This window comes from Streptomyces sp. NPDC050164 (assembly GCF_044459945.1).
Classification (GTDB): Bacteria; Actinomycetota; Actinomycetes; order Streptomycetales; family Streptomycetaceae; genus Streptomyces; species Streptomyces coeruleorubidus_A.
The window spans coordinates 1-53,400 of record NZ_JBITJK010000055.1; the positions used below are offsets into that span (position 1 = coordinate 1).

The 53,400-nt window shown below is 70.8% G+C and carries 49 protein-coding genes and 1 tRNA gene; 11 read left to right on the plus strand and 39 right to left on the minus strand.

Translation table 11 applies throughout. The annotated features are described in order from the left end of the window. Positions 1-201: 201 nt before the first annotated feature. Genes nusB through ACIBNA_RS41120 form a run of 3 tightly spaced genes read right to left on the minus strand, consistent with a single transcriptional unit; the run spans position 202 to position 2,370 of the window. The gene (gene nusB, locus ACIBNA_RS41110; RefSeq protein WP_274814998.1) at positions 202-636 is read right to left on the minus strand and encodes a transcription antitermination factor NusB; all 435 of its coding nucleotides are present in this window, start codon (positions 634-636) and stop codon (positions 202-204) included. Positions 637-638: 2 nt separating this feature from the next. Continuing rightward, positions 639-1,205 (minus strand): elongation factor P, encoded by a 567-nt coding sequence (efp, locus tag ACIBNA_RS41115; RefSeq protein ID WP_399170431.1) that lies wholly within the window; start codon positions 1,203-1,205, stop codon positions 639-641. Between the two features lie 49 nt (positions 1,206-1,254). Next, positions 1,255-2,370, minus strand: a complete 1,116-nt coding sequence (locus tag ACIBNA_RS41120) for an aminopeptidase P family protein (RefSeq protein ID WP_399170432.1) — start codon at positions 2,368-2,370, stop codon at positions 1,255-1,257. Here ACIBNA_RS41120 and ACIBNA_RS41125 point away from each other — a divergent pair. Further along, positions 2,369-2,731 carry a hypothetical protein gene (locus tag ACIBNA_RS41125; RefSeq protein WP_399170434.1) on the plus strand — a complete coding sequence of 121 codons (363 nt, stop codon included), beginning with the start codon at positions 2,369-2,371 and terminating at the stop codon, positions 2,729-2,731. The two genes, ACIBNA_RS41120 and ACIBNA_RS41125, sit on opposite strands and share 2 nt — an antisense overlap. A 138-nt stretch (positions 2,732-2,869) precedes the next feature. Here ACIBNA_RS41125 and ACIBNA_RS41130 read toward each other — a convergent pair whose 3' ends face one another. The 13 genes from ACIBNA_RS41130 to ACIBNA_RS41190 form a co-directional block, all read right to left on the minus strand. Then, positions 2,870-3,733, minus strand: coding sequence for a Pro-rich N-terminal domain-containing protein (locus ACIBNA_RS41130; protein ID WP_399170435.1), 864 nt, complete (start codon positions 3,731-3,733; stop codon positions 2,870-2,872). 164 nt (positions 3,734-3,897) lie between these two features. Further along, on the minus strand, positions 3,898-4,989 hold the full coding sequence (aroB, locus tag ACIBNA_RS41135; protein WP_399170436.1) for a 3-dehydroquinate synthase: 1,092 nt from the start codon (positions 4,987-4,989) through the stop codon (positions 3,898-3,900). Next, positions 4,986-5,498 (minus strand): shikimate kinase, encoded by a 513-nt coding sequence (locus tag ACIBNA_RS41140; RefSeq protein ID WP_399170437.1) that lies wholly within the window; start codon positions 5,496-5,498, stop codon positions 4,986-4,988. The genes aroB and ACIBNA_RS41140 overlap by 4 nt, the downstream gene beginning before the upstream one ends. Then, positions 5,495-6,679: a chorismate synthase gene (gene aroC, locus ACIBNA_RS41145; RefSeq protein ID WP_399170438.1), complete on the minus strand. Its 1,185-nt coding sequence runs from the start codon at positions 6,677-6,679 to the stop codon at positions 5,495-5,497. The genes ACIBNA_RS41140 and aroC overlap by 4 nt, the downstream gene beginning before the upstream one ends. A 480-nt stretch (positions 6,680-7,159) precedes the next feature. Beyond that, positions 7,160-7,975 (minus strand): shikimate dehydrogenase, encoded by an 816-nt coding sequence (locus tag ACIBNA_RS41150; RefSeq protein WP_399170440.1) that lies wholly within the window; start codon positions 7,973-7,975, stop codon positions 7,160-7,162. A 9-nt stretch (positions 7,976-7,984) separates the two neighbouring features. Further along, complete coding sequence (mltG, locus tag ACIBNA_RS41155; protein WP_399170441.1) at positions 7,985-9,703, minus strand: endolytic transglycosylase MltG; 1,719 nt, start codon at positions 9,701-9,703, stop codon at positions 7,985-7,987. A gap of 121 nt (positions 9,704-9,824) precedes the next feature. Next, on the minus strand, positions 9,825-10,289 hold the full coding sequence (ruvX, locus tag ACIBNA_RS41160) for a Holliday junction resolvase RuvX (RefSeq protein WP_399170442.1): 465 nt from the start codon (positions 10,287-10,289) through the stop codon (positions 9,825-9,827). A 16-nt stretch (positions 10,290-10,305) separates the two neighbouring features. Further along, a complete protein-coding gene (alaS, locus tag ACIBNA_RS41165) occupies positions 10,306-12,978 on the minus strand; it encodes an alanine--tRNA ligase (RefSeq protein ID WP_399170443.1) in 2,673 nt (890 codons plus the stop codon). Next, the gene (locus ACIBNA_RS41170) at positions 12,978-13,349 is read right to left on the minus strand and encodes a hypothetical protein (RefSeq protein WP_399170444.1); all 372 of its coding nucleotides are present in this window, start codon (positions 13,347-13,349) and stop codon (positions 12,978-12,980) included. Before ACIBNA_RS41170 ends, alaS begins: the two co-directional genes overlap by 1 nt. A gap of 9 nt (positions 13,350-13,358) precedes the next feature. Then, complete coding sequence (locus ACIBNA_RS41175; RefSeq protein WP_274815010.1) at positions 13,359-13,799, minus strand: DUF948 domain-containing protein; 441 nt, start codon at positions 13,797-13,799, stop codon at positions 13,359-13,361. A 178-nt stretch (positions 13,800-13,977) separates the two neighbouring features. Next, positions 13,978-14,592 carry a 30S ribosomal protein S4 gene (gene rpsD / locus ACIBNA_RS41180; RefSeq protein ID WP_010046470.1) on the minus strand — a complete coding sequence of 205 codons (615 nt, stop codon included), beginning with the start codon at positions 14,590-14,592 and terminating at the stop codon, positions 13,978-13,980. A gap of 297 nt (positions 14,593-14,889) precedes the next feature. Next, entirely contained in the window at positions 14,890-16,242 is a 1,353-nt protein-coding gene (locus ACIBNA_RS41185; RefSeq protein ID WP_399170447.1) for a replication-associated recombination protein A, read from the minus strand. A gap of 56 nt (positions 16,243-16,298) precedes the next feature. Beyond that, positions 16,299-16,955, minus strand: a complete 657-nt coding sequence (locus ACIBNA_RS41190; protein ID WP_399170448.1) for a vitamin K epoxide reductase family protein — start codon at positions 16,953-16,955, stop codon at positions 16,299-16,301. 142 nt (positions 16,956-17,097) lie between these two features. On the opposite strand from ACIBNA_RS41190, the gene ACIBNA_RS41195 reads away from it, so the two are divergent. Genes ACIBNA_RS41195 through ACIBNA_RS41210 form a run of 4 tightly spaced genes read left to right on the plus strand, consistent with a single transcriptional unit; the run spans position 17,098 to position 20,628 of the window. Further along, positions 17,098-17,970, plus strand: a complete 873-nt coding sequence (locus tag ACIBNA_RS41195; protein ID WP_399170449.1) for an ABC transporter ATP-binding protein — start codon at positions 17,098-17,100, stop codon at positions 17,968-17,970. Further along, on the plus strand, positions 17,967-18,812 hold the full coding sequence (locus ACIBNA_RS41200; RefSeq protein WP_399170450.1) for an ABC transporter permease: 846 nt from the start codon (positions 17,967-17,969) through the stop codon (positions 18,810-18,812). The genes ACIBNA_RS41195 and ACIBNA_RS41200 overlap by 4 nt, the downstream gene beginning before the upstream one ends. After that, a complete protein-coding gene (locus ACIBNA_RS41205) occupies positions 18,809-20,005 on the plus strand; it encodes a sensor histidine kinase (RefSeq protein ID WP_399170451.1) in 1,197 nt (398 codons plus the stop codon). Before ACIBNA_RS41200 ends, ACIBNA_RS41205 begins: the two co-directional genes overlap by 4 nt. Then, complete coding sequence (locus ACIBNA_RS41210) at positions 20,002-20,628, plus strand: response regulator (RefSeq protein WP_399170452.1); 627 nt, start codon at positions 20,002-20,004, stop codon at positions 20,626-20,628. Before ACIBNA_RS41205 ends, ACIBNA_RS41210 begins: the two co-directional genes overlap by 4 nt. A 54-nt stretch (positions 20,629-20,682) precedes the next feature. Here ACIBNA_RS41210 and hisS read toward each other — a convergent pair whose 3' ends face one another. Both hisS and ACIBNA_RS41220 read right to left on the minus strand, forming a co-directional pair. Continuing rightward, positions 20,683-21,945 (minus strand): histidine--tRNA ligase, encoded by a 1,263-nt coding sequence (hisS, locus tag ACIBNA_RS41215; RefSeq protein ID WP_399170453.1) that lies wholly within the window; start codon positions 21,943-21,945, stop codon positions 20,683-20,685. An 11-nt stretch (positions 21,946-21,956) separates the two neighbouring features. After that, the gene (locus ACIBNA_RS41220; RefSeq protein WP_399170454.1) at positions 21,957-22,664 is read right to left on the minus strand and encodes an MBL fold metallo-hydrolase; all 708 of its coding nucleotides are present in this window, start codon (positions 22,662-22,664) and stop codon (positions 21,957-21,959) included. Between the two features lie 167 nt (positions 22,665-22,831). On the opposite strand from ACIBNA_RS41220, the gene ACIBNA_RS41225 reads away from it, so the two are divergent. Together ACIBNA_RS41225 and ACIBNA_RS41230 are read left to right on the plus strand one after the other, a co-directional pair. Further along, positions 22,832-23,677: a peptidylprolyl isomerase gene (locus ACIBNA_RS41225; protein WP_399170455.1), complete on the plus strand. Its 846-nt coding sequence runs from the start codon at positions 22,832-22,834 to the stop codon at positions 23,675-23,677. 136 nt (positions 23,678-23,813) lie between these two features. Next, entirely contained in the window at positions 23,814-25,043 is a 1,230-nt protein-coding gene (locus tag ACIBNA_RS41230; RefSeq protein ID WP_399170456.1) for a DUF349 domain-containing protein, read from the plus strand. Positions 25,044-25,115: 72 nt separating this feature from the next. Here ACIBNA_RS41230 and relA read toward each other — a convergent pair whose 3' ends face one another. The 15 genes from relA to pgsA all read right to left on the minus strand — a co-directional run bounded on the left by relA (position 25,116) and on the right by pgsA (position 40,345). Next, a complete protein-coding gene (relA, locus tag ACIBNA_RS41235; protein WP_399170457.1) occupies positions 25,116-27,629 on the minus strand; it encodes a GTP pyrophosphokinase in 2,514 nt (837 codons plus the stop codon). Positions 27,630-27,834: 205 nt separating this feature from the next. Next, the gene (locus ACIBNA_RS41240) at positions 27,835-28,374 is read right to left on the minus strand and encodes an adenine phosphoribosyltransferase (protein ID WP_399170458.1); all 540 of its coding nucleotides are present in this window, start codon (positions 28,372-28,374) and stop codon (positions 27,835-27,837) included. Further along, positions 28,371-29,486 (minus strand): protein translocase subunit SecF, encoded by a 1,116-nt coding sequence (gene secF, locus ACIBNA_RS41245; RefSeq protein WP_399170460.1) that lies wholly within the window; start codon positions 29,484-29,486, stop codon positions 28,371-28,373. The genes ACIBNA_RS41240 and secF overlap by 4 nt, the downstream gene beginning before the upstream one ends. Before the next feature lies 1 nt (position 29,487). Beyond that, a complete protein-coding gene (secD, locus tag ACIBNA_RS41250; protein WP_399170461.1) occupies positions 29,488-31,248 on the minus strand; it encodes a protein translocase subunit SecD in 1,761 nt (586 codons plus the stop codon). 135 nt (positions 31,249-31,383) lie between these two features. After that, complete coding sequence (gene yajC, locus ACIBNA_RS41255; protein ID WP_399170462.1) at positions 31,384-31,881, minus strand: preprotein translocase subunit YajC; 498 nt, start codon at positions 31,879-31,881, stop codon at positions 31,384-31,386. Between the two features lie 185 nt (positions 31,882-32,066). Next, a complete protein-coding gene (gene ruvB / locus ACIBNA_RS41260) occupies positions 32,067-33,137 on the minus strand; it encodes a Holliday junction branch migration DNA helicase RuvB (RefSeq protein WP_399170463.1) in 1,071 nt (356 codons plus the stop codon). Between the two features lie 25 nt (positions 33,138-33,162). Further along, positions 33,163-33,768, minus strand: a complete 606-nt coding sequence (gene ruvA / locus ACIBNA_RS41265; protein WP_399170465.1) for a Holliday junction branch migration protein RuvA — start codon at positions 33,766-33,768, stop codon at positions 33,163-33,165. Continuing rightward, the gene (gene ruvC, locus ACIBNA_RS41270) at positions 33,765-34,295 is read right to left on the minus strand and encodes a crossover junction endodeoxyribonuclease RuvC (RefSeq protein ID WP_399170466.1); all 531 of its coding nucleotides are present in this window, start codon (positions 34,293-34,295) and stop codon (positions 33,765-33,767) included. Before ruvC ends, ruvA begins: the two co-directional genes overlap by 4 nt. 115 nt (positions 34,296-34,410) lie before the next feature. Continuing rightward, positions 34,411-35,163 carry a YebC/PmpR family DNA-binding transcriptional regulator gene (locus tag ACIBNA_RS41275; RefSeq protein ID WP_399170467.1) on the minus strand — a complete coding sequence of 251 codons (753 nt, stop codon included), beginning with the start codon at positions 35,161-35,163 and terminating at the stop codon, positions 34,411-34,413. Between the two features lie 48 nt (positions 35,164-35,211). Next, entirely contained in the window at positions 35,212-35,820 is a 609-nt protein-coding gene (gene pdxT, locus ACIBNA_RS41280) for a pyridoxal 5'-phosphate synthase glutaminase subunit PdxT (RefSeq protein ID WP_399170468.1), read from the minus strand. 5 nt (positions 35,821-35,825) lie between these two features. Further along, a complete protein-coding gene (gene pdxS / locus ACIBNA_RS41285) occupies positions 35,826-36,737 on the minus strand; it encodes a pyridoxal 5'-phosphate synthase lyase subunit PdxS (RefSeq protein ID WP_020270015.1) in 912 nt (303 codons plus the stop codon). A 133-nt stretch (positions 36,738-36,870) separates the two neighbouring features. Then, a complete protein-coding gene (locus ACIBNA_RS41290) occupies positions 36,871-37,413 on the minus strand; it encodes a hypothetical protein (RefSeq protein WP_399170469.1) in 543 nt (180 codons plus the stop codon). Between the two features lie 108 nt (positions 37,414-37,521). Further along, positions 37,522-38,685: a glycosyltransferase family 4 protein gene (locus ACIBNA_RS41295; RefSeq protein ID WP_399170470.1), complete on the minus strand. Its 1,164-nt coding sequence runs from the start codon at positions 38,683-38,685 to the stop codon at positions 37,522-37,524. Next, positions 38,682-39,590 carry a phosphatidylinositol mannoside acyltransferase gene (locus ACIBNA_RS41300; protein ID WP_399170472.1) on the minus strand — a complete coding sequence of 303 codons (909 nt, stop codon included), beginning with the start codon at positions 39,588-39,590 and terminating at the stop codon, positions 38,682-38,684. The genes ACIBNA_RS41295 and ACIBNA_RS41300 overlap by 4 nt, the downstream gene beginning before the upstream one ends. Further along, entirely contained in the window at positions 39,587-40,345 is a 759-nt protein-coding gene (gene pgsA / locus ACIBNA_RS41305; protein WP_399170481.1) for a phosphatidylinositol phosphate synthase, read from the minus strand. Before pgsA ends, ACIBNA_RS41300 begins: the two co-directional genes overlap by 4 nt. Before the next feature lie 216 nt (positions 40,346-40,561). Here pgsA and ACIBNA_RS41310 point away from each other — a divergent pair, with 216 nt between their 5' ends. Next, on the plus strand, positions 40,562-42,760 hold the full coding sequence (locus ACIBNA_RS41310; RefSeq protein WP_399170473.1) for an elongation factor G-like protein EF-G2: 2,199 nt from the start codon (positions 40,562-40,564) through the stop codon (positions 42,758-42,760). Positions 42,761-42,944: 184 nt separating this feature from the next. Beyond that, entirely contained in the window at positions 42,945-44,600 is a 1,656-nt protein-coding gene (locus ACIBNA_RS41315; RefSeq protein ID WP_399170474.1) for a hypothetical protein, read from the plus strand. 136 nt (positions 44,601-44,736) lie between these two features. Here ACIBNA_RS41315 and ACIBNA_RS41320 read toward each other — a convergent pair whose 3' ends face one another. The 4 genes from ACIBNA_RS41320 to ACIBNA_RS41335 form a co-directional block, all read right to left on the minus strand. Beyond that, complete coding sequence (locus tag ACIBNA_RS41320) at positions 44,737-45,297, minus strand: HIT family protein (RefSeq protein WP_399170475.1); 561 nt, start codon at positions 45,295-45,297, stop codon at positions 44,737-44,739. A gap of 89 nt (positions 45,298-45,386) precedes the next feature. Continuing rightward, a complete protein-coding gene (gene thrS, locus ACIBNA_RS41325; protein ID WP_399170476.1) occupies positions 45,387-47,363 on the minus strand; it encodes a threonine--tRNA ligase in 1,977 nt (658 codons plus the stop codon). 93 nt (positions 47,364-47,456) lie between these two features. Next, positions 47,457-48,695, minus strand: coding sequence for a hypothetical protein (locus ACIBNA_RS41330; RefSeq protein WP_399170477.1), 1,239 nt, complete (start codon positions 48,693-48,695; stop codon positions 47,457-47,459). Further along, entirely contained in the window at positions 48,692-49,258 is a 567-nt protein-coding gene (locus ACIBNA_RS41335; RefSeq protein WP_399170478.1) for a DUF4365 domain-containing protein, read from the minus strand. Before ACIBNA_RS41335 ends, ACIBNA_RS41330 begins: the two co-directional genes overlap by 4 nt. A gap of 169 nt (positions 49,259-49,427) precedes the next feature. On the opposite strand from ACIBNA_RS41335, the gene ACIBNA_RS41340 reads away from it, so the two are divergent. Further along, the gene (locus ACIBNA_RS41340; RefSeq protein ID WP_399170482.1) at positions 49,428-50,156 is read left to right on the plus strand and encodes a 3'-5' exonuclease; all 729 of its coding nucleotides are present in this window, start codon (positions 49,428-49,430) and stop codon (positions 50,154-50,156) included. A gap of 58 nt (positions 50,157-50,214) precedes the next feature. Here the strand turns inward: ACIBNA_RS41340 and ACIBNA_RS41345 are convergent. Further along, a tRNA-Val gene (locus ACIBNA_RS41345) sits at positions 50,215-50,286 on the minus strand. A gap of 39 nt (positions 50,287-50,325) precedes the next feature. Beyond that, positions 50,326-50,772 (minus strand): SRPBCC family protein, encoded by a 447-nt coding sequence (locus ACIBNA_RS41350; protein ID WP_399170479.1) that lies wholly within the window; start codon positions 50,770-50,772, stop codon positions 50,326-50,328. A gap of 96 nt (positions 50,773-50,868) precedes the next feature. On the opposite strand from ACIBNA_RS41350, the gene ACIBNA_RS41355 reads away from it, so the two are divergent. Then, on the plus strand, positions 50,869-53,310 hold the full coding sequence (locus tag ACIBNA_RS41355; protein WP_399170480.1) for an SCO7613 C-terminal domain-containing membrane protein: 2,442 nt from the start codon (positions 50,869-50,871) through the stop codon (positions 53,308-53,310). Positions 53,311-53,400: the final 90 nt, after the last annotated feature.

Below are 53,400 nucleotides of genomic sequence, written 5' to 3' on the forward strand. Positions count from 1 at the left end.
GGCGGGGGGGGGGCGGCGCCCCCCGGGGCGGGGGGGGGGCGGGGGGGGGGGCCCCCCCCCCCCCCGGGGGGGGGGCCCCCCCCCCCCCGGGCCCCCCCCCCCCCCCGGCGGCGTTCTGAGGGCCTGGCAGCCCTCGAACGCACGGGAATGCCGGAGGGCCCGCAGCGTCCAGGCTGCGGGCCCTCCGGCGTTCCGTCTCTCTCAGACCTCGTCGCGGCGGAGCGAGGGCTTGAGCTCCTTCAGCCGTCCGAGCAGGCCGTTCACGAACGAGGGCGACTCGTCCGTGGAGAACTCCTTCGCCAGCTGCACCATCTCGTCGAGGACGACGGCGTCCGGGGTCTCGTCGACCCAGATCAGCTCATAGGCGCCGAGCCGCAGGATGTTGCGGTCGACGACCGGCATCCTGTCGAGCGTCCAGCCGACCGAGTACTGGGCGATCAGCTCGTCGATGCGCTTCGCGTGCTGCGCGTAGCCCTCGACCAGCTCCATCGTGTACTCGCTCACCGGCGGCTGCCGGGTGTCGGCCCGGGAGAGCCGGACCCAGTCGGCGAGGACGGTCAGGACCTCGGCGCCGCGCTGGTCGCCCTCGAAGAGGATCTGGAAGGCGCGCTTGCGGGCCGTGTTGCGGGCAGCCACGGTTAGCTGTTCACCCGGCCGAGGTAGTCGCTGGTGCGGGTGTCGACCTTGATCTTCTCACCGGAGGTGATGAAGAGCGGGACCTGGATCTGGTGGCCGGTCTCCAGCGTGGCGGGCTTGGTGCCGCCGGTGGAGCGGTCGCCCTGGACGCCCGGCTCGGTCTCCTGGACGCTCAGCTCGACGGCGGCCGGCAGCTCGACGAAGAGCACCTCGCCCTCGTGCTGGGCGACCGTGGCCGTGAAGCCCTCGACGAGGAAGTTGGCGGCGTCGCCGACGGCCTTGCGGTCGACCATGAGCTGGTCGTAGGTCTCCATGTCCATGAAGACGAAGTAGTCGCCGTCCATGTAGGAGAACTGCATGTCGCGCTTGTCGACGGTGGCCGTTTCGACCTTGACACCGGCGTTGAAGGTCTTGTCGACGACCTTGCCGGAGAGCACGTTCTTGAGCTTGGTGCGCACGAAGGCCGGGCCCTTGCCGGGCTTGACGTGCTGGAACTCGACGACGGACCAGAGCTGGCCGCCTTCGAGCTTGAGCACCATGCCGTTCTTGAGGTCGTTCGTGGAAGCCACGGTTGCGGAATCTCCTGGACTGACGTACGACCCCGGGGCACGCACCTGCCTACAGGGCGAGCAGCTCCTTGGTCGTGATGGTGAGTAGCTCGGGTCCGCCGTCCGCCTCGGGGCGGACGACGAGCGTGTCATCGATCCGGACGCCGCCCCGTCCCGGGAGGTGGACCCCAGGTTCGACGGTGACCGGCACGCAAGCGTCCAGTTTACCCATGGCCGCGGGACTCAATTGAGGGTCCTCGTCGATTTCGAGCCCCACACCGTGTCCGGTCAGGGCCGTGAGGCCCTCCGTGTACCCCGCGGAGTCCAGGACCTGGCGGGCGGCGCGGTCGACGTCCCGGCAGGCGGCGCCGGGTACCAGGCTCTCACGTCCGGCGCGCTGCGCCGCGAAGACCAGGTCGTACAGCTCGATCTGCCAGTCCGCGGGAGCGGTGCCGATGACGAACGTCCGGCCGATCTCGCAGCGGTAGCCGCGGTATGTCGCGCCGAGGCAGACGGAGAGGAGGTCGCCCTCCTCGACGCGGCGGTCGGTGGGCCGGTGCCCGGGGCGCCCGGCGTTCGGCCCTGTGGCGACGGAGGTGGGGAAGGCCGGGCCGTCGGCCCCGTGATCCACGAGGCGTCTTTCGAGCTCGAGGGCGAGGTGGCGCTCGGTCCGCCCGACGAGGATGGACTCCAGCAGTTCGCCGAGGGCCTGGTCGGTGATCTCGGCGCCGATGCGGAGGCAGGAGATCTCCTCCTCGTCCTTGACGACCCTGAGCTGCTCCACCGCGCCGCCGAGGTTGGCCAGGCGCAGCCGGGGGGCGACCGAGCCGAGGGCGCGGTGCCGGGCCACGGTGAGGTGGTGCTCCTCCACGGCGAGGGAGTCGGCGCCCTGGCCCGCGGCGAGGCCTGCGGCCGCGACGGCCGGGTCGCCGCCGCCGACACCGGGCAGGGTCTGTACGCGCAGGGCCTCGTCGGGGCGCTCCTGCGTGGGGCGGTCGGCTGTCGGGCCGGCACACACCAGGAGGTCCTGGTCCTCGGTCTTGCCCAGCAGCAGAACGGCGCCGTGCGGGGCGGCGCCCGCGAGATAGAGCACATTGGCGGGGCGGGAGACCAGCGCCGCCGCGCTGCCGCCCGCGTTGCAGTATTCCCTCAGACGCGTCCGGCGGGCCGCGTACACCTCTGACATGACCCGAGCCTACGAGCGGCGGGGCGATGTCGCCGGTCGGGAGGGCCGAGTGGGGGTCGTCTGCGACGGCTGGGGGTACGTCTGCGCGGGGGTGGTCGGCTGGGCGGTGCGCCTGCGCGCTGGTGCGGTGGGCGGGGCGGTGCACCTGCGCGGGTTGCGGTGGGGCTGGGCGGTACGCCTGCGCGCGGGAGCGGTGGGGGTGCGCGCCTTCGCCTACGCGGCGGTGGTGGGTCGGGGCCGCGCCGGGGGGTGTCCGTCCTCGGAACGGCGCGATCGACTTGCGAACCAACTAACTGTCCGTCGACGCGCCAACCGCTGCGGGCCGCCGGTCCGGCCTAACTACGGGCAGTCGTGCCACTAAGGGCGATGGGGGTCCCCCTCTGCTCGAGCGAAGCCGAGAGCTTGGGGGGAGGCACTCCGCTCCGCCGGGCTGCGGACCCACCCGGCCCGAGCGCAAACGCCGAGCACCCTCAGCACCGGGCAACCGACTCCCCGCCGCCTACCACTGCGGCGGACTCGCGATAGACCTGGCCAGCACATCGTCCAGCAACCGCGCCGTCTCCGGGACATCCAGCTGCGAGTTGTCGATGATCGGCAGACCGGACCCGTACCACCCGGCCATCCGCCCATGGATACGGGCGACCTCCTCGTCCGTCAGCCGCCGATTGCCCGTGCGCTGCGCGTTGCGTTCCAGGACGATGTCCAGCCCGGGAAGGAGAACGACCGGCAGCAGGCCTGGCCCGACGTGCCGCTTCCAGCCGCCGAGGCCGACGACGGGACGGTCGGGAAAGACCGCGTCGTCGAGGATGCAGGAGATGCCGTTGGCCAGGAAGTTCCGCGCGGCGAAGCCGCAGGTGCGACGGGCGAGGCGGTACTGCGCCTCGGAGTTGTCGTTCCACCCGGACTGGGGGTCGGCGAAGCCCGAGCGGACCCACTCGCGTACGTCGTCGAGGCTGATGTGCGCCGTGGGGACCCGGCGATGGTCCGCCCAGTACTTGGCGACGCTGGTCTTCCCGGCACCCGCGGGCCCGATCAGCAGCACGGCGAGCGTCGTACCGGCCGGGTCGGGGACCGCCGTCGCGGGCGGCGCGCTGGGCATGGCCACGGGACCGCCGGGCGGCAGCGGCACATGACCGGTGGTGTCCGGCACCGGAGGGACGGAGGCCTGTGGCGGGGGCGAGGCCGGCCCGGGCGGGGGCGCGGGATAACCGGGCGCCGGGGGCGGCGGGGGCACGGGCGCGGAGCCCTGGTGCGCACCCGGGTGGTGCGGACCCGGGTGGTGTGCGGCCGGCGACCAGCCGACGGCCGGTCCGTGCCCCGGCTGGTGGGGCGGCGGCAGCGGAGAACCCACTGCGTGCTGCATCCGGTGCCACTCCGTCTCGTACAGGCGATGGGCGCTGACAGCGGGGGCGGAACCCGCTGCTACCGAACGGTACCGCCCCCGGCCAGTGTTGTGTGAACGGCCGGGGGCGGTCCGAAGTGCCCTGCCCCATAAGGCGATTCCGGGCGGAAGGCGCGCCTGGGGACTTACTGTCCGACTTCGCCGTACGCGGCGAGCAGCACGGCCGGGTCGGGTCCCTCCAGAACCGTCGGCTTGGCCAGACCGTCGAGGACGATGAAGCGCAGCAGGTCACCGCGGGACTTCTTGTCGACCTTCATGGTCTCCAGCAGCTTGGGCCACTGGTCGTGGCGGTAATGCAGGGGCAGCCCGACCGATTCGAGGATGGTCCGGTGGCGGTCGGCCGTCGCGTCGTCCAACCGGCCTGCCAGGCGGCCGAGTTCGGCGGCGAAGTGCATGCCCACCGAGACGGCCGCGCCGTGCCGCCACTTGTAGCGCTCGTTCTTCTCGATGGCGTGGCCGAGCGTGTGGCCGTAGTTGAGGATCTCGCGCAGGCCCGACTCCTTCAGGTCGGACGACACCACGTCGGCCTTGACCCGGATGGAGCGCTCGATGAGCTCGGCGGTGTGCGGGCCGGCCGGGGTGCGGGCGCCCTCGGGGTCGGACTCGATGAGGTCCAGGATCATCGGGTCGGCGATGAAGCCGGCCTTGATGACCTCCGCGAGTCCGGAGACGTAGTCGTTGACCGGGAGGGAGTCCAGGGCGGCGAGGTCACAGAGGACACCGGCGGGCGGGTGGAAGGCACCGACCAGGTTCTTGCCCTCGGCGGTGTTGATGCCGGTCTTGCCGCCGACGGCCGCGTCGACCATGGCGAGCACGGTGGTCGGGATCGCGATCCAGCGCACCCCGCGCAGCCATGTGGCGGCCACGAACCCGGCCAGGTCGGTGGTCGCGCCGCCGCCGACACCGACGATGACGTCCGTGCGCGTGAATCCGGACTGGCCCAGCGCCTTCCAGCAGTAGGCGGCGACCTCGGCGGTCTTGGCCTCCTCGGCGTTGGGCACCTGGATGGCGACCGCCTCGTAACCCTGCCCGGCCAGGTCGGCGCGCAGGGCCTCACCCGTCTCGGCCAGTGCCTCGGGGTGAACGATCGCGACCCGCTTGGCCTTGTCTCCGATCAATCCGGGGAGCTCGCCGAGGAGTTGCCGGCCCACGAGGACCTCGTAGGGCTCGGTTCCCGCCGTGCCGCCGACCTGGATCCGGGTCACTGCCTCACTCATGCTTCCTTCAACTCCAGTGCGTCCAGGGCGGCTCGGGTGACCTCTTCGGGGGTGCGGCCGTCGGTGGCGACCACGGCTGTGGCGACCTCCTCGTAGAGGTGCCGGCGGGCCTCCATCAGCTCGCGCCACTGCTTGCGCGGGTTGACGGCGAGCAGCGGCCGGGCCGCGTTGAGGCCGGTGCGCTTGACCGCCTCCTCGACGTCCATCGACAGGTAGACCACGCGCTGCCCGGCGAGCAGCGCGCGCGTGTCCGGGTCGAGGACGGCGCCGCCGCCCAGGGCCAGCACACCGTCGTGCCCGGTCAGTGCCTCGTGCACGGCCTGCTTCTCGATCGCGCGGAAGGCGGACTCGCCCTCCTCGACGAAGATCTCGGCGATCGTCCGGCCCTGCACGGCGACGATGTCGTCGTCGGTGTCCCGGTAGCCGGTCCCCAGCCGCTCGGCCAGCAGCTGCCCGACGGTGGACTTGCCCACGCCCATCGGGCCGACCAGCACGATCAGCGGGCTCATCGGATGGCCAGGTTGTCGAGGTAGGACCGGACGTTGCGGCGGGTCTCGGCCACGTTGTCGCCGCCGAACTTCTCCGCGACCGCGTCCGCGAGGACGAGGGCGACCATCGCCTCGGCGACGATGCCGGCGGCCGGCACCGCGCACACGTCGGAACGCTGGTGGTGGGCGGCAGTGGCCTCGCCGGTGACGACGTCCACCGTCTTCAGCGCCCGCGGCACGGTCGCGATCGGCTTCATCGCCGCCCGCACGCGCAGCAGCTCACCCGTGGACAGCCCGCCCTCGGTGCCGCCCGAGCGGCCGGACGTCCGCTTGATGCCCTCGGCGGTCGCGACGATCTCGTCGTGCGCCTTGGAGCCGGGGACGCGTGCCAGGCCGAAGCCGTCGCCGACCTCGACTCCCTTGATCGCCTGGATGCCCATCAGGGCGGCGGCCAGGCGGGCGTCCAGGCGGCGGTCCCAGTGCACGTGCGAACCGAGGCCGACCGGCACCTCGTACGCCAGCACCTCGACCACGCCGCCGAGGGTGTCGCCGTCCTTGTGGGCCTGGTCGATCTCGGCGACCATCGCCTTCGACGCGTCGGCGTCCAGGCAGCGCACCGGGTCCGCGTCCAGCTTCTCCACGTCCGCGGGCGTCGGGTACACGCCGTACGGCGCCTTCGCTCCCGCGAGCTCCACCACGTGGGAGACGATCTCGATGCCCGCCGTCTCCTTCAGGTACGACCGCGCCACCGCTCCGAGGGCCACCCGGGCCGCGGTCTCCCGCGCGGAGGCCCGCTCCAGGATCGGACGGGCCTCGTCGAAGCCGTACTTCTGCATACCGGCGAGGTCGGCGTGACCGGGGCGGGGCCGGGTCAGCGGCGCGTTGCGGGCGAGGCCGTCGAGGATCTCCGGGTCGACCGGGTCGGCCGCCATGACCTGTTCCCACTTGGGCCACTCGGTGTTGCCGACCATGATCGCGACCGGGGAGCCGAGACTGAGGCCGTGCCGGACGCCGCCGAGGAAGGTGATCTCGTCCTGCTCGAACTTCATCCGGGCACCGCGCCCATAGCCCAGGCGACGCCTCGCGAGATGGTCCGCCACCATCTCCGTGGTGATCGGCACGCCGGCGGGAAGACCCTCCAGCGTCGCGACGAGTGCGGGACCGTGGGATTCCCCCGCGGTCAGCCAGCGCAACCTGCTCAACGGTGCTCCTCAGTGTTCGCGGCCTGCTTACTGCCCAGCGTACGCACCTCATCGCGTACGGCTACGGCCCGACCGGGTGCGCGGCCCGTCCGGCACCACCGATCCTCCCATGCCACGGGGACGACTCCGATCCGAGTCCGGCTGACGGACGCCGTGAACCGCGGGCTCGGTGGACACCGGCCGCCGCACCGCCGAACACAAGCAGATCGCGCGCCAGAAATCGCCGCCCCTGGGCCGGAAATCAGCTGTCGGAGGACACCGCCGCCTCATACCGGCGCAGACGGCGAACAACCCCGTCAGCGTGGGCATCCGCGCCCAGGGCGGCACCTGGATCAAGGATTCGGCAACTACAACCCGGCCCCGTGCGCGTGAGGGCCGCGGGCAAGTGCGTCCAGCACTCCGGCTCTACCCGCTGCTGGAGCTCCTCGTCGCCGTACCCCGACGAGTACACGAGCCCGCTGGGCTGGTGCGGCTGACACATCAGCCCCGCTGAGCGGCCTCCCGCATCGCGGTGAGCGGCGACCGTGAGTCGCCGGTGAACTGCCGGAACTGGAACACCGCCTGGTGGACCAGCAGGTCGAGGCCGCTCAGCACCTGCCCGCCCCGCACCTGCCACGCCGCGGCGAGGGGCGTGGGCCAGGGCTCGTAGAGCACGTCGAACAGGGTGCCCACGCGCTCGGGCACCTGCTCGGCCAGCGCGTCCGTGCCCCCTGCGGGGGTCGTGGAGATGACCAGGGGCGCCTCGAAGGCGCGGGCGGCGTCGGCCCAGTCGGCGGGCCGGACCCGGACACCGAGCCGCTCGCCCCACTGCCGCATCTGCGCCGCGCGCCGTTCGCTGCGCACATACACGACGACCTCGCCCGTGCAGATCCGGGCCAGCGCCGCGAGAGCCGAGGACGCGGTGGCCCCGGCACCCAGGATCGCCGCGCTCTCCGTCTTCTCCACACCACGTTCGTGCAGCGCAGCCACCAGGCCAGGGATGTCGGTGTTGTCGCCGACCCGGCGTCCGTCCGGCCGGAACACCACGGTGTTGACCGCCTCCACCGAGGCGGCCGTGTCAGTGATCTCGTCGAGCAGCGGGATCACCGCCCGCTTCAGCGGCATGGTCAGCGACAGCCCGGCCCACTCCGGACCGAGCCCCTCGAGGAACCCGGGCAGCGCGTCCTCGTCGATCTCGAACCGGTCGTAGGACCAGTCGGTAAGTCCCAGCGCCCGGTACGCCGCGTTGTGCAGCCGCGGCGACAGGGAGTGAGCGATCGGGGAGCCGAGAACGGCGGCTCGGCGGGGTGCGGCCATCAGGTTTCCTCAGTTGTTCCGCGACGCGTTGAACTTGTCGACCAGCTTCTGGTGCTCTGCGTTGGTCTTCGTGAATTCGCTGGTCTTGCCGTCCAGCGAGATGAAGTAGTACCAGCCGTCCTTGGTCGGGTTGAGGGCGCCCTTGAGCGCCGCCTCGCCCGGGTTGTCGATCGGTCCGGGCGGCAGGCCCTTGTGGAAGTACGTGTTGTACGGGTTGTCGTAGTTCCGCAGCTCGCTCAGACTCAGATCGATCTTGCTCTGGTTCTTGATGTAGTTGTAGGTGGAGTCGAACTCCAGCATGCCGTTGGTCTGCGGGTTCCCCGGCTTCATGCGGTTGTAGACGACCTCGGCCATCTTGCGGAAGTCGTCGTGGCTCGTGCCCTCGGCCTGGGCCAGGCTCGCGACGGTGATCAGCTGCCAGGGGTCTTCGAGTCCGAGGCTCCGGGCCTTCTTCTCCACGCCGAGCTTCTCGTACGTCTGGGTGGCCCGGGTCACCATCTGTTTCAGCACCTCCTCGGGCTTCTCTCCCTTGGCGATGCCGTAGCTGGAGGGGTAGAGGAACCCTTCCAGCGGGTCCTTGACGTTCTCGTGGTTCAGCGCCCAGTCGGGCAGGCCGAGCTTCTTGTAGTCCCTCTTGGCGACCGCGGCGGTGGTGCCGTCCTTGACCTCGAGCCGCTTGTCGATGAGCCGGTAGATGTCGGCGTTGCGCTTGCCCTCGGCGATGATCAGGTTGTCGCGGCTCTTCGGGCTGAGCATCAGTTCGACCGCGCTGTCGGCCGACATTTGCTTTTGCAGCGTGTACACGCCGTCCTGGATGTTCCTGCCGTCGGGGTTGGCGGCCTGCGCCGAGACGAAGGCGTCGACGCTCTTCACGACGCCTACGGACTTCAGCACCCGGCCGATCGTGTAACCGTCCGCGCCCTGCGGGATCTCGACGGACACCTGCTGCCCGTTGCCGTCGCCCGCGTAGTCCGGCGCGTCGCCGAAGCGATCCTGGAAGAACTGGTAGCCGAAGTAGCTGACACCTGCCAGGCCGCCGCCGAGGACCAGGACGATCACCAGGCAGGCCGTTCCGTTGCGGCGCTTCTTGGGCTTGCCGCCGCGTCCCCGCTGGTCGTCGCGTCGGCGGCGGTCCCCCGGCTCGTCGCCGTCGTCATCGTCGTCACCGCCCGCGAAGAAGGCGTGCTCCCCCTGGTCGGGGCCGGGGTCCCAGTCGGTCTCCGGCTCCGGCTCGGCCCGCCGCCGGCCGGGCGGCTCCGGTGGCGGATACCCCTCGGGCGTGCCGTAGTAGTCGGACTGGCCCCCGCCGTAGGCACCGGTTTGCTGACCGTACGGGTCGGCGGGGTCGCCGGGGTACGAGACCTGCTGGTGCGGGCCGGTGGCCCAGCCGCCGTTGTCGTACTGCTGCTGGTGCTGGTGGTACCCCTGGTCCTGCTGGTGCCCCTGGTCGCCCTGCCCCGGGTACTGCTGATGCCCGTGGGCCTGTGCCGCGTACTGCTGCTGGTCGTACTGGTACTGCTGCTGCGCCTGACCGTACCCGGGCTGTTGGCCGGTGCCCCAGTCGCCGTACTGCGGCTGCTGCGGCTGCTCTGGATAGTGCTGCGGCTGGCCGCCGTAGGGGGACTGCTGACCCTGGTGGGCCTGCTCTCCTCCCCATCCGCCGTCCCCGTACAACGGGTCCTCCGGATGCCACGGTTCGGAGCCTTGGCCCCGGCCATACTCAGTCATCGATCCCCTAGAGCCGCGAGGCGGCGGTCACGCGGCTTCCGGCTCGGCTCCCGTCCCGCCTCTTGCTGTGCGGTGGCTGTTCGAATGCCGCCGCATCGCGCGGAACGTTACCGTATCGCGATCAGATGACCACTTCGACGTCTTCGCCGGGTGCTTTACCTGACACCCGTTCGGATTCCAGCGCCTGCTGCAGGATGACCACCGCTGCCGCCTGGTCGATCACGGACCGCCCCTTCTTGGACTTCACGCCCGAAGCGCGCAGTCCCTGACTGGCCGTCACCGTCGTCATGCGTTCGTCCAGAAGTCTCACCGGAACCGGGGCGATCATGCGTGCCAGTTCCTGGGCGAAGCCCCGGACCTTGACCGCGGCGGGGCCCTCGCCGCCCTTGAGGGAGCGCGGGAGACCGACCACGACCTCGATGGGCTCGTACTCCTCGACGAGTTGCTTCAACCGTCGCTGAGCTGCGGGGATGTCACGCCCCGGGACCGTCTCCACCGGGGTGGCGAGGATCCCGTCGGGGTCGCACGAGGCGACCCCGATACGGGCGTCCCCGACGTCGATCGCGAGTCGACGTCCTCTGCGCATCTTCCAGACCCGTTTCTTACTTGGCCGTCTCGGCGACCAGGCGCTCGACGGCGTCCACGGCCTCGCCGATCGCGGCCGGGTTCTGACCGCCGCCCTGGGCGACGTCCGGCTTGCCGCCACCGCCGCCGCCGAGGGTCTTGGCGGCCGTACGGACCAGGTCGCCGGCCTTCAGGCCGCGCTCGCGGGCGGCCTCGTTGGTGGCGATGACCGTCAGCGGCTTGCCGTTCGCCACCGTGAACAGGGCGACCACGGCGGCCCGTCCGCCCTGGATGCGTCCGCGCACGTCGAGCACGAGCTTGCGCAGGTCGTCGGCGGTCGTGCCGTCCGGGACCTGACCCGTCACGACAGCAACGCCGCGGACGTCCTTGGCGGACTCGGCGAGACCGGCGGCGGCCTGGAGGACCTTCTCGGCACGGAACTTCTCGATCTCCTTCTCGGCGTCCTTCAACTTGCCGAGCATGGCGGAGACCTTCTCCGGGAGCTCCTCCGGGCGGCCCTTGATCAGCTCCTGGAGCTGGGCGACGACCGTGTGCTCACGGGCGAGGAAGTTGTAGGCGTCCACGCCGACCAGGGCCTCGATACGGCGGACGCCGGAGCCGATGGACGACTCGCCGAGCAGCTTCACCAGGCCCAGCTGGGCGGTGTTGTGCACGTGCGTGCCGCCGCACAGCTCCTTGGAGAAGTCGCCGATGGTCACGACGCGCACGCGCTCGCCGTACTTCTCGCCGAATTCGGCGATGGCGCCCTGCTTCTTGGCCTCGTCGATGCCCATGACATCGGCGCGGACGTCCAGGTCGCGGGCGAGCACCTCGTTGATCTTCTGCTCGACGTCGGTCATCACGACCGTCGGGACGGCGGACGGGGAGCCGAAGTCGAAGCGGAAGCGGCCGGGCTGGTTCTCGGAACCGGCCTGGGCGGCCGTCGGGCCGAGGGCGTCGCGCAGGGCCTGGTGGGTCAGGTGCGTGGCCGAGTGGGCACGGGCGATGGCCTTGCGGCGGCGGTCGTCGATGGAGGCGTGGGCCTTGGCGCCGACGGTGACCTCGCCGACCTGGACGACGCCCTTGTGGACGTAGACCCCCGGGACCGGCTTCTGACAGTCGCGGATCTCGATGACGGCACCGGTGTCGACCTTGATGCGGCCGGTGTCGCCGATCTGGCCGCCGCCCTCGGCGTAGAAGGGCGTGCGGTCGAGGACGATCTCGACCTCGTCGCCCTCGGTGGCGGCCGGGGAGGAGGCGCCGTCGACCAGGATGCCGACGATCGTGGACTCGCTCTCGGTGTCGGTGTAGCCGATGAAGTCGGTGGCACCGGCCTTGTCGGCGATCTCGCGGTAGGCGCCGGCGCCAGCGTGCCCGGTCTTCTTGGCCTGGGCGTCGGCCTTGGCGCGCTCCCGCTGCTCCTTCATCAGGCGGCGGAAGCCGTCCTCGTCCACGGACAGGCCCTGCTCGGCGGCCATCTCCAGGGTGAGGTCGATCGGGAAGCCCCAGGTGTCGTGGAGCAGGAAGGCCTTGTCGCCGGGCAGCACGGTGGAGCCGACGGCCTTGGTGTCGCTGACGGCGGTGTCGAGGATGTTGGTGCCGGCCTTCAGCGTCTTGAGGAAGGCGTTCTCCTCGGCGAGAGCGACCTTCTCGATCCGCTCGCGGTCGGTGATGAGCTCGGGGTACTGCTGGCCCATCATGCCGATGACGACGTCGATCAGGTCCTTGACGACCGGGCCGGTGGCGCCGAGCAGGCGCATGTTGCGGATGGCGCGGCGCATGATGCGGCGCAGCACGTAACCGCGGCCCTCGTTGCCCGGGGTGACGCCGTCGCCGATGAGCATGGTGGCGGTGCGCATGTGGTCGGTGACCACGCGCAGGGACACGTCCGAGGAGTGGGCGTCGCCGTAGCGGACGCCGGTCAGCTCGGTGGCCTTGTCGATGACGGCCATGGAGGTGTCGATCTCGTACATGTTCTGCACGCCCTGCAGAATCATGGCGAGCCGCTCGAGGCCGAGACCGGTGTCGATGTTCTTGCTGGGCAGGTCGCCGAGGATCTCGAAGTTGTCCTTGCCGGTGCCCTCGCCCCGCTCGTACTGCATGAAGACGAGGTTCCAGATCTCCACGTACCGCTCGTCGTTGACGGCGGGGCCGCCCTCGGCGCCGAACTCGGGGCCGCGGTCGTAGTTGATCTCGGAGCAGGGGCCGCACGGGCCGGGGACGCCCATGGACCAGTAGTTGTCCTTCATGCCGAGGCGCTGGATGCGCTCCTTCGGCACGCCGACGACCTCGTGCCAGATGCGCTCGGCCTCGTCGTCGTCCTTGTAGACGGTGATCCACAGACGCTCGGGGTCGAGGCCGTAACCGCCCTTGTCCTGGGGGCTGGTGAGCAGCTCCCAGGCGAGCTTGATGGCGCCTTCCTTGAAGTAGTCGCCGAAGGAGAAGTTGCCGCACATCTGGAAGAACGTGCCGTGCCGCGTGGTCTTGCCGACCTCTTCGATGTCGGGTGTGCGCACGCACTTCTGCACGCTGGTGGCGCGGCTGAAGGGCGGCTTGACCTCACCCAGGAAGTAGGGCTTGAACGGCACCATGCCGGCCGGGACGAGGAGCAGAGTCGGGTCGTCCGCGATGAGCGACGCCGAAGGGACGACGGTGTGACCGCGCTCCTCGAAGAAGCTCAACCAGCGGCGGCGAATCTCAGCCGACTCCATCAGTGGTCCTCATTCCGGTTGTACGAGTTCTTCTTGTACGTGTACGACGTGTTGTCGATGACGTACGTCTTCGGCTCTGTGCGGTTCTCGATGGCGGCGTGCCGCCTGGGGGCCGGGAGTTCGGGGTCGACGGGGGCGTTGAGCCCGAGCGCGTCGCCCAGTTCGGCCTCCCGCTGGGCCATGTTGTCTCGGACGTCGAGCGCGAAGTCGACCGCGCGGTCCTTGAGCCGGTGGCCGGCCTCGATCGCCTTGTTCCCCGCGGTTCTGGCGAGGCTCTCGGGCGTCAGCTGCTTCAGCTTCCGGTTGACCTTGGTGGTGGCCCACACTCCGGCGGCGACGCCGGTGGTGAACCAGAACGTACGGCGGAACATCGCTGGCTCTCAGTCCCTCTTCCCTCGGGCGCTGCGCCGAGAGACCGTGCGGCCCACGATCACGGTACGCCTCGACGCCTTGCCGGGCACGTCCTCCTTGCGGCCGCCGAGGGCCCGGCGCACGCCGTAGCCGAAGGCGGCGACCTTGACCAGAGGGCCGCCGAAGGTGGAGGCGACGGTGGTCGACAGCGCGGAGGCGTTCGACGTGACCTCCTGGACGTCGGAGGCGATCGAGTCGACCCGGTCGATCTGGGTCTGCGCGGAGCGCACCGCCGCGGAGGCGTCGGCCAGCAGCGGGACGGCCTGATCGGTCACATCCGCCACGAGCTTGGTGGTCGCCTTGAGCGTCTGGGCCAGCCTCGCCAGCGCGACGGCGAGGAAGGAGACCAGGATCGCCCAGAAGACAGCCACCAGGATTCCGGCCACCTCTCCACCGGACACTGTGTGCACCCGCTCCCTGAAAACGTGCCTGAACATCGAAAAAGTCGTGCGACGAGCCTATCGCGCCGGGGATGCGGCTCCGTACCGGATTACCGCCCGGGGACGGCGGATTCGCGAAAGCCCGCCGCCTCGCCCGCCCGGAGGGGCGGGGAGACGACGGGCTGGGGTACCGCGTGCCTGCCGAGGATCAGCGGGCGTAGTACTCGACGACGAGCTGCTCGTCGCAGATCACCGGGATCTCCTTGCGGTTCGGCTCGCGGTCCAGGCGGAACGCCAGGGCCTTGAGGTTCACCTGGAGGTAGCGCGGGGTCTCACCGTCGGGGGCGAAGCCACCTTCACGGGCGATCGTGAAGAGGGTCTTCTCCTTGGAGCGCTCGCGGACCTGCACGACGTCGTCCGGACGGACACGGAAGGAGGGCTTGTCGACCTTCTTGCCGTTGACCGCGATGTGGCCGTGGACGACCATCTGGCGGGCCTGGTAGATCGTGCGGGCGATGCCCGAACGCAGGACCAGGGCGTCGAGACGGCGCTCCAGCTCGATGATCAGGGCCTCACCGGTCTTGCCCTGGACCTTGGAGGCACGCTCGTAGGCGCGGACGAGCTGGCGCTCGGACACGTCGTACTGCGCGCGCAGGCGCTGCTTCTCGAGCAGACGGACCTTGTAGTCCGAGTTCTGCTTGCGGCCGCGGCCGTGCTCACCCGGCGGGTAGGGACGGGCCTCGAAGTACTTGACGGCCTTCGGGGTGAGCGCGATGCCGAGGGCACGCGACTTCTTGACCTTGGGGCGGGACTGGTTCGCCACTGTTTCTCGTTTCCTAGTGTCGGCTTGTCAGGGTTGTGGGAGGTCGCATCCGCAGCCGGGGAAACCCTCCTCGTCCTGACGGACTCGGCGGGCAGCCGCTCCCCTGGTCTGGGCACATACGTGCAGCACGCGAGTGGCCCACCGACCGTCCCGCCGTACGACGGGTGGTGGTGGGCTGCCCGCGACACCGTTCGACGGTGCGCGACGCTCCTGGAGCCGGCCCGGGGGCCGGGCTCCGGCCGACTGTCCCGTTCTGACTGCACGGGACGCGGCACTCCGGCCAAGTTTACAGGGTGCTCAGGACCGCTTTCGACCGAGGTTCTTCCGGGTCCACTCGACCGCGTCCGCGTAGCGGGACTCCGCGCCGTGCCGGGTCGGCTCGTAGTACTCGCGGTCCTTGAGGGCGTCCGGGGCGTACTGCTGGGCGGCGATGCCCTCGGGCAGGTCGTGGGGGTAGACGTAGCCCTGGCCGTGGCCGAGCTTGGTGGCGCCCTTGTAGTGGCTGTCGCGCAGGTGCGCGGGCACGGGCCCGGCCAGTCCCTTGCGTACGTCCTCCAGGGCGGCGCCGATCGCGGTGGTCGCGGCGTTGGACTTGGGGGCCAGGGCCAGGGCGATGGTGGCGTGGCTGAGGGTGAGGGCGGCCTCCGGGAAGCCGATCATGGCGACGGCCTGGGCGGCGGCGACCGCGATCGGCAGCGCGTTCGGGTCGGCGAGGCCGATGTCCTCGCTCGCGGAGATCATCAGGCGGCGGGCGATGAAGCGGGGGTCCTCGCCGGCCTCGATCATCCGGGCCAGGTAGTGCAGGGCGGCGTCGACGTCGGAGCCGCGGATGGACTTGATCAGGGCGCTGGCCACGTCGTAGTGCTGGTCGCCGTCGCGGTCGTACTTCACGGCGGCCCGGTCGACCGTCTCCTCCAGGGTGGTCAGGCCGATCTCGCTATCGCCCTTGTCGAGGGCGGCTCCGGCGGCCGCCTCCAGGGCGGTCAGGGCGCGGCGGGCGTCGCCGCCGGCGATGCGCAGGAGGTGGCTCTCGGTCTCCTCGGGGAGGGTGACGGCGCTCTTGAGGCCGCGCTCGTCGGTCAGGGCTCGCTGGACGAGGCCCTTGATGTCGTCGTCCGTGAGCGGTTCGAGGGTGAGCAACAGGGAGCGGGACAGCAGGGGGGAGATCACCGAGAAGTACGGGTTCTCCGTCGTGGCCGCGATCAGTGTCACCCAGCGGTTCTCGACGGCCGGGAGCAGGGAGTCCTGCTGGGCCTTGCTGAAGCGGTGGATCTCGTCGAGGAAGAGGACGGTCTCCTTGCCGTACCCGCCGGAGGCGCGGCGGGCGCCGTCGATGACCGAGCGGACCTCCTTGACGCCCGCGGTGATCGCCGACAGTTCGACGAAGCGGGCGTTGGTGGCCTTGGAGACGACGTACGCCAGGGTGGTCTTGCCGGTGCCGGGCGGGCCCCAGAGGATGACCGAGGAGGGGCCGGCCGGGCCGGAGGCCTCGCCGACCAGTCTGCGCAGGGGCGAGCCCGGCTTCAGCAGATGCTGCTGGCCCACGACCTCGTCGAGGGTGCGCGGGCGCATCCGCACCGCCAGGGGGCTGCTGGACGGCTCCTTCTCCTGGCGTTCTTCTGCTGCGGCGGTGAACAGGTCGGGCTCCACGTCAGAAACCCTAAATCACGGCACTGACAATCCCTGAGGGCCCTGGTGCTCCCGGCTCAGCTCATCCAGAAGTCCCACCAGCGGGTCAGGATCAGCATGCCGATGATGCCGATGTGCAGCACGGGCATGACCCAGGTGAACTCGTCGAAGAAGCCCTTGAGCCAGCCCGGGGCGGGCAGGAAACCCTTGCGGATGTTGAACGACGTCACGTACCAGAACATCAGGATCGTGGCGACCCAGGCCAGGCAGCACCACAGGCACAGCGCGTTGATCCGGTACAGGGACTGGAACATCAGCCAGGCGCAGAAGCCGACGCCGAACAGGCAGCCGGCGTTGAAGGTGAGCCAGTACCAGCGCGGGAAGCGGGCGCGGGCGAGCAGGCTCATACCGACGCCGATGACGATGCCGTAAGCGACGAGGCCGAGCATCGGGTTCGGGAAACCGAACACGGCGGCCTGCTTGCTCTCCATGACGCTGCCGCAGGAGACGACGGGGTTGAGGCTGCACCCGGGGGTGAACGTCTTGCCCTCGACCTTGGCCTCGAGGATCTTGAACTTGTCGATCGTGATGACCCACGCGGCGAGCAGTCCGGCCGCGCCGGTGATCACCAGCAGCAGGGCGAGGGCCCGGCTGCCGCCCTCGGCGCGGGGCGCGGTCTCGGCGCGCTCCGGCTCCGGCTCCGCGGAGACGTCCTTGACTGTCGTCTTGCTCATCACGCCTATTCCGTCACTTGAGGCCTGACCATCTTCGAGCAGTGCCATTGTGCCGCACGTGGGCGTCCGTCCACCGTTCAGTGGACATAAGCATGTCCGCACGGTCGTCCCTGAGGGTTGCGTTCCGGCCGACGCTCGTCGCATGACAGCACACGGGTACGACCTCGCCGTGGAGGTGCGAGGACTGCGCAAGCGGTACGGGGACGTGGCCGCCGTCGACGGAATCGATCTGGGCGTCCGTCGGGGCGAGGTGTTCGGCCTGCTCGGACCCAATGGCGCGGGCAAGAGCACCACGGTGGAGATCCTCCAGGGGAACCGGACCCGTGACGCGGGCGAGGTGTCGGTGCTCGGGGCGGACCCGGCGAGCGCCACGCGCGCGTGGCGCTCGCGCGTGGGAATCGTCTGGCAGGACGAATCGGCGCCCGCGGAGTTGACGGTCCGGGAGACGGTGCGGCACTTCGCCGGCTACTACCCGCGGCCGCGCAGCCCGGAGGAGGTCATCGGCCTGGTCGGTCTGGATACCAAGGCGGACAGCCGGATCAAGGCGCTGTCGGGTGGCCAGCGCCGGCGTCTGGACGTGGCACTCGGCGTGATCGGCGGTCCGGACCTGCTGCTTCTTGACGAGCCGACGACCGGGTTCGATCCGGCGGCCCGGCGGCAGTTCTGGTCGCTGATCCGGGCTCTGGCCGACGAGGGCACGACCATCCTGCTGACCACGCACTACCTGGAGGAGGCGGAGGCCCTCGCGCACCGGCTGGCCGTCGTCGCGAAGGGCCGGATCGTCGCCGAGGGCGAGCCCGGGGCGTTGCGGGAGCGGTTCGGCACCGAGGCGCTCGTCGAGTGGACGGAGCCGGACGGCACCCCGCGCAGGGAGCGGACGGGGACGCCGACCAGGACGGTCGCCGGGCTCATGCAGCGCTTCGACGGTGAGATCCCGGGGCTGGCGGTGAGCCGGCCCACGCTGGAGGACGTCTACCTCCGGCTGACCGGACAGCGGCAGGAGGACGCGCGATGACCACGACCGCCGTACGGGACCGCGGTGCGGTCGGCGTCGAGGGGCTGCCCGGTGCCTGGGGGCTGGGGCTGCGGCGGGGTGCCCTGGAGATCAGGCAGTTCTTCCGGCAGCGCGACCAGGTGGTGTTCACGTTCGCCTTCCCGGTCGTCTTCCTGTTCCTGTTCGCGTCGATCTTCCGGGACGACGTGGCGGGCGCGGGCATCACCGCCTCGCAGTTGTACGTCCCGGCGATGATGGCCGCCGGCATCATGTCGACGAGTTTCCAGGCGCTCGGCATCTCGATCGCCGTGGAGCGGGAGGAGAAGCTGCTGCGCCGCCTGCGCGGCACGCCGATGCCGCCGACGGCGTACTTCCTCGGCAAGATCTGGCTGGTTCTTTTCACCGGTCTGCTGGAGACGGTGATCCTGCTCCTCGTCGGCACGGCCGTGTACGACGTGGACCTGCCGTCCGACGCGGGCAGCTGGTTCGACCTGGCGTGGATCTTCGTGCTCGGGATCACGGCGTGCGCCCTGCTCGGCATCGCGATCAGCTCGGTGCCGAGGTCCGCGAACAGCGCGAGTTCCGTGGTGGTGCTGCCCTTCCTGGTCCTGCAGTTCATCTCCGGGGTGTACATCGCGATCGGCACCATCCCCGACTGGATGCTGACCATCGGTGCGCTGTTCCCGTTGAAGTGGATGTGCCAGGGGTTGCGCGGGGTGTTCCTGCCGGAGTCGGCTCAGGTGCTGGAGCAGGCGGGGAGCTGGGAACTCGGGCGCGTGGCCCTGGTGCTCGCCGCATGGTGCGTCGGAGGATTGGTGCTGTGCCTGCTGACGTTCCGCTGGAAGGACCGGCGCGAGGGATGAGCGGTGCGGCGGATGCCGGCAGCGCCTACACCTGGGAGCTCTCGTTCCGGCTCTGGGACACGTACTTCGCGCTCATCTGGCTGGCCACCCTGGTGTTCGTGCTCGGCGCGGGACGCCCGGGGTGGCCGGTCCGTGTCGTCGCGGCGGCGCTGCTCGTCCTGCTGATCCCGCTGTTCGTGGGGGTGGGTCGGCCGCTCCTGCGGCAGGACCCGTCCGACGAGCGACGGGCACTCGTCCATCTCACGGCGGCGCTGGCGCTGTTCCTTCCGTCGGCGGTCCTCGTCGGGGAGACGCGGCTGATGACGTTCGCGCTCGTACCGCAGTGCTTCATGACGCTGCGGATGCGGTGGGCGCTGGTGGCGGTGGCCGTCATCAACTTCGCCCCGGTGATCGGCTGGGCGCTGCTGTGGTGGCCGAGCGACCAGGACGTCTTCTTCAACGTGCTGTTCGCCGTGGTCACGTTCGTCTTCTCGGCGGCTGTCGGTGGCTGGGTCATCCGGATCATCGAGCAGAGCCAGGAACGGGCGGCGCTGATCACCGAGCTGGACGCCAGCCGCCACGAGGTCGCGCGGCTGTCGACGGCGCACGGGGCGCTGGCCGAGCGGGAGCGGCTGTCCCGGGAGATCCACGACACGCTCGCGCAGGGGTTCACCAGTCTGGTGATGCTGATCCAGGCGGTCGAGGCGGAGCTGGACCACGACCTGCCCGAGGCGCGGCGTCATCTGCGGCTGATGGACGAGACGGCCCGGCAGAACCTGGCCGAGGCCCGGGCCCTGGTGGCCGGGGGCGCGCCCGCCGACCTGGACGGCGCCTCCCTTCCGGACGCGCTGGGCCGGCTCGCCGCGCGCCATGACGCGACGCTGGAGGTGACCGGCCCGGTCCGTATGCTGCCCGCCGGTTTCGAGGTGGTCGCCCTGCGCGCCTGCCAGGAGGCGCTGTCCAACGCCCGCAAACACGCGGGGAGTTCGGTGGCGGTCGGGGTGTCGCTGACGTATGCCGACGACATGCTGACCGTGTCCGTACGGGACGACGGGCCCGGATTCGACCCGGATGCCGTGCGCGGTGGGTACGGTCTGGCGGGGCTGCGGGCCCGGGCCGTGGAAGTGGGCGGAACCGCCGAGGTGCGCAGTGCCCCGGGCGACGGCACGGTCGTGACCGTCCGGCTGCCGGTCCTGAGGAGGGAGACGCCGTGATCCGGATCGTCCTGGCCGACGACCATCCCGTCGTACGGGAGGGGCTGCGGGCGATGCTCAGTGCGGAGTCCGATCTGGAGGTCGTCGCCGACGCGTCCAGCGGGCCGCAGGCGGAGGCCCTGGCGGCTCAGTTGCGGCCCGACATCGTGCTGATGGATCTGCGGATGCCGGGCGGCGGGGGCGTGGACTCCATCGTGCGGATGACGCGGGCCGGGCTGCCGTGCCGGGTGGTCGTGCTGACGACGTACGACACGGACCGGGACATTCTGCGGGCGGTGGAGGCCGGGGCGGCGGGTTATCTGCTGAAGGATCTGCCGCGCGCGGAACTCGCGGAGGCCGTGCGGGCGGCGGCGCGCGGCGAGACGGTTCTTGCCCCGTCCGTCGCGGCCCGGCTGGTGGACCAGCTGCGGACGAAGCCGGAGCGGCCGCGGCTGTCGGAACGCGAGACGGCGGTGTTGCGGCTGGTCGCGGAGGGCTGCACGAATGCCGAGATCGGGCGCCGGTTGTTCATCGGGGAGTCGACGGTGAAGACGTATCTGCTGCGTGTCTTCGGCAAGTTGGAGGTGGACGACCGGACGGCGGCGGTGACGAGCGCGATGCGGTACGGGCTGCTGGAGCAGTGACGGAGGCGCCGGGCACCTCGGCAGGTGTCCGGCGCCTCCGCTCCTGGTCTGCTGTCAGCCCAGTCGCGCTTCCAGTTCCGCCACGATCTCGTTCACTCCGACGGCCGCCTGCTCGCCCGACTCCATGTCCTTGAGCTGGACGACGCCCTCGGCGAGGTCGCGTTCGCCGGCGACGATCGTGTAGCGGGCGCCGCTGCGGTTGGCGTTCTTCATCGCGCCCTTGAGGCCCTTGCCGCCGTAGGAGAAGTCGGCCGCGATGCCGTTCTTGCGCAGTTCCGTGACCTTGGCGAACAGGACCCGGCGGGCCTCCTCGCCGAGCGGGACGGCGAACACGCTGGTGGTGGCGGGGAGTTCGAGCTCGACGCCCTCGGCCTCCAGCGCGAGGACCGTGCGGTCGACGCCGAGGGCCCAGCCGACGGACGGCAGTGCGGGGCCGCCGATCATCTCGGACAGGCCGTCGTAGCGCCCGCCGCCACCGACGGCGGACTGGGAGCCCAGGCCGTCGTGGACGAACTCGAACGTCGTGCGGGTGTAGTAGTCCAGGCCGCGCACCAGCTTCGGGTCGTCCTCGAAGGCGACGCCGGCCGCCGTGATCAGCTCGCGCACCTCCTCGTGGTACGCCTTGCAGGCGTCGCAGAGGTAGTCGCGCAGCAGCGGGGCGTCCCCCAGCTGCTTCTGGACCGACTCACGCTTGTCGTCCAGGACGCGCAGCGGGTTGATATCCGCCCGGCGCAGGGTGTCCTCGTCCAGGTCCAGGCCGCGCAGGAAGTCCTGGAGCGCCGTCCGGTACACCGGGCGGCACTCCTTGTCGCCCAGGCTGTTGAGCAGGATCCGGAAGTTGCTGAGGCCCAGCGAGCGGTACGCCTGGTCGGCCAGGATGATCAGCTCGGCGTCCAGCGCCGGGTCCTCGGCACCGATCGCCTCGGCGCCGACCTGGGAGAAGTGGCGGTAGCGGCCCTTCTGGGGGCGCTCGTAGCGGTAGTACGAGCCGGAGTACCAGAGCTTGACCGGGAGGTTGCCCGCCTTGTGCAGGTTCGCCTCCAGGGCGGCGCGCAGCACGGAGGCCGTGCCTTCGGGGCGCAGGGCCAGCCTGTCGCCGCCCTTGGTCTCGAAGGCGTACATCTCCTTCGTCACGATGTCGGTGGACTCGCCGACGCCGCGCGCGAAGAGTTCGACGTTCTCGAAGCCCGGTGTCTCGATGTAGCCGTAGCCGGAGTTGCGCAGCGGAGCGGCGATCGCCTCGCGGACCGCGAGGTACTTCGCGGAGTCCGGCGCGATCAGGTCGTACGTGCCCTTGGGGGCCTTGAAGGTGCTCACGGAAGGTCTCGTCACATTCCTCGTCGGGGAGCCTCGGCAGCTCCCTGGCCGGCCGCCACCTGCCGCAGATACGGGTTGGTGGCGCGCTCCTGGCCGATGGTGGTCTGGGGGCCGTGGCCGGACAGCACCACGGTCGAGTCGTCGAGCGGCAGGCACACGCGGGCCAGCGAGTCGAGCATCTCGGCCATGTCACCGCCGGGCAGGTCGGTGCGTCCGATGGAGCCGGCGAACAGCAGGTCGCCCGAGAACAGGATCGGCGGGATGTCCGCCGCCTCGGGCATGCCGAATGTCACCGACCCCTTGGTATGGCCGGGCGCGTGCGCCACGGACAGCTCCAGGCCCGCCAGCTCCAGCGTCGCACCGTCGGCCAGCTCCTTGACGTCGTCGGGCTCCCCCACGGTCAGCTCGCCCAGGAGCGGCATCCCGATGGAACGGCCGATTCCCTTCTCCGGGTCGCTCATCATGTACCGGTCGTCGGGGTGGATCCAGGCCGGCACGTCGTGCGCGCCGCACACCGGGACGACCGAGGCCACGTGGTCGATATGACCGTGCGTGAGGACGACCGCGACGGGCTTGAGGCGATGCTTTCTGATCGTTTCCTCGACACCGTCGGCGGCCTGATGGCCGGGGTCGATGATCACGCACTCCTCACCGGCGGCGGGGGCGACGAGGTAGCAGTTCGTCCCCCAGGCCCCGGCGGGGAACCCGGCAATGAGCACGATCGTCCTTCGTTGTGTCGATACGGGCGGCTGCGGCTGATGTCAGAGCCTACCGGCGCTGCCGATTCCTCAGCGAACCCATATACGGTACGGGGCACACGCAGGCGGTCGGCGCACAGGCCCCACGCGTACCGGTCGACGTTTGAGACGCATGAGGAGAGAACCCGGTGGTCAGCCAGGAACAGCGGCGGCGTCAGCTCGCCCGTGAGAAGTACTTGCGGCAGCAGCAGCGACGCACTGATGCGCGACGCAAGGCCCGTATCCGCAACTCCGTGATCGCCTCGGTCCTCGGCGTGGTCGTGGTGCTCTCCGTGTCGGTCTACCTGACCAAGCCGTTCGAGGACGACGGCAAGACGGAGAAGGCGGGCGCGGAGGTCACCCCGAGCGCCTCGCCCAGCAAGGCCCCGGATCCGTGTGAGAAGCCCGCCGCGGGCAAGGTCAAGTCGGAGACCTGGAAGAAGGAACCGGCGATGACGATCGACGAGTCGGCGAAGTACACGATGAAGCTGGACACGACCTGCGGCGAGATAGACATCGCGCTGAAGGCCTCGGCGGCCCCGCACACCGTCAACTCGTTCAGCTTCCTCGCCGGCAAGGGCTACTTCGACCACAGCAAGTGCCACCGGCTCACCAACCAGCGCATCTACGTCCTCCAGTGCGGCGACCCGCAGGGCACCGGCATGGGCGGCCCCGGCTACACGATCCCGGACGAGAATCTGAAGGACGAGAGCCTCAAGGGCGGGGTGTACCCGGCGGGCACGGTCGCGATGGCGAACCAGTACAACGCCCAGACGAAGCAGGGGCGCAACAGCGGCGGCAGCCAGTTCTTCCTCGTCTACCAGGACAGTCAGCTGCCGCCCGACTACACACCGTTCGGAACGGTGTCCGAGTCGGGCATGAAGGTCCTCAAGAAAATCGCCGACGCCGGAGCCGAGGCCCCGGACCCCCAGACGGGCAACACGGCACCCAACGCGACGGTCGTGATCAACAAGGCCACGATCACCAAATCCTGACCCTCAACTGCGTAATTTCGGTCGCGCGGGATGCGGACAGGCCCCCCGCCGGTCGCCTATGTTGGCCGTGACGAAACTGTGGACGATGCCCGGGGGAGCTTCAGGCCCCTCGCAGGCATCATGTGGAGGAGGCGCTGTGAGCAGCGACCCGTGGGGCCGCGTCGACGAGACGGGGACCGTGTACGTGCGTACGGCCGACGGCGAGCAGGTCGTCGGTTCCTGGCAGGCAGGCTCCCCCGAGGAGGCGCTGGCCTATTTCGAGCGCAAGTACGAGGGCCTGGTTGTCGAGATCGGCCTCCTCGAGAAGCGAGTGAAGACCACCGACCTGTCGGCGAAGGACGCCCAGGCCGCCATCGACCACATCCGGGAGCAGGTCGACGCGCACCACGCGGTGGGCGACCTGGATGCCCTGCGGGTCCGGCTGGACAAGCTCACCGAGTTGGTGGAGGCGCGCCGCGAGGAGCGCAAGGCGCAGCGGGCGAAGCAGTCCGACGAGGCACGCAAGGCCAAGGAGGCGCTGGTCGCCGAGGCGGAGGAGCTGTCGCAGTCCGACCAGTGGCGGGCGGCCGGTGAGCGGCTGCGGGCCCTGGTGGACACCTGGAAGGGTCTGCCGCGTCTGGACCGCAAGTCCGACGACGAGCTGTGGCACCGGTTCTCACACGCGCGGTCGGCGTTCTCCAAGCGGCGCAAGCAGCACTTCGCGCAACTGGACGCCCAGCGCGAGGAGGCGCGTCGGATCAAGGAGCGGCTGGTCGCCGAGGCCGAGGCGCTGTCGAACTCGACGGACTGGGGTGCGACGGCCGCGCGCTACCGCGAGCTGATGGCCGAGTGGAAGGCCGCCGGCCGCGCCCAGCGCGAGCACGAGGACGACCTGTGGAACCGCTTCCGCGGCGCCCAGGACGTCTTCTTCGCCGCGCGCAGCTCGGTCTTCGCCGAGCGGGACGCCGAGCAGGCGGAGAACCTGAAGCTCAAGGAGGAGCTGGCCGAGGAGGCCGAGAAACTCCTGCCGATCACGGATCTGAAGGCCTCCCGGGCCGCGTTCCGTTCGATCAACGAACGCTGGGAGGCCATCGGTCATGTGCCGCGCGACGCCCGGCCCAAGGTCGAGGGCCGTATGCACGCCGTCGAGCGGGCCCTCCAGGAGGCGGAGGAGGCCGAGTGGCGCCGGACGAACCCGGAGGCACGCGCGCGTGCCGAGGGTCTGACCGGTCAGCTCCAGGCCGCCGTGGACAAGCTGAGGGGGCAGATCGAGCAGGCCCGGGCGCAGGGCAACAACGCCAAGGCCGACAAGCTCGAGCGTGAGCTCGAGGGCCGCCAGGCGCTGCTGGACCAGGCGCTGAAGGGTCTCCAGGAGTTCGGAGGCTGATCAGCCGGCTGAAAGGGGGGCTCCCGTACACGTCGTACGGGAGCCCCCTTTCGCGTGTGCCGCTACGGGTTGTTACGACCTGCTGCGCGCCGACGTCACCCGGTACACGTCGTAGACGCCCTCCACACCGCGGACCGCCTTCAGCACATGGCCGAGATGCTTCGGGTCGCCCATCTCGAAGGTGAAGCGGGAGGTGGCGACGCGGTCGCGGGAGGTCTGGACGGCCGCGGAGAGGATGTTGACGTGCTGGTCGGACAGCACGCGGGTGACATCCGAGAGGAGCCGGGAGCGGTCCAGGGCCTCGACCTGGATGGCGACCAGGAAGACCGAGGACTGGGTGGGCGCCCACTCGACCTCGAGGATGCGCTCGGGCTCGCGTGACAGCGAGTCGACGTTCACGCAGTCGCTGCGGTGAACCGATACGCCGCTGCCGCGGGTGACGAAGCCGATGATGGGGTCGCCCGGGACGGGTGTGCAGCAGCGGGCCAGCTTGACCCACACGTCGTCGACGCCCTTGACGACGACGCCCGGGTCGGCGCTGGTACGGCGCTTGCGGCTGCGGCCGGGGGCCGGCGGGACCGACTCGTCGATCTCCTCGGTGGCGGCCTCCTCGCCGCCGAGGGCCTGGACGAGCTTCTGCACGATGTTCTGCGCGGAGACATGGCCCTCGCCGATCGCCGCGTACAGCGCGGAGATGTCCGCGTAGCGCATCTCGTGCGCGAGGGTCACCAGGGAGTCGCCGGTCAGGATGCGCTGGATCGGCAGGTTCTGCTTGCGCATGGCGCGGACGATGGCGTCCTTGCCCTGCTCGATCGCCTCGTCGCGGCGTTCCTTGGAGAACCAGGCGCGGATCTTGTTGCGGGCCCGCGGCGACTTCACGAAGCCGAGCCAGTCGCGGGAGGGGCCCGCGCCGGGTGCCTTGGAGGTGAAGACCTCGACCAGGTCGCCGTTGTCGAGGGTGGATTCCAGCGGGACCAGCCGGCCGTTGACCCTGGCACCTATGGTGCGGTGGCCGACCTCGGTGTGGACGGCGTAGGCGAAGTCCACCGGGGTGGCACCGGCGGGGAGCGCTATGACGTCGCCCTTGGGGGTGAAGACGAAGACCTCGTTGCGGGACAGGTCGAAGCGCAGGGACTCCAGGAACTCGCCGGGGTCCTCGGTCTCCTTCTGCCAGTCGAGGAGCTGCCGCAGCCACGCCATGTCGTTGATGGCGTCCTTGTCCTTGCCGGACGACTTGGGCGCGTCGGTGCGCACCTTGGAGGCGCCGGCGACGGCCTCCTGCTTGTACTTCCAGTGCGCGGCGATGCCGTACTCGGCGCGGCGGTGCATGTCGAACGTGCGGATCTGGAGCTCGACCGGCTTGCCGCCGGGGCCGATGACCGTCGTGTGCAGCGACTGGTACATGTTGAACTTGGGCATCGCGATGTAGTCCTTGAACCGGCCGGGGACCGGGTTCCATCGCGCGTGCACCGTGCCGAGGGCCGCGTAGCAGTCGCGGACGGTGTCCACGAGGACGCGGATGCCCACCAGGTCGTAGATCTCCGCGAAGTCACGGCCGCGGACGATCATCTTCTGGTAGACGCTGTAGTAGTGCTTCGGGCGGCCGGTGACGGTCGCCTTGATGCGGGCCGCCCGCAGGTCCTGCTGGACCTCGTCGGTGACGATGGCGAGGTATTCGTCGCGCTTCGGGGCGCGCTCGGCGACCAGGCGGACGATCTCGTCGTACATCTTGGGGTAGAGGATCGCGAAGGCGAGGTCCTCCAGCTCCCACTTGATGGTGTTCATGCCCAGGCGGTGGGCGAGCGGCGCGTAGATCTCCAGGGTCTCGCGCGCCTTCTTCTCCTGCTTCTCGCGCTTGAGGTAGCGCATGGTGCGCATGTTGTGCAGGCGGTCGGCGAGCTTGATGACCAGGACGCGCGGGTCCTTGGCCATGGCGACGACCATCTTGCGCACGGTCTCGGCCTGTGCGGCCTCGCCGAACTTGACCTTGTCCAGTTTGGTGACGCCGTCGACGAGCAGGGTGACGACGTCGCCGAAGTCGCGGCGCAGGTCGTCCAGGCCGTACTCGGTGTCCTCGACCGTGTCGTGCAGCAGGCCGGCCATCAGGGTGGCCGGATCCATGCCCAGCTCGGCGAGGATGGTCGTCACGGCGAGGGGGTGCGTGATGTACGGGTCGCCGCTCTTGCGCTTCTGGCCGCGGTGCCAGCGCTCGGCGACCTGGTAGGCGCGCTCGATCTGGCGGAGCGTCGACGTCTCGATCTTGGGGTCGTTGCTGCGCACTATCCGCAGCAGCGGCTCCAGCACCGGGTTGTACGGGTTCGCGCGCTGCACGCCGAGCCGTGCCAGACGGGCGCGGACGCGGTTGGAGGAGCCGGAGCGGGGCGGCTGGCCGGCAGCCGGACGCACGGGCGGGGCCGGCTTGGGACGCGCCTGCTCGGCGGGCTTGTCGACGGGCGCCGACTGGGCGTGCTCGACCGGCCCGCGGGAGTCGTTCTTCGCGTGGGGCGCGTTCGGCGCGGGCTTCGCCGCGGCTGCCGAGGCGGACTCGGGCTTGGCGGCGGTCAGGTGCTGGGCCTCGTCTGGCAAGAGGGCTCCTCGTGCGCGATCCGGGTCCCCCGGTCAGGCTCCGGAGACCCCATGGTAGCCATCCTGGACCCAAGGATCGCCTTCAGGCCAATGTGAGGACCGTCTACCCGAGAAACGCGAGAGGCGGGCGCCGGATTCCTCCGGGCCCGCCTCCGCGGTGTCGTGCCGGTGTCGCGCCGGTGTTCACCGGGCTGCTGTGGGCTTTCTAGACCGTGAGCAGCGCCTCCAGCGGGGCACCGTTCAGAGCCGGTTCCAGGCGGGCGCGGCCGCTCAGGAAGCCGAGCTCCATGAGGACGGCCAGACCCGCGACCTCGGCGCCGGCCCGGCGGATGAGCTGGATCGAGGCTTCGGCGGTGCCGCCGGTGGCGAGGACGTCGTCGACGACCAGGACGCGGTCGTCGGCGGTCAGGTCCTCGGCGTGCACCTCGATCTCCGCCGAGCCGTACTCCAGGTCGTAGGCCTGGGCGAGGGTGGCTCCGGGGAGCTTGCCCGCCTTGCGTACGGGGATGAAGCCGAGGCCGGCGCGGACGGCGACCGGGGCGCCGAGGATGAAGCCCCGGGCCTCCAGGCCGACGATCTTGGTGGCACCGGTGCGCTCGGCGATCTCGGCGATGGCGTCGGTGAGCGCGGTGAACGCCGCCGGGTCCGCCAGGAGCGGGGTGATGTCCTTGAACATCACGCCCGGCTCCGGGTAGTCCGCCACGTCCCTGATGCGGCTGAGCAGCAGCTCCCTGATATCGGTCATCGGCGCTTCCCCGAGGGACGGCCACGGCCGCGGCTGCGGGACGCGGGCTGGTTGCGCGGGCCGACGACCGCGGGTGCGGCGTCCTCGGGCTCGCCGTCGTACGACTCGTCGTCGCCGTGGACCTCGGTCTCGCCCTTGGCGGCGGACTGGGCCCGCTTGGCGAGGACGCGCTTCCTCAGGGCCTTCAGCTGCGGCTCGCGCTCCTTGAGGTCGGCGACGAGCGGCGTGGCGATGAAGATCGAGGAGTACGCACCGGCCGCGAGGCCGACGAACAGCGACAGCGAGATGTCGTTGAGCATGCCGGCGCCGAGCACACCGCCACCGATGAACAGCAGACCCGCCACCGGCAGCAGCGCCACCACGGTGGTGTTGACGGAGCGGACCAGGGTGCTGTTGATCGAGCGGTTGGCGATGTCGCTGTAGGTCCAGCGAGTCTGTTTGGTGATGTCCTTCGTCTGTTCCTTCAGGCTGTCGAAGACCACGACCGTGTCGTAGAGCGAGTAGCCGAGGATGGTCAGCAGACCGATCACCGTGCCCGGTGTGACCTCGAAGCCGACGAGGGCGTAGATGCCGACCGTGATGGTGATGTCGTGGATCAGTGCGACGAACGCGGCGAGCGCCATGCGCCACTCGAAGGCGATCGCCAGGTAGATCACCACGAGGACCAGGAAGATGCCGAGGCCCTGCCAGGCCTTGTTCGCGATCTGCTCGCCCCAGCTGGGGCCGACCAGTTCGGCGTTGATCTGCTCCGAGTCGACCTTGAGGTCGTCGGCAAGCGTGTTCTTGATCTTGTTCGCCGCGTCGGTGTCGATGCCGGCGACCTGGATGCGCAGGCTGCCGTCACCCAGCTTCTGGACGATCGCGTCGTGGCCGGAGGCCTGTTCCGCGTACTCCTCCGCCTGGGACACCGAAGCGCTGGTGTTCTTCGGGGTGTTGAAGACGGCGCCACCCTCGAACTCGATGCCCATGTTCAGGCCGCGGACCGTCAGGCCGACGATGGCCGTGATGGTGATCAGGATGGACAGGCCGTACCAGATCTTGCGGTTCTTGACGAAGTCGTAGCCGACCTCGCCACGGTGCAGCCGGGCGCCGAGGTTGCCGAGTTTCGACATCTCAGGCCTCCTTGGGGTCGACGGGGACGGCGGGACGGCGGGTGCGGCGCAGCGGTGGCTGCGCGCCCAGGCTCTTCGGGTCGAGGCCGGACCACTTGTGGCCGTTCGCGAAGAACGGGCGGCGGGCCATCAGCGTCAGCAGCGGCTTGGTGAAGAGGAACACGACGACCACGTCGAGCAGGGTGGTCAGGCCGAGCGTGAACGCGAAGCCCTGGACCTTGCCGACGGTGACGATGAAGAGCACCGCGGCGGCGAGGAACGACACGAAGTCGGAGACCAGGATGGTGCGCCGGGCACGCGGCCAAGCCCGCTCGACGGCGGGGCGCAGCGAGCGGCCCTCCCGGATCTCGTCGCGGACGCGTTCGAAGTACACGATGAACGAGTCCGCGGTGATGCCGATCGCGACGATGGCACCGCACACGGCCGGCAGGTTCAGCGCGAAGCCGATGGTCGGGCCGAGCAGGGCCATGAGCGTGTACGTGAGCGCGGCGGACACCAGCAGCGAGAGGATCGCGATGAACGACAGGCCGCGGTAGTAGGCCAGCAGATAGATGACGACCAGCGCGAGGCCGATCGCGCCTGCGATCAGGCCGGCGTTCAGCTGGTCACCGCCCAGCGCGGCGGTCACCGTCGTCATGCTGTCCACCTTGAAGGTCAGCGGCAGCGCACCGTACGACAGCATGTTGGAGAGGTCCTGGGCGGACTGCTGGGTGAAGTTGCCGGAGATCTCGGCGTTGCCGCCGGTCAGGGCTTGGCGCACGTACGGGTCGGAGACGACGTCACCGTCGAGAACGATCGCGAACTGGTTCTGCGGCGACTGGTTCTGCGCCAGCTTGCCGGTGATGTCCGCGAACTTCTTGGCGCCGCCGTCCGTGAAGTCCATCGTGACCGTCCAGCCCGCACCGGTCTGGGTGTTGAGGACGGCCTGGGCCTTGTCGACGTCCGTGCCGTCGACCTCGGCGGGGCCGAGGATGTACTTCTGCCACTGGCCCTGCGAGTTCTGGCCGCAGGCCAGCGTCGGGGCGGAGGCCTTGACGCCGTCGCCCACGGTGGAGCGGGTCTTCTCGTTGGTGCAGTCGAGCTTGGCGTACTGCTCCTGCAGCTTGCTCGCGTCGTCACCGGCCGTGCCGCCGGTCGCGGACGGGGAGGGGCTGGCCTTCCCCTTGTCCGAGGCGCTCGCGGACGGCGTCGCGTCGGCCTTCAGCGCGTCGGTGACAGCGCGGCCCTGCGTGCTGGGAGAGGCGGACGGGGACGCGGATCCCTTGTCGGTGGCCTCCGGCTTGTCGGTGGCCTTGCCGGACGGCTGGTCCGAGGGGCTGCCCGTGGGACTCGGTGACGGGGCCGTGCCGCCGCCGGAGACCTCGGTGGCGATGACCGGGCGGAAGTAGAGCTTCGCGGTGGTGCCGACCTGCTTGCGGGCCTGCTCGGAGTTCGTGCCCTTGGGGATGTTGACGACGATGTTGTCGCGACCCTGCGTCTGGACCTCGGACTCCGAGACACCCAGACCGTTGACACGGCGCTCCATGATGGAGACGGCCGTGTCCATGTTGGTCTTGTTGATCGCCTCCTCGTTGCCGGCCTCGGGCACTGCGCGGAGCGTGATGCTCGTACCGCCGGCCAGGTCGATGCCGAGACGCGGGGTGGTGTGCCCCGAGGCGAACATCCCACCGGTGAGCGCCGCGATGGCGATCAGGATCAGGGCCAGCGAGCGCCCCGGCTTGCTCTGGGCGCTCGCGCTCCGGCCCTTTTTAGGTGTGGCCACCTTCTCGTACTCCCTCTCGGGCCGCCTCGCTCCGGATCGGCGGACGGGCGGCCATGACATGGTGTCGGGATTCCGTGCGAGCCGGTCGTGTCCCGGGATGGGCGGACCGGGCCCGCACACCCCGGGACACGACTACTACTTCGCCTCGGAGTCGCCGTCGGTCTTCTTCGGCTCTTCGTCCGTCTTCGCCTCGCCGACCGGAGCGTCGTCGGCCGGCTCGTCGGCCGCGTCCTTCTTGCCGAGGTCGACGGCCTTGTCGTCAGCGGTGGCGTCGGCGGCGGAGTCACCGGTCTCGGTGAGGGAGGAGGCGTCGTCCGGGACGATGTCGGCGTCGGACTTCAGGTCGTGCTCGACGCCGTGGACGATGCGGTTGTACTCGTCGTCGGTGAGGACGGCACCGATGGCGTTCTTGGCGAAGAGGAGCTCGACGCCCGGACCGGCGTCGACGAGGACGGTGTCCTCGTTCACCTCCTTGACCGTGGCGTACATGCCCCCGATGGTGCGGACACCGCTGCCGGGCTGCATTTGGTTCCGCATCTCCACGGCCTGCTGCTGCTTTTTCTTGGCCGACCGGGTCATCAGGAACATGGCCCCGATGAGCACGATGAACGGGAGGAGGGTCAGGAGACTCACGGGTCGGTACTTCCTTCACACGACCGCGCTGTGAGCGGCCAGATGGTTGGGGGTATGTACGCCGCCGACAAAGGCGGCATCGGCGGAGTCTAAGCGAGTCCGCGCGCATGGAACAACGCTCAGCATGGCACCGGGGTTCCTGCTCCGGCCACTGACCTCGCCGCCCAGGAGCCGTGACGGCGCCGTCACGCCCCGAACAGGTCCTGTTGTCCGTTTCCGGCGGTCTGGGAGCGGGGCGGGGTGAGGCCGAGATGCGCCCATGCGGCGGGGGTGGCGACCCGGCCACGCGGGGTGCGGGCCAGCAGTCCCTCCCGTACCAGGAAGGGCTCGGCGACCTCCTCCACGGTCTCACGCTCCTCCCCCACCGCGACCGCGAGCGTGGACAGGCCGACGGGGCCGCCGCCGAACAGCTTGAGCAGGGCTTCCAGCACGGCCCGGTCGAGGCGGTCGAGGCCGCGGGCGTCCACCTCGTAGACGGCGAGAGCGGCCTCGGCGATGCCCTTGGTGATCAGTCCGTCGGCCTTGACCTGCGCGTAGTCCCGGACGCGGCGCAGCAGGCGGTTGGCGATGCGGGGCGTGCCGCGGGAGCGGCCGGCGATCTCGGCGGCGCCGTCCGGCTCGATCTCGACTTCGAGGAGGTCCGCGGAGCGGTGGATGACCCGCTCCAGTTCGGCCGGTTCGTAGAACTCCATGTGGGCGGTGAAGCCGAAGCGGTCGCGCAGCGGGGGCGGCAGCAGGCCCGCGCGTGTGGTGGCGCCGACCAGGGTGAACGGGGGCAGTTCCAGCGGGATGGCGGTGGCGCCCGGGCCCTTGCCGACGATGACGTCGACGCGGAAGTCCTCCATCGCCATGTACAGCATCTCCTCGGCGGGCCGGGACATGCGGTGGATCTCGTCGAGGAAGAGGACCTCGCCCTCCTGCAGGGAGGAGAGGATCGCGGCGAGATCGCCGGCGTGCTGAATGGCGGGGCCCGATGTGATGCGGATGGGGGCGCCCATCTCGGCCGCGATGATCATCGACAGCGTGGTCTTGCCGAGGCCGGGGGCGCCGGAGAGCAGCACGTGGTCGGCGGTGGCGCCACGCGCGCGTGCGGCGCGCAGGACGAGGTCGAGCTGCTCGCGGACCTTCTCCTGGCCGATGAACTCGCCCAGGTCCTTGGGTCGCAGGGCGGCCTCCACGGCCTGGTCCTCGCGGTCGGCGGACGCACCGACGAGCCGCTCGGCGGCATCGGCGTCGGTCGTGTCGTCCCAGTTCATGTGATGTGCCTCGGAGGTGTGGGGGTCAGCGGGCGCGGTTCAGAGTCTGGAGGGCGGCCTTCAGCAACTGTCCCACCTGGGGCGTGCCCTCGGCGGCCTCGGCCTGCGGAGCGACGGCGGTCACGGCCTCGTCGGCCTCCCGCGTCGCGTAGCCGAGGCCGATCAGGGCGGCGTGCAGCTGGTCGCGCCAGCCCGCGCTGACGGCCGTGCCGACGGCGGGTGCGCCGACCGGCGCGCCGAGCCGGTCCTTCAGCTCCAGGAGCAGCTTCTGGGCGCCCTTCTTGCCGATGCCGGGGACGGCGGTGAGGGCCTTCTCGTCGCCGGTGGCGACGGCCCGGCGCAGGGCGTCGGGGCTGTGCACGGCGAGCATGGCCTGGGCCAGCCGGGGACCGACACCGCTGGCCGTCTGGAGCAGCTCGAAGACCTGCCGCTCGTCGTCGTCCGCGAAGCCGTACAGGGTGAGGGAGTCCTCCCGTACGACGAGGGAGGTATGCAGCTTGGCGGGCCGGCCCATGCGGAGTGTGGACAGCGTGTTCGGCGTGCACTGGACGGCCATGCCGACGCCGCCGACCTCGACGACCGCGGCGTCGGGGGCGAGCGCGGCGACGGTGCCGCTGACGAAGGCGATCATGCCGTACGGCCTTTCGATGTGTGCAGGGCGACGGCCTGCTGGAGTCGGTTCTGCGCGGGGGCGCGCCAGATGTGGCAGATGGCGAGGGCGAGGGCGTCGGCCGCGTCGGCGGGCTTGGGCGGTGCGCCGAGCCGGAGCAGGCGGGTGACCATCGCACCCACCTGGGCCTTGTCGGCCCGGCCGCTGCCGGTGACGGCGGCCTTGACCTCGCTCGGGGTGTGCAGCGCCACGGGGATGCCGCGACGGGAGGCGCACAGCAGGGCGACGGCGCTGGCCTGGGCGGTGCCCATCACCGTGCGGACGTTGTGCTGGCTGAAGACGCGCTCGACGGCGACGTATTCCGGCCGGTGTTCGTCCAGCCACTGTTCGATGCCCTGCTCGATGGCGACCAGGCGGTGGCCGAGGTCGGCGTCGGCCGGCGTACGGACGACGCCGACGCCGATCATGGTGAGCGGCCGTCCGGCGACACCCTCGACCACGCCGACACCGCACCGGGTCAGTCCCGGGTCCACCCCCAGTACGCGCACGCGCGCCCTCCCTTTCGATCGCCTGTTTGTGCAGGCTATCGGGTGCCACCGACAACGCGACGGGCCGACGGGTGTGTCCCGTCGGCCCGTTGGTCCTGCAAAGCCCGCGGCGGCGTTACGCGCCGACCTTCTCCATGACCTCGTCGCTGACGTCGAAGTTGGCGAAGACGTTCTGCACGTCGTCGCTGTCCTCGAGCGCGTCGATCAACTTGAAGATCTTCTTGGCGCCCTCCTCGTCCAGCTCGACCTGCATGGTCGGGACGAAGTTGGCGTCGGCGGAGTCGTAGTCGATGCCGGCGTCCTGGAGGGCGGTGCGGACCGCGACCAGGTCGGTGGCCTCGCTGAGGACCTCGAAGTTCTCGCCGAGGTCGTTGACCTCCTCGGCGCCCGCGTCCAGCACGGCTGCCAGCACGTCGTCCTCGGTCAGCTCGCCCTTGGGGACGATCACGACGCCCTTGCGGTTGAAGAGGTACGACACCGAGCCCGGGTCGGCCATGGACCCGCCGTTGCGGGTCATGGCGACGCGGACCTCGGAGGCGGCGCGGTTGCGGTTGTCGGTGAGGCACTCGATGAGCACGGCGACACCGTTCGGGCCGTAGCCCTCGTACATGATCGTCTCGTAGTCGGCGCCGCCGGCCTCCAGGCCCGCGCCGCGCTTGACCGCGGAGTCGATGTTCTTGTTGGGGACCGACGACTTCTTCGCCTTCTGGATGGCGTCGTAGAGCGTCGGGTTGCCCTCGGGGTCGGCGCCGCCCATCCGGGCCGCCACCTCGATGTTCTTGATCAGCTTCGCGAAGAGCTTGCCGCGCTTGGCATCGATGACGGCCTTCTTGTGCTTCGTCGTGGCCCATTTAGAGTGGCCGGACATCTGCCTGTCTCCTTCGCGTAACCCATCTCAGCAACGAACGCAGGAATCCTACAAGGACTCGGCTGTCCGGTTCGCGCGCACCATGTCGACGAACAGGGCGTGCACGCGGTGGTCGCCGGTCAGTTCCGGGTGGAACGACGTGGCCAGAGCGTTGTCCTGGCGGACCGCGACGATGTGGCCGTCGTGCTCGGCGAGCACCTCGGCCCCGGCGCCGACGGACTCGACCCAGGGGGCGCGGATGAAGACGCCCTCCACCGGGTCGCCGTCGACGCCCTCGACGTCGACGGCCGCCTCGAAGGACTCGTTCTGCCGGCCGAAGGCGTTGCGGCGCACGATCATGTCGATGCCGCCGACGGTCTCCTGGCCCGAGCGCGGGTCGAGGATCTTGTCGGCGAGCATGATCATGCCGGCGCACGTGCCGTAGACGGGCATGCCGTCCCGCACGCGTGAGCGCAGCGGGTCCATCACGCCGAACAGGACGGCCAGCTTGGAGATGGTGGTGGACTCGCCGCCGGGGATGACGAGGCCGTCCACCTCGGCGAGTTCTTCGGGGCGCCGCACCGGCCTGGCCACGGCATCGGCCGCGGCCAGGGCGACGAGGTGCTCCCGTACGTCGCCCTGGAGGGCCAGGACGCCGATCACAGGTGCTTCGGTCATGGGTGTTACCAGCCGCGGTTGGCGTAGCGCTCGGTCTCGGGGAGGGTGTCGCAGTTGATGCCGACCATGGCCTCGCCGAGGTTGCGGGACGCGTCGGCGATGATCTTCGGGTCGTCGTAGAAGGTGGTGGCCTTCACGATGGCGGCGGCGCGCTTGGCCGGGTCGCCGGACTTGAAGATGCCGGAGCCGACGAAGACGCCCTCGGCACCGAGCTGGCGCATCAGCGCGGCGTCGGCCGGGGTGGCCACACCGCCCGCGGAGAACAGTACGACCGGCAGCTTGCCGAGCTCGGAGACCTCCTTGACGAGCTCGTAGGGGGCGCGCAGCTCCTTGGCGGCGGCGTACAGCTCGTTGTTGTCGAAGCCGCGCAGCTTGGCGATCTCGTTCTTGATCTGGCGCAGGTGGCGGACGGCCTCGACGACGTTGCCGGTGCCGGCCTCGCCCTTGGAGCGGATCATCGCGGCGCCCTCGGCGATGCGGCGCAGGGCCTCGCCCAGGTTGGTGGCGCCACAGACGAACGGCGTGGTGAAGGCCCACTTGTCGGAGTGGTTGACCTCGTCGGCCGGGGTGAGGACCTCGGACTCGTCGATGTAGTCGACGCCGAGGGACTGCAGCACCTGGGCCTCGACGAAGTGGCCGATGCGGGACTTGGCCATGACCGGGATCGAGACGGCGTCGATGATGCCCTCGATCATGTCCGGGTCGGACATGCGGGCCACGCCGCCGTCCTTGCGGATGTCGGCCGGGACCCGCTCCAGGGCCATGACGGCGACGGCGCCAGCGTCCTCGGCGATCTTCGCCTGCTCCGGCGTGACGACGTCCATGATGACGCCGCCCTTGAGCTGCTCGGCCATACCGCGCTTCACGCGGGCGGTGCCGGTCTCGGGGGCCTGGGAGTTGGGGGACGTGGTGGACACGGGTGACCTCGCTACGGAAAGGGGAATTCTGCAGCACCGAGGAAACGTGAGGAACCAGGCCACAGCAAGGGCCAATGGGAACGCTGTGGATCCTTTTCCGGCGCGCGGCCGCGAAACGGCAGGTGAACGGGGCTCAGGCGGCCCGGTCCGCCAGGGCCGCCGGAGGCTCGTCGTCCATTTCGAAGGCCATGGGGAACGGGGCGTGGCCCGCCAGGCGGAACCAGCGGACCTTGCGGTGCCTGCGCAGGGCGCGGGCGGCACGTACGGCGTCGTTGTGGAAGCGGCGTGCCATCGGGACGCGGCGCACCGCCTGCGCGAGCTCCTCGGCGGCCTCCTCGCCGCCGGGCGCCTCCCGCACCGCCTCCATCTGCTGGACCTCCCCGAAGACGGCCCGCAACGCCTGGCTCAGCTCGCTCTCGGCCACCTCCCGCTGCTCCTCCACCGCCTGACGGGCGGCGTGCGCGGCCTCGTAGAGGACGATCGAGGCGGCCGGATCCAGGACCCCCGCCGTCGCCAGTTCCTGCGCGACCGAGGCCCGGCGCAGCAGCTGCGCGTCCAGGGCGGCGCGGGCGGCGTCGATCCGGGCGTGCAGACGGTCGAGACGGCCGGCGGTCCAGCTCAGATAGAGCCCGATCGCGACCAGGGCCACGGCGATCCAGATGAGAGTGGTGGTCACGGGCGGCAAGGCTAGCGGCCCGGCCGCACCGGCGGTTCACCCCGCCCTGCCCGGGGCCCTGCTGGATCAGGTGGACACCGGCGGGCGCCGCACCGGCGCCGCCCGGCGTCAGTCCCGGGCGAACCCCAGCCGGGCCCACAACCCGGTCACCCGCTCGTCCTCGGCCACCGCAGCCGCGCCCGCCGTCACCGTCTCGTAGACGGACAGGATGTCCGCGCCGACGGTCGACCAGTCGAAGCGCCGCACGTGGACGCTGCCCCGCTCGCGCAGTTGCGCGCGCCGGGCCGGGTCGTCCAGCAGGCGTACGGCCGCGTCGGCCAGGGCGTCGGCGTCCTCGTTGGGGAACAGTTCGCCGGCCTCTCCCTGGTCCAGGACCTGGGCGAAGGCGTCCAGGTCGGAGGCGAGGACGGGGGCTCCGGCGGACATGGCCTCGACCAGGATGATCCCGAAGCTCTCGCCGCCGGTGTTGGGCGCGACGTACAGGTCGACGCTGCGCAGGAAGCGCGCCTTGTCCTCGTCGCTGACCATGCCGAGGAACTCGACGCGGGAGCGCAGCTCGGCGGGCAGTGACTCCACCGCCTCCTCCTCGTCACCGCGCCCGGCGACCAGCAGCCGGGCCTGCGGGCGGGCGGCGAGGATCTTCGGCAGGGCCCTCATCAGCACCGGCAGGCCCTTGCGGGGCTCGTCGATGCGCCCTATGAAGCCGATCGTGTCACCCTGCCACTCGGCCTTGGGCTCGGCCTTGGCGAAGAAGTCGACGTCGACGCCGTTCGGGATCACCACCGCGTCCCCGCCGAGGTGCTCCACCAGCGTGCGGCGCGCGTACTCGCTCACCGCGATCCGCGCGCTGATCTTCTCCAGGGCGGCCTGGAGGATGGCGTACGCGGCGATCATCGCGCGGGAGCGCGGGTTGGACGTGTGGAACGTGGCGACGATCGGTCCCTGGGCCGCCCAGCAGGTCAGCAGGCCCAGCGAGGGCGAGGTCGGCTCGTGGATGTGGATCACGTCGAACGCGCCGTCGTGCAGCCAGCGGCGCACCCGGGCGGCGCTCAGGAAGCCGAAGTTGAGCCGGGCCACCGAGCCGTTGTACGGCACCGGCACCGCGCGCCCGGCCGAGACGACGTACGGCGGCAGGGGCGTGTCGTCGTCGGCCGGGGCGAGGACGGACACCTCGTGGCCGAGGCGGAGGAAGTACTCGGCCAGGTCCCGGATGTGGAACTGGACCCCGCCCGGTACGTCCCAGGAATACGGGCAGACGATGCCGATCCTCACGGGCGCCCCTTCGCCGGGTCGAGGTCCGCGAGCCACAAGCGCTGCAGCATGTGCCAGTCCTCCGGGTGGTCGGCGATCCCCGTGGCGAAGGCGTCGGCCAGCGCCTGTGTCATCACAGACGTCTTCTCGGCGCGCGTGCCTGACTCGGGCACCTCGACGGGCGGGTGGAGGCGGCCCCGCATCACGGGCGAGTCGTCGTACCAGAGGGTGACGGGGAGCAGCAGGGCGCCCGTCTGCTGGGCGAGCAGGGCCGGTCCGGCCGGCATCCGGGCGGTGTCGCCGAAGAAGTCGACCTCGACGCCGGAGGCGGACAGGTCGCGGTCGGCGACCAGGCAGACCAGGCCGCCGTCGCGCAGCCGCCGGGCCAGGGTGCCGAAGGCGGTGCCGCCGCTGTGCGGCAGGACCTCCATGCCGAGGCCCTCGCGGTAGGCGACGAACCGGTCGTACAGCGTCTCGGGCTTCAGGCGCTCGGCGACCGTCGTGAACGGGATGCCGAGCTTCGTGGTGACCCAGGCGCCGGCGAGGTCCCAGTTGGCCAGGTGGGGCAGGGCGAGGACGACGCCCTTGCCCGTGGCCATTCCCTCGGTCAGGTAGTGCAGGTCCTTGGCGACGAACCCGCCCTCGACGCGCTCCTTGCTCCAGGCCGGGAGCCGGAACGACTCCATCCAGTAGCGCAGGTACGACCGCATGCCCGCCCGCGACAGCTCGGCGAGGCGCTCGGGGCTCGCGCCGGGCACCACGCGCGCGTAGTTGCTCTCCAGCCGCTGTACGCCCTTGCCGCGCTGCTTCCAGGCGAGGTCGGCGATGGTGTGCCCGAGCCGTACGGCGACCGGCTCGGGGAGCTTCTTGACCGTGCTCCAGCCGAGGCCGTACAGCGCGTCCGTCAGCCGGTCCTGTGCGCTCACGTGGCCGCCTCGCTCCCGTGAGAGGCGTTCTCCTGCTCGCCACCATTGTCGTCCTGCGCGGCGGCCGCGGCCTCGGCCTCCGCGGACTCCCGGCGGACCGTGACGACCCGCTGGATCAGCGTGACGAGGCTGCCCACGGCGACGATCCACAGGGCGACCGGAAGCAGGTACTGGATGCCCGGGACACCGAACGCGTGCAGGCCCGCGAGACCGGCCGCGACCAGGGAGATCACCAGCCGCTCGGCCCGCTCGACCAGCCCGTTGACGGCGACCGGCAGGCCGATCGACTCGCCACGGGCCTTGGTGTACGACACCACCTGGCCGCTGGCCAGGCAGAAGATCGAGACGGCGCACAGGACCAGGTCGTCGCCCCCGCCCGCGTACCAGAGGATGAAGCCGCCGAAGATCGCGCCGTCGGCGACCCGGTCGAGCGTGGAGTCCAGGAAGGCGCCCCAGCGGCTGGAGCGGCCGAGCTGGCGGGCCATGTTGCCGTCGACCAGGTCGGAGAACACGAACAGCGTGATCACGACCGTGCCCCAGAAGAACTCGCCCATGGGGTAGAAGACCAGCGCGCCCGCGACCACACCGGCCGTTCCGATGAGCGTGACCGTGTCGGGGCTGACGCCCCGCCGGATCAGAAACGCGGCGAACGGGGTGAGAACACGCGTGAAGAATGCACGCGCGTACTTGTTCAGCATGGCCTTCCCGAGGGTCGGTGTCGCCGTCTGGCCCCTGCTGGCCACCGGCTGGCCCATCGTAGCCACGCGCGCGTGCGGGCGACGGGCGGGACCTTAAGGCCCGTGTCACGGCGCACCGGTGCGCGGGGCGGGGCGCGATCACGTCCTTCGTATGGACGCACCGTGACGGGAGTGGAAAGCTCGAATAACCGCGGGCGTCGCCGGAGCCGCACCGCACGCGGATCCCGCGTGTCCGCGCCCACAGTGACCTCACCGTGCACGGGAGGCAGGATCATGGGCGACAAGACACAGACACACCCTGGGGCCGCCGGCAGGGCACAGGCGGCCGACCACCCCCAGTCCGTACGGAATGTGGTGCTGGTCGGCCACTCCGGATCGGGCAAGACCACGTTGGTGGAGGCCCTCGCGCTCACGGCGGGGGCAGTGAACCGGGCGGGCCGCGTGGAGGACGGCGGCACCGTCTCCGACTACGACGAGATCGAGCACCGGCAGCAGCGCTCGGTGCAGCTCTCCCTGGTGCCCGTCGAGTGGGACGGCATCAAGGTCAATCTCCTCGACACCCCCGGATACGCCGACTTCGTCGGTGAGCTCAGGGCCGGTCTGCGAGCGGCGGACGCGGCCCTCTTCGTCGTCTCGGCCTCGGACGGCGTGGACGGCTCGACCCGCATGGTGTGGGAGGAGTGCGCGGCCGTGGGCATGCCACGGGCCATCGTCGTCACGCGCCTGGAGGCGGCGCGCGCCGACTTCGAGGAGATGACGCGGATCTGCGCGGAGGCCTTCGGCGCGGACGATCCTGACGCGGTCCTGCCGCTCTACCTGCCGCTGCACGGCCCGCAGGCGCCGGACGGGCACGCGCCCGTTACCGGCCTGATCGGGCTGCTGTGGCAGAAACTGTTCGACTACTCGACCGGCGAGCGCAAGGAGTCCGAGCCGGGCGAGGACCAGCTGCCGCTGATCGAGGAGGCCCGCAACCGGCTGATCGAGGGGATCATCTCGGAGAGCGAGGACGAGACCCTCATGGACCGCTACCTCGCCGGGGAACCGGTCGACGTCAAGACCCTGATCGAGGACCTGGAGCGGGCGGTCGCACGCGGGGTCTTCTTCCCCGTCCTGGCCGCCGCCCCCGCGGCCGAGGGCTCCCGGCAGGGACTCGGCACGGTGGAACTCCTGGAGCTGATCACCCGGGGCTTCCCCACGCCGCTGGAGCACGAGACGGTGCGGGTGACGACCATCGACGGCAAGCCGCGCGAGCTGAAGCCGTGCGACCCGGACGCGCCGCTGGTCGCGGAGGTCGTGAAGACCTCCTCCGACCCGTACGTCGGCCGGCTGTCGCTGATCCGCGTGTTCTCCGGCACCCTGCGCGCCGACCAGACGGTCCACGTCTCCGGGCACGGCCTTTCCGACCGCGGGCACGAGGACCACGACGTCGACGAGCGGATCGGCGCCCTGTCCACCCCGTTCGGCAAGCAGCAGCGCCCGGTCTCGCACGTCATCGCGGGCGATCTGGCGTGCGTGGCGAAGCTGAGCCGCGCCGAGACCGGGGACACCCTGTCCTCGAAGGACGACCCGCTGCTCATGGAACCGTGGCAGATGCCCGATCCACTGCTGCCGCTGGCCATCCAGGCGCACAGCAAACCGGACGAGGACAAGCTCTCGCAGGGCCTGGCCCGGCTGGTGGCCGAGGACCCGACGATGCGGCTCGAACAGAACCAGGACACCCACCAGGTGGTCCTGTGGTGCCTGGGCGAGGCGCACGCGGACGTCGCCCTGGAGCGGCTGCGCAGCCGCTACGGCGTCCAGGTCGACGTCGTACCGCACAAGGTGTCCCTGCGCGAGACCTTCGCGATCAAGGCGGCCGGGCGCGGCCGGCACGTCAAACAGTCCGGTGGGCACGGGCAGTTCGCCATCTGCGAGATCGAGGTGGAGCCGCTGCCGGGCGGCTCGGGCATCGAGTTCGTGGACAAGGTGGTCGGCGGCGCGGTGCCCCGGCAGTTCATCCCGTCGGTGGAGAAGGGCGTACGGGCCCAGGCCGCCAAGGGAGTCGCCGCCGGGTATCCGCTCATCGACGTCCGCGTGACCCTCCTGGACGGCAAGGCGCACTCGGTGGACTCCTCCGACGCCGCGTTCCAGACGGCCGGTGCGCTCGCGCTGCGGGAGGCCGCGACCGACGCGAAGATCCATCTGCTGGAGCCGGTGGCCGAGGTGTCGGTGCTGATCGGCGACGAGTTCGTGGGCACCGTGATGAGCGACCTGTCGGGGCGGCGCGGCCGGGTGCTCGGCACCGAGCAGACACCCGGCGGGCGCACCCTGATCCGGGCCGAGGTGCCCGAGATCGAGATCGGTCGCTACGCGATCGACCTGCGGTCGATGTCGCACGGCACGGCACGCTTCAGCCGCCGGTACGTACGGCACGAGCCGATGCCGCAGCAGGTCGCGGACCGGATCCGTGAAGAGGAGCGCAAAGCCTCCTAGTTGGGGCCCGCGGGGGCCAAGTGGCCCTCGTGAGGGCTCCCTCCGCACAGGCGGGCGGTTCCAAGGACCGCCCGCCGACGGATGCCGGTGCCTGCGGATACGCTGATGACCTGATCAACAGGTGTGCGAAGCGCGGAAGTCGGGAAGGCCGCTTGATGCGGAAGCGGCAGCGATGGGGGCGGCAATGACGGACGGATTCGACTTCAGCCCAGGGGCCCAGGTGCCTCTGGCGGGTTCGGCTGGTCAGACGGCGGCGACCTACGGGCTGGCCGCGGCGGCGTACCGGGACGACGAGGTCACCAAGATCCTGAACGCCGACAACGAGTGGCATCAGTCGAAGGTGACCCCACCGCGCTCCTGGGCGAAGATCTTCCGCCCCAATTTCGGCGAGGCCTTCTCCCGCGCCGTCATCGACCGCATGCTCGGCGCCGGGCGCAAGCCGGTCATCCAGTCCTTCGGCATCGAGCCCCAGGTCGTCGTGGAGCACTGCCTGGCGGCCCACCGCATCCGCCGCGACCGCGACAACCGGCTCTCGGCGATCACGGTGATCTGCGGGGTGCTCTTCCTGCCGGGCTTTTTCGTGTGGCTGCTGGTGTTCACGCTGCGCACCACCATGGCCAAGCGCGAGGACAAGCGCGCCGGCGCCCTCGCCACGACCCTGCTGGTCGCGGTGGGCGCGCTCGCCGTGCTGTTCCTGATCCGGATGCCGTTCACGGGCTTCTGGGGCTGGTACGCGCGCGCGGCGATCATCATGCCGGTCGTCGGCTGGTTCTGGGCCAAGCATGTCTGCGAGCGGACGGCCCTGGACCTGCGGGAGCGCTGGTCGAGCCTGCTGGCGGGCGGCGGCGTGGGCGCCAAGATCCCCGAGGCCGTTCCGGGCAACCCCGGCGACGCGGCCGAGCAGGTCCGCAAGGAGCTGGCGCGCCTGAGCGCCGAGCAGCGGTCCAACTCGGTCTTCTACGCCGGGCCCAAGGGCATACTCGGCATGGGCACGCGGTGGGGCAGCTGGCAGCTGGCCGAGGAACTGGTGTCCGCCGAGCCGGGCAAGGACTTCCACCCCTTCCGCAGCTGGGACGTCATCTCGGCGATCCAGGGCGGTCTGGGCATGCTGGAGCGCACGTCCATCAACACCGGCGGCTTCACCAAGCCGTCCATCACGCACTGGATCGTCACACCGATCGGCGAGAAGGCGACGGAGGTGTCCCGGCCGAGCGGCGCGGACGTCGACGCGTACACGGTCCGGACGCACGCCATACAGGACATCTGCAACAAGCAGCAGTTCGGCAGCGGCGACCGGCACTATCTCGGCGTGCAGTGGACCCTCTGGGACGGCCACCTGGTGATCACGATGCTGATCACGGTGACGGTGCTGCACGACACCCTGCGCATCGAGGTCACCGGGCACGCGCTGGGTCCGGTCAACTCCCTGTTCAACGAGAAGCCCGCGGCCAAGGAGAAGTCGGTGCAGAAGGCTCTCCGGTTCTGGGAGACCCGCACCGTGAAGCTGCCCCTCATCGACGCCGACGAGGTGGTACGGCTGGCCGCGCGCGCCCCGCTGACCTGGTATCCGCCGCTGCTGAAGTGGCTCGGCGGCAGCCTGACGCTGCCGGAGCCGTTCGGTCTGCGGCACGCGTGGGCGGACCAGCCGTGGCGGCATCGGTTCATGGCGGACGATGCGCTGCGGGCGGCTACGCCTGTGCTGCGCGTGGTGCATGCGGCGGCGTTGAAGGTGCTGCGGGAGAACGGGGTGAACGTGGAGAAGTTCGGGGCGCGGTCGGCGGTGCTCAGTGGGGCGGTGCAGGAGGCTTCGCCGAAGAAGGCCGACGTGTACGACGCGTAGGCCTCCGGCCTCGAGCCGTTCAGCCGCGGGCCGGTGGGGGCTCGCGTCCCTGGGGGCTGCGCCCCGGACCCCCATCGGCCTGAAGGGCCTCGTCCTCAAACGCCGGACGGGCTGAGAAGGTCCGACCCCGCCGGGTTCAGCTGGTCGGCCAAGCCTCCGCCAGCATCTTCCTCGTGTCCGCCAGGAGCTGCGGCAGCACCCGTGTATGCCCCACCACCGGCATGAAGTTCGTGTCCCCACCCCACCTCGGCACGATGTGCTGGTGCAGATGCGCCGCGATGCCCGCGCCGGCGACCGAGCCCTGGTTCATGCCGATGTTGAAGCCGTGGGCGCCGGAGGCCGTGCGCAGGGCCGTCATCGCCTGCTTGGTGAGCTCGCCGAGCTCGGCGGTCTCCCCCGCCGTGAGGTCGGTGTAGTCGGCGACGTGCCGGTAGGGCACGGCCATCAGGTGCCCGCCGTTGTACGGGTAGAGATTGAGCACCGCGTAGACCTGCTCGCCGCGCCTGACGACCAGCCCGTCCTCGTCGGACTTGGCCGGGATGGAGCAGAAGGGACAGCCGTCGCCGGCGCCGGGGCCGGTCGGCTTGTTCTCGCCCTGGATGTAGGCCATCCGATGGGGCGTCCACAGACGCTGGAACGCGTCCTGCGTCCCCACTCCCAGCTGCTGCTCCGGCTCACTCGTCATGCAGTGCAGCATATGGCGTCGACCTGGGGGTACGGCAAAGGCCCCCGGGATCTCCCGGGGGCCCGTACGCGGTTCGGTCAGGTCGCGGTGACGCCCTGCGGTCAGACCTGCGCCCGCTCCTCGACGACCTTCACGATCTTCGCGATGGCCTCGTCGAACGGGATGCCGTTCTCCTGGGAGCCGTCGCGGTAGCGGAAGGACACGGACCCGTGGGACATGTCCTCGTCGCCCGCGATGACCATGAAGGGCACCTTCTGCTTCTGGGCGTTGCGGATCTTCTTCTGCATCCGGTCCGAGGAGGAGTCCACCTCGACGCGCAGACCCTTCTTCCTGGCCGCCGCCGCGAACTTCTCCAGGTACTCGACGTGCGCGTCGCCGATCGGGATGCCGATCGCCTGGACCGGGGCCAGCCACGCCGGGAAGGCACCCGCGTAGTGCTCCAGGAGCACCGCGAAGAAGCGCTCGATGGAGCCGAACAGCGCGCGGTGGATCATGACCGGTCGGGTCTTGGAACCGTCCGCGGCCGTGTACTCCAGGTCGAAGCGCTCGGGCAGGTTGAAGTCGAGCTGGATGGTCGACATCTGCCAGGTGCGGCCGATGGCGTCCTTGGTCTGGACGGAGATCTTCGGGCCGTAGAAGGCGGCGCCGCCCGGGTCGGGGACGAGGGGCAGTCCCTGCTTCTCGGCGACCTGGCGGAGGGTCTCCGTGGCCTCCTCCCAGGCCTCGTCCGAGCCGACGAACTTCTCCGGGTCCTTGGTGGACAGCTCCAGGTAGAAGTCGGTGAGGCCGTAGTCGCGCAGCAGGTTCAGGACGAAGGTGAGCGTCTTGTCGAGCTCCTCCGACATCTGCTCGCGCGTGCAGTAGATGTGCGCGTCGTCCTGGGTGAAGCCGCGGGCCCGGGTCAGGCCGTGCACGACGCCCGACTTCTCGTACCGGTACACGGTCCCGAACTCGAACAGGCGCATCGGCAGCTCACGGTAGGAGCGCCCGCGGGCGTCGAAGATCAGGTTGTGCATCGGGCAGTTCATGGGCTTGAGGTAGTAGTCCACGCCCTCGTCGAGCTGCATGGGCGGGTACATGCCGTCGGCGTACCAGTCCAGGTGGCCCGAGGTCTCGAAGAGCTTCCCCTTCGTCGCGTGCGGGGTGTAGACGAACTCGTAGCCCTCCTCCTCGTGGCGGCGCCGCGAGTAGTCCTCCATGACCCGGCGGATGACGCCGCCCTTGGGGTGGAAGACGGCGAGGCCGGAGCCGATCTGCTCCGGGATGGAGAACAGGTCGAGCTCGCTGCCGAGCTTGCGGTGGTCGCGCTTCTCGGCCTCGGCGAGGAACTCCAGGTGCGCCTTCAGCTCGTCCTTGGTGGGCCAGGCGGTGCCGTAGATGCGCTGGAGCATGGGGTTCTTCTCGCTGCCGCGCCAGTAGGCGGCCGCGTTGCGCATCAGCTTGAACGCCGGGATCGCACGGGTCGACGGCAGGTGGGGGCCGCGGCAGAGGTCCTTCCAGCACAGCTCGCCGGTCTTGGCGTCCAGGTTGTCGTAGATCGTCAGCTCTCCGGCGCCGACCTCGACGTCCGCGCCGTCGTCGGAGGAGGCGGAGCCCTTGAGGCCGATCAGCTCCAGCTTGTACGGCTCGCCGGCCAGCTCCTCGCGGGCGGCCTCGTCGGTGACGACACGGCGGGCGAACTTCTGCCCCCGCTTCTGGATCTCCTGCATCTTCTTCTCGATGGCCTTGAGATCCTCGGGCGTGAACGGCTTCTCGACGTCGAAGTCGTAGTAGAAGCCGTCCTTGACGGGCGGGCCGATGCCGAGCTTGGCCTCGGGGAAGAGCTCCTGCACGGCCTGCGCCATGACGTGCGCGGTGGAGTGGCGCAGGATGTTCAGGCCGTCCTCCGAGGAGATCTCGACGCCCTCGACCTCGTCGCCCTCGGACAGGGCGTACGACAGGTCCCTGAGTTCGCCGCCCACGCGCGCGGCGATGATCGAGCGCTCGCCGGCGAAGAGCTCGGCGGCCGTAGTGCCCGTCGTCACCACGCGTTCTTCCCGCTCGGAATCGCGCTGGATGATCACACGGACGTCTGACACCGGTCTCTCCTGACTGAAGGTGGGGTCGCGGCGCCATACCGGAGCGCGCGCACGAGTATGGATCGTACCGACCCCGGACCGCCCACCGCGAAATCAGTCCCCGCAGTCCCCTCCGCAGGCCTCCTCGAAGAAGGCCGCCATCCCGGCGTTCTCCTGGAGCGCCTTCATCAGGCGGTCCCGCTCGGCATCGTCGACCTGCACCGGTACGACGCCGTGGGCGCCGGTGAGGCGCCGGAAGCCGCCCCGGCTCTCCAGCCGTCCCTGGATCCGCACCGGCAGTCCGACGAGGTGGGCGTGCCCGGCGATCCGGTAGTCCTCCTCGTCGAGGGTGATCCGGACGTTGGGTACGTCGGCCCCGGCCAGCACCCGCAGCCGTACGGTGCCCTCGCCGCGCGGCCCCGACCTGCGCATCCGTACCACCGCTCCCGTGATCCGCACCGGTACGGCGGGTTCCTCGCGCAGATAGCGGGCGCCCGCCTCGCGCAGCACGGGCAGGTCGCCGGGTGAGAACTCGACGGGCTCGGCGGAGGGCGCGCAGCCCTCGGGCACACCGGCGGCCGGGGCCCACTCGACGGCGATCCGGGCGCCCTCCGTGCCCCGGACCAGGGCGACGAGGGCTTCGGTGAGCTCGTGGCTCACGCCCGCCTCGACCGCGGCGTCGAAGGCGTCCATGCCGCCGGCGGCGCGCTGGTAGTCGATGGCCTCACGGGCGGCGTACAGGGCCTGGTGGAGGCGGACGGCGAGGGGGCGGCCGTCGGCGACGGGCACGAAGGCGGTGAGCCGGCCGTCCGTCGCGGAGCCGACGAGGACGTTGTCCAGGGACGCGGCGGCGGAGCGCCGGTGCCGGGCGCCGTGGTAGCCGGCCCGCGCGCGGGTGGCGAGTGCCGCCGCGAGCAGCATCCGGCGGGCGGCGGTGCGCAGCCGGTCCTCGACGGTCCAGGACGCCGCTCCGGCGGGCCCGGCGGGGACGTCGTGCCACCAGCGGATCTCGTCGCTGGGGACTGCGAGGGAGACGAGGACCTCGCGGGCGGAGGGCGAGCCGCTGCGGGACAGGGCGAGCAGGGCCTCGCCGAGCAGGTCGTCGCTGTCGGGGAAGGCGCGGCTCTCGGGTACGAGGAGGCTGGTGCCGCTGCCGCCGGGGCCGGGCGGGGTCCAGCGGCCGTAGCGTCCCGGGGCGCCGCCGCGGCGCTGCCAGCCGTGCCGGCGGAGCAGGGCGCTGAGCACGGCCGGGTCGACGTCCATGGGCTCGGGCGGGCGGCCGTTCCATCCCGTCGTGTCGACGGGGTGGGGCCGCACCTGCCTGACGGGCTCCTCGGTCGGGCGGTGCGTCACGGTTTCCCTCCCGTCCCGACCCGCGTCATGATCTCGCACAGCGCCCGGTCGTCGAAGATGCGTGAAGTCGGTATCCGCACGGTGGTGCGGCGGCGGCCGGTGATCGGCTGGCCGGCGAGGTTGGTCCAGTAGCAGCAGTGCCTGAGATCCAGCCGGTCCTGGCTGGCGCGCAGCCAGTCGTCCTGGGATCGCGGCACCAGCATCACCACCAGGATCTTGTGCACCGACACGGGTGTGCGGGCGAGCTTCGCCAGGTGGTCGTTGTCGAGCGTGAAGGCGAAGGTGCGGCCCGGTGGGTTGGGCGGCACCTGGTACGTGGCCTTGAGCTGCACCTTGATGGTGACCTCGTCGTCGACCGTGTGCCCGGGGGCGCTGTGGCTGACGTGCCAGTCGATGCCGTTGTCGGGAAACGGCTGGGAGAGCGAGCAGCCGGCGGCCGCCGCGACGGCGTGCAGATAGCCGACCTGGAGTGTCTCCATGCAGGCGGTGGTGGCGAGAGTGCCGCGAGAGGGAGCCGTGCGCTCGGGCAGCAGCCCGCCCCGTTCGGGCTGCGCTATGGCCATGGCCAACAGCCTTCCAGAACAAGTGAGTCCCCACTGCGGGCCGCTGAACTGCGCGGACCCGTACTCCTGTTGTCTCCTTCCGGCGTACGGCGCAAACAGCCCGGGTATCACCGAATCGGGCAGCGGACGGTGCGTCAGCTGCCGAGGGTGAACGAGGGGTTGTGTGGCTATGACGACGTGCTGGTACGAGGGGCCGATGGCCGCTTTCGACACGGAGACGACGGGCGTGGACGTCGAGACCGACCGCATCGTGTCGGCCGCCGTCGTCGTCCAGGACGCCCCGGGCGTCCGGCCGCGGGTCAGCCGCTGGCTGGTGAACCCGGGCGTGCCGGTGCCCGCCGAGGCGACGGCGGTGCACGGGCTGACGGAGGAACACCTCCAGCGCAACGGCCGGTGGCCGGCGCCGGTGATGTTCGAGATAGCGGAGGCGCTCGCCGAGCAGGCGCACGTCGGCCGCCCGGTCGTGGTGATGAACGCGCCGTTCGATCTGACCCTGTTCGACCGGGAGTTGCGCCGCCATCGTGCCTCGGCCCTGAGCCGCTGGTTCGAGTCGGCGCCGCTGCTCGTGCTCGACCCGAGGGTCCTGGACAAGCACCTGGACCGTTACCGCAAGGGCCGCCGCACGCTGACCGATCTGTGCGCGCACTACGGCGTCGCGCTGGAGGGCGCCCATGACGCGGCGGCCGACGCAGTGGCGGCGCTGGAGGTCACCCGGGCGGTGGGCCGCCGTTTCGCGTCGCGGCTGGAGCGCCTCGCCCCCGGTGAGCTGCACACGCTTCAGGCGGTGTGGCACGCGGCGCAGGCCCGGGGGCTCCAGGCGTGGTTCGCGCGCAGTGGCGTGGACGAGGCGGTCGACCCGGCCTGGCCGCTGCGTCCGGACTTGCCGGCGGCGGCCTGAGCACCCTTTCCAGGGCATGAAAAAACCGGTCCGTCTGAGACGGACCGGCTGTTTCCGGTGGGCGATACTGGGTTCGAACCAGTGACCTCTTCGGTGTGAACGAAGCGCTCTCCCACTGAGCTAATCGCCCGGGAACGCACCGAACAATACAGGCCCCGGCACGCTTCCTTCAAACCGCTTCGAGGTGCCTGGCCAGTCCGCGCGCTCCCGCGCTCATCATCAGCCGGTGATTGGCCCGGAAGGCGGGCCGGCACGGCACGGCCAGCCGCCGCAGCAGCGGCTTGCGGACCTCGACGAACTGGTCGTACCGCGCCAGAGTCCCCGTCCCGTCCGGTGCGAGCGTCCAGCGCGCCCAGCCCTCCATGTCGCCGGACAGCGCGAGCTCCAGCACGCCGGCCCCGGGATCACGTCGCACCTCCCGCGCCGTGAAGGTCATGTCGTACGGCAGGACGGAGCGGACCCGGACCACCCCCGTCGTGTCGTCGAGCCGGGTCACCTCCCGGACCTGGCGCCACCACCGGGGGTAGTCCTCGGCGCGCTCCAGCGCCTCGTACACGGTGGCGGGCGGCGCGGGCAGGGCCCACAGACTGCGGAAGCGGTAGCGGTTCCAGTCCATGACCCCAGTCTGCCCACTCCCGGTGCGGGCTGGCTGAGTACGCGCCTGAGTATCCGGACTCATGCCGTATGGGGTGACGCGGACCACACTGCCGTCATGACGCACTTTCCGCCCCCGGCCGAGGAGTTGCGGCTCCTTGATGCCGAACTCCGGCAACTGGAGTCCCGACGCACCCAGTTGCTGGCGCGTCGCGCCTGGCTGGTCGCGACCCTGCAACAGACGCAGCAACAGGCGCGGGCTCAGGCGCGGGCGCAGCTGCCGCCCGCCGCGCCGTCCCGCCCGGAGACCGCAGCGCCCAGTGTGCAGAACGTGCTGCTGGTGCTCGGCGGTGTGCTGCTCACGCTCGCGGCGGCGGTGTTCACACTGGTCAGCTGGGGGCACATGGGGATCACCGGGCGGGCGCTGGTGCTCGGCGCGGTCACGCTGGCCGCGCTCGCCGGGCCGGCGCTCCTGCTGAAGCGGGGGCTGCGCTCGACGGCCGAGTCCGTGGCCGGGCTGGGCCTCGCGCTGACCGTCCTGGACGCCTACGCCCTGCACGAGGCCGCTCTCGCCGGGACGGACGGGACGGGCTACGCGGCGGCCGCGGCGGCGGTGCTGGCGGGGATCTGGTCGGCGTACGGTCTGCTGCCGGCCACGGCCGCGCTGCGACTGCCCCTGCCCTGCGCCCTGGCGGCGGCCCAGTTCCCGCTGCTGCTGTGGGCCCTGTCCGCCGACGCGGGTCCGTACGTGATCAGCGCCGCGCTGCTGGTGACGGCCGGCCTGGACGCGGTGGCCGCGCTGCGGGTGACGACCGGTTCCACACGGATCACCGCCGTGGTCGGGGCGTACTGCGTGGGCGCCTGGGGCGTCCTGACCGCCGGCTGGCTGTCCTTGGCGGCTGACACCCCGAGCGAAGCCGCACGCGCCGGGGCACTCCTGCTTCTCGCGGCGGCGATCGCGGTGGGAGCGGCTTGGTGGGGGGCGGGCACAGGTTCGGATTCGAGTTCGAGTGAGAGCGCGGACGCGCCCTGGCAAGGCCCGAGCCAGAAGCACGCCCTCGGTCTCGCGATCGTCTCGGGCCTGCTCGCCGTAGGTGCGTTCGGCGGGGTGGCCCGCTCCTGGCTGCCGGAGATGTGGACGGTTCCGGCCTATGTGGTCTGTGCGATCGCCCTGCCGGCGGCGGTGCGGGCCGGGCGGCTGCCGGACGTGGTGCGGCTCGGGTTCGCCTGGGCCTCCGGTGCCGTGCAGGCGCTGGCCGTGCTGTGGGCGCTGCCCGTCGTAGCCGTGGTGGTGCTGGGGCCGGCCGGCTGGATCGGCCGGGTGTGGAGCGGGGCGCCGTCGGACGCCCGGGCCGCCGTGACCGTCGAGGCGCCCTGGCCGCCCGATGCGGCGGCAACTCCCGTCGTGCTGCTGGCCGTCGCGGCTGTTCTCGCCCTCGCGGCCCGTGCGGAGCAGTGGCGTTCGCGGGCCCGGATCGGTGCGCTGGGCCTGGTGTGGGCCACGGCACTGACGCTTCCGGCGGTGTTCGGGATTCCGTACGTCGCCGGGATGGTGGTCCTGGGAGTCATGACAGCGGCTGCGTTGTACGTGGGCCGGGCCACGGTGTCCGCCGCGCGGCTCACCGCCCTCCTGCTCTCGCTCATCACCTCCGTCGGCCTCGCCCTGGCCTCCCTCGCCTCCCAGACCGCGACCCTGGTGGTGCTGTCGGTGCTGACGGCCCTGTTCGCCTCGGCCTCCTGGCGGGCGGGCGTCGTCTCCGTCACGGCTGCGGCCGCGCTCGTGTACGCCGCTGCCCTGGCCTCGGCGTCGGGTGCCGCCGCGGACTGGCCGCCGTCCCGGACCGCCTTGCTGGTCCTGGCCGTTCCCGTGGCCGCCGCACTGCTCGCGCCGCGTCTTGTTGTGTCCAGGGCGACGGTGCCGGTCGAGGCCGTGGGAGCCGCCGCCGGTCTGCTGGCCGTGGGCCTCGCCGGCACCGATCCGCCGATGCTCGCCCTGGTGCTGGCGTTGTGCGGCGTGATCACCGCGGGCACCGCACTGCGTCCGGACCGCCGTCCCGTCGGCTACGCGGCCACGGCCCTGTTCGTGCTGGCCGCCTGGGTACGCCTGGATGCGTGGGAGGTCGGCACCCCCGAGGCGTACACGCTCCCGGTGACCGTCCCGGCGCTGCTCGTCGGCGCCCTGCGCAGGCGCCACGACCCGCAGACCTCGTCCTGGACGGCGTACGGCCCCGGACTCGCCGCCACGCTCGTGCCGAGCCTCGTCGCGGCCTGGGGCGACCCGCACTGGACGCGGCCGTTGCTGCTGGGCACGGCGGCACTGCTGGTCACCCTGCTGGGTGCCCGGCACCGCCTCCAGGCGCCGCTGGTGCTCGGCGGCTCCGTGCTGGCCCTGGTCGCGCTGCACGAACTCGCCCCGTACGTCGTGCAGGTGACCGGGGCACTCCCCCGCTGGGCGCCTCCCGCCCTCGCCGGACTCCTGCTGCTCGCACTCGGGGCGACGTACGAGCAGCGGATCCGGGACGTCCGGCGGGTGCGGGAGGTCGTGGGGAGGATGAACTAGGGTCTGTCGTTTGGATCAGGTCGCAGGGAAGCGACTGTTCTGCTCGGTGCCGGCGAGCGGGGTCTGGTGCGTGCCTCTGCAAGGCGGAGG

What these genes read in the sequence shown, in the direction of transcription:
- ACIBNA_RS41125 (WP_399170434.1), top strand. Translation starts at nt 2,369, where the DNA reads ATGACCCGAGCCTACGAGCGGCGGGGCGATGTCGCCGGTCGGGAGGGC.
- ACIBNA_RS41120 (WP_399170432.1), bottom strand. Translation starts at nt 2,370, where the DNA reads ATGTCAGAGGTGTACGCGGCCCGCCGGACGCGTCTGAGGGAATACTGC.
- ACIBNA_RS41130 (WP_399170435.1), bottom strand. Translation starts at nt 3,733, where the DNA reads ATGCAGCACGCAGTGGGTTCTCCGCTGCCGCCGCCCCACCAGCCGGGG.
- aroB (WP_399170436.1), bottom strand. Translation starts at nt 4,989, where the DNA reads ATGAGTGAGGCAGTGACCCGGATCCAGGTCGGCGGCACGGCGGGAACC.
- ACIBNA_RS41140 (WP_399170437.1), bottom strand. Translation starts at nt 5,498, where the DNA reads ATGAGCCCGCTGATCGTGCTGGTCGGCCCGATGGGCGTGGGCAAGTCC.
- ACIBNA_RS41150 (WP_399170440.1), bottom strand. Translation starts at nt 7,975, where the DNA reads ATGGCCGCACCCCGCCGAGCCGCCGTTCTCGGCTCCCCGATCGCTCAC.
- mltG (WP_399170441.1), bottom strand. Translation starts at nt 9,703, where the DNA reads ATGACTGAGTATGGCCGGGGCCAAGGCTCCGAACCGTGGCATCCGGAG.
- ruvX (WP_399170442.1), bottom strand. Translation starts at nt 10,289, where the DNA reads ATGCGCAGAGGACGTCGACTCGCGATCGACGTCGGGGACGCCCGTATC.
- alaS (WP_399170443.1), bottom strand. Translation starts at nt 12,978, where the DNA reads ATGGAGTCGGCTGAGATTCGCCGCCGCTGGTTGAGCTTCTTCGAGGAG.
- ACIBNA_RS41170 (WP_399170444.1), bottom strand. Translation starts at nt 13,349, where the DNA reads ATGTTCCGCCGTACGTTCTGGTTCACCACCGGCGTCGCCGCCGGAGTG.
- ACIBNA_RS41190 (WP_399170448.1), bottom strand. Translation starts at nt 16,955, where the DNA reads ATGAGCAAGACGACAGTCAAGGACGTCTCCGCGGAGCCGGAGCCGGAG.
- ACIBNA_RS41195 (WP_399170449.1), top strand. Translation starts at nt 17,098, where the DNA reads ATGACAGCACACGGGTACGACCTCGCCGTGGAGGTGCGAGGACTGCGC.
- ACIBNA_RS41200 (WP_399170450.1), top strand. Translation starts at nt 17,967, where the DNA reads ATGACCACGACCGCCGTACGGGACCGCGGTGCGGTCGGCGTCGAGGGG.
- ACIBNA_RS41205 (WP_399170451.1), top strand. Translation starts at nt 18,809, where the DNA reads ATGAGCGGTGCGGCGGATGCCGGCAGCGCCTACACCTGGGAGCTCTCG.
- ACIBNA_RS41240 (WP_399170458.1), bottom strand. Translation starts at nt 28,374, where the DNA reads ATGACCGATATCAGGGAGCTGCTGCTCAGCCGCATCAGGGACGTGGCG.
- secF (WP_399170460.1), bottom strand. Translation starts at nt 29,486, where the DNA reads ATGTCGAAACTCGGCAACCTCGGCGCCCGGCTGCACCGTGGCGAGGTC.
- ruvB (WP_399170463.1), bottom strand. Translation starts at nt 33,137, where the DNA reads ATGAACTGGGACGACACGACCGACGCCGATGCCGCCGAGCGGCTCGTC.
- ruvA (WP_399170465.1), bottom strand. Translation starts at nt 33,768, where the DNA reads ATGATCGCCTTCGTCAGCGGCACCGTCGCCGCGCTCGCCCCCGACGCC.
- ACIBNA_RS41275 (WP_399170467.1), bottom strand. Translation starts at nt 35,163, where the DNA reads ATGTCCGGCCACTCTAAATGGGCCACGACGAAGCACAAGAAGGCCGTC.
- pdxT (WP_399170468.1), bottom strand. Translation starts at nt 35,820, where the DNA reads ATGACCGAAGCACCTGTGATCGGCGTCCTGGCCCTCCAGGGCGACGTA.
- pgsA (WP_399170481.1), bottom strand. Translation starts at nt 40,345, where the DNA reads ATGGGCCAGCCGGTGGCCAGCAGGGGCCAGACGGCGACACCGACCCTC.
- ACIBNA_RS41310 (WP_399170473.1), top strand. Translation starts at nt 40,562, where the DNA reads ATGGGCGACAAGACACAGACACACCCTGGGGCCGCCGGCAGGGCACAG.
- ACIBNA_RS41315 (WP_399170474.1), top strand. Translation starts at nt 42,945, where the DNA reads ATGACGGACGGATTCGACTTCAGCCCAGGGGCCCAGGTGCCTCTGGCG.
- ACIBNA_RS41320 (WP_399170475.1), bottom strand. Translation starts at nt 45,297, where the DNA reads ATGCTGCACTGCATGACGAGTGAGCCGGAGCAGCAGCTGGGAGTGGGG.
- ACIBNA_RS41335 (WP_399170478.1), bottom strand. Translation starts at nt 49,258, where the DNA reads ATGGCCATAGCGCAGCCCGAACGGGGCGGGCTGCTGCCCGAGCGCACG.
- ACIBNA_RS41340 (WP_399170482.1), top strand. Translation starts at nt 49,428, where the DNA reads ATGACGACGTGCTGGTACGAGGGGCCGATGGCCGCTTTCGACACGGAG.
- ACIBNA_RS41350 (WP_399170479.1), bottom strand. Translation starts at nt 50,772, where the DNA reads ATGGACTGGAACCGCTACCGCTTCCGCAGTCTGTGGGCCCTGCCCGCG.
- ACIBNA_RS41355 (WP_399170480.1), top strand. Translation starts at nt 50,869, where the DNA reads ATGACGCACTTTCCGCCCCCGGCCGAGGAGTTGCGGCTCCTTGATGCC.